The following is a 57671-nucleotide window of genomic DNA, read 5'->3' on the forward strand; positions in this document are numbered from 1 at the left end:
CTTGTCACACAAGCCGCGAGCTTTTTCTCCAGCAACCCTCGCGAAAACTCGACGGCTTTCACCTCATGATCAATCGTCGTCAAGATCAAAATCTCGCCGTGTCCTTTGGCCATACCTCTCCCTCCTATTTGGTAAATTGCAGTTCTACGGTGATCTCCTGCTTTTCAGCCAATTTCATGAACAAGAAATCCGGCCTGACCATTCCATGATCCATCAAGAACAGGTTCCATTTATAGTACGCCGTCAGGACATTTAGGGCTGGATCATAGCTCAATGTGCCCAACATCTCATAGTCTTTCTTAACTCCGCGCAGCTCAAGAGTTCCGCGAATCAGAGTGTTTGACGTCCCGCCGGCCGAGATGTCCGGGGGCTCAGCCGTGACAATGGACTTGAGTGTGAAGGTAGAATATGGATATTCGTCCGTATTCAAGTGGTTCACCCGCATGTGCTGGTTGCGCAGGGACAAGCCGGTATCGAGCGAACGCATGTCAACGGATACGGACCCGCTCGCATTTGATGTCAACTTCTGCAAATCCACAGAGAGGGTTCCGCTCATCTCCGATGCTTTGCCGACGATCTTCTCCAACGCTGCGTTGGAGACGAACTGCACAAGCTGCTTGCCCCCTGTTGCCTCAAGAGAGAATTTCGTATTTTCTGCTTGGCTGGAACCGGCGAGCAAAATCAGAGTTGCAATCAATACTAAGGTTTTCATTCAGCCTCCGGGGCATCGCTGTTCAGCGAACCATCTCTTCAAAGCTGGGAGCGGGAACGAATTTCGGAAATTTGTGTGCCGGACGAACCTTGGGTTTGCCCGGTTTGGGGTTAGCATAGGTACGTTCCTTGCGTTCTGCAAGATAGAACGACCCGAAATTGGTCAGTGACACTCGGTCACCGTCCCAAACGGCATCTTTGATTGTGTCAATTACCGTGTTTAGAACTTCTCGCACGGTTTGTTCCGGCAGGGCGGTTTTGGCGCACAGTGCGGCCACGACTTCCCGATTTGTCATTACTTTTACAATTCCTTTATTAACAGAGGCAAAACGATGCCCATATATGAATACAAATGCGAAGCGTGCGGAAATGTTCTGGAAATCCTGCAGTCGAGCACGAAAACTCAATCTGAGGGGTTTTGTCCGCATTGCAATGCGGTCCGCAATCTAACCAAAATATTCTCGTTAACAGCTGCTCCGCAAGGATCTGGTTCTGATAGCTTTGCAAGCTCGTCTTCAGGTGGCGGCGGATGTGGATGCGGCGGCGGCGGCTTCTCTTGAGCGGGCTGATTAAGGATCAGGTTGATCCTTCGCCCCAACAAACTACTTCATCCGCTTCTTCAATTCCTCAATAGCAGTTCGAACCCCCGGAAACTCCTGATCGTCCCTCACGGGCGGGACGGGACTGGTCGGCAAGTCGGCTTCTACGAGTTTCTTTGACCGAATCAAGATCATCCCGGGTTTGACCTGTTGCTCCGTTGTTACAATCTCAAAGTCAAGAAAATCACCCTCTTTCAGCCCAGTGTGTTCCACTAACCGCTGCGGGAGGGTGATCTGATTCTTTGGGCGAATGCGTGCTGAGAGTCTCTTAGCCATGAGAGTAAGTTTTTCGGATTTTCCAACTAAGTCCAAGATACACATTAGCATTGACCCAAGCAAGTTGTGTCGGGTCAACATGAATGTTGAGAAACTTGGTCTCACTTTTGCAATAATATGCTTGACAAGTAACTATTTTTTTGTTACTTTCACGCAACTTTGTGAGAAGAGTTGCAAAGTTAGTAACGTGTTTAGAAACAGATAATTAAAGCACTTGATTGCGGTGCCGGATGTTATAGAGTCCTCCAAGGTGCTGCAACAACTGGGGTCCCGCATGCAATTTAACCCCAAAATGTAGTAGTGCAAAGATTTTTTGAATGGCCAATCGTAAGTTTTCACTGATTCTCCTCTCGCACGACCTTAGCAAAAAGGTCGAGTTTACGTTCTCGCGAGCCAAAGCTAAGGCACTGATCGCTGGCTTGGTCGCGAGCTTTTTGTTGTTCAATGGAGTGACCGGTTTTCTGGCGACACGGGTTGTCAGCGATGCGGACAAGGCGAAGTTGGAAGCCGAGAATCAGGCGTTGCGCGATCAGTTGGCCAAGTTTGATACAAAAATCGAATCGGTTGAGCAGAAGCTCTCGACTTTGGCAGAGACTGACAATATGCTCCGCTTGATGGCGGACTTGCCGTTGCTGTCGGAAGATGTGCGTGAAGTGGGCGTCGGCGGTACGGCTGAGATTCTTCCTCCCGGCCCGATTGTTCCTGAAGCACAAGAGATCGGCGAAGTGCTCAACAAGCTCGACCGCGAGCTCGAATTGCAGAAAACCAGCTTCCGCGAGATTCATTCGAAACTCGAGCAAAACGCCAAACTGCTTGAGCATCTGCCGACGCTGCGTCCGTGCGAAACGGGTTACTTCTCGTCGGGTTTCGGTGTTCGCAGAGATCCGTTTACCAAGAAGCCGACGCATCATGACGGGCTCGATATTTCCGCGCCGCGCGGAACTCCGGTCATGAGCACGGCTGCCGGAACGGTAGTGTACGCGGGCCGCTACTATAATTATGGCCAGTTCATTGTCGTGGATCATGGCGGCGGTTACCAAACAGCTTACGGACACTTGCACAAAATTATGGTGCGCAAGGGTCAGAAAGTTACAAAGGGTATGGTGATCGGGCAGGTCGGTTCGACGGGCCGTTCAACCGCGCCGCATGTACATTACGAAGTTCGTGTCAACGGCGTGGCGGTCAACCCAATGGATTATGTGTTCGAAAACACGGACACGTTCCCGGGCTTCGCGGCGCAGACTGCTTCGGACAGTAACCAATAGACCAGCCTACTTTGATTTTGAGCCCGAGGCGAACTGCTTCGGGCTTTTTTTTTCTTTAAGAACTTGCAAAGACGGGATTTGAGGGTTACATTAGGCGATATGCGATTGGCGGCACTGCTTCTCTTTTGCGTAACATCATTGGCCCAACCGCTGCGGTGGGCGTGCGACCTCTCTTTTGTGCCGAAACTGGAATACAATGGTGCAATCTACAGCCGTGACGGAATTCAGCGGACTGGATTAGAAGTTTTTCGAGCGGCGGGGTTTGACGTGTTGCGCGTCAGGCTTTGGCATACTCCGACCGAGTCATGGCAAGGCATTGATTCCGTGTTGGCTTTTGCGCAACGAGCCGATATTTTGGGCTACAAGATTCTGCTCGATATTCACTACAGCGACACGTGGGCGGATCCCGCGCATCAGACGAAACCACTTGCGTGGCAGAGTCTTTCCTATGTGCAATTGTTGGATTCGATGTACTTCTACACGAACAACGTCGTGCGCAGATTTCGCGATGCGGACGTCGTGCCGGAATTCGTACAAATAGGAAATGAAATCGGCGCCGGGTTTTTGTGGGATACCGGGAGAGTCGGGGGAGCGTGGGATACACCGCAGCAATGGACTCAACTTGCATCGTTGCTTGATACTGCGGCGGCGGGTGTGCGGGATAGCTTGCCCGAAGCGGCGTGGCCGAAAATCATTCTGCATCACCAAGAAGGCGGGAACTTTGGTGCGTGCCAGTGGTTTTTCGAGCATCTTGATGCCGAACAAGTCGACTATGATATCATCGGTCTTTCGTACTACCCGTGGTGGCACGGCTCGCTTGACGATCTCAGCAACAACCTTGAGAATCTTTATACAGAGTTCGGCAAAGAAGTCTACATCGTAGAGACGGCCTATCCGTGGATGACGGGATGGTGCGACGATACGGGGAACATCGTCGGCGATCAAACTTCACTGCTGCCGGCCTATCCTGCGACGGAAGCGGGACAGGCTTCGTACTTTTCCGAGCTGGCACAGAGATTACTTGCGGCTCCGCATGACGGCGGGCCGCTGTTGTGTCCGTGGGAGCCTGCTTGGATTCCGACAAACGATTTCGGAAGCGCATGGGAAAACTTGGCGTTCTTCGATTGCGACGGAAATGCGCTGACCGTTTTCAGTATTTTCCCGGGGCTTGCTCCCGCTAAGCTGACGGTTGCGGTGATTGGCAGTGACGTCGAGTTGCGGTGGCCGGACGACGCAAACCCGTTCTACAAACTTTACGCAAGCAATCAGAGTGGCGGGCCGTACGGCGAGTTTCTCGGCTCCACGTCAAACAGAACATGGTTGTTGACAGGCGAAGTTGAACAGCATTCCACACGATATTTTGTTGTAACAGGAAGCCCGACTCCTTGATTTACGAAACACATCCCGACAATCCGAATCCGCGCGCGATTCAAAAAGCAATCGAGGCGCTCGAACGGGGCGAACTAATCGCGTACGCTACCGACACGGTGTACGGCTTGGGCTGCGACATTCACAGCAAAGCCGCGATGGAGCGTGCGCTTTCGGTGAAGGGGTATTCCAAGTATCATGCGCTGTCGTTCTTGTGCGCGGATTTGTCGGACATCAGCAACTTCGCCAAAGTCGAGACTCCCGTTTATAAACTAATGAAACGGTGTTTGCCCGGACCGTTCACGTTTATTCTGCCTGCGACGCGCGACGTGCCGAAATTGCTCTTGACCAAACAAAAAACAGTGGGGCTGCGCGTGCCGGATCATCCGGTATGCCGGGATTTGCTGAAGGCGTTCGGCAGACCGATACTTTCTACGTCGATGACGGACCGCGAAGGCGATCCGATGCTCGATCCGAGTGAGATTTTGCACCACTGGGGCGACGTCATCTCCGTGATTTTGGACAGCGGAGTTTTGGACAGCCAAACGTCAACGATTGTAGATTGCACGGACGCGAACGACCCCGTGATTCTGCGTGAAGGCAAAGGGGATATCAGCTTAATTTATTGAGCCTGACTTTAGATACAAACCAACGAAAAGGAGCACAAGATGAAATACGGAGCCAAGAACCAACTCTCTGCACACGTAACGGAAGTAAAAACCGGCGACGTCATGTGCCAAGTCAATTTGGAAGTCGACGCAAAGGCTGCGATGAGCTCGGTGATGACCGTAGATTCACTGAAAGAACTTGGTATTCAAAAAGGCGACAAGGTGAAAGTCGTCGTGAAAGCCATTCACGTCTTGTTGGTCAAGGAATAAGCACACTCCACCGTGTCTGTTCCTTCCGAGACTCCGCAGTTTACCCGACGCGAAATCAAAAAGCGCGCGCGCCAGTGGTTTCCCGTGCTCATTCGCTCGATGTCGATGCGGACCTTGCTGTACGTGCTTGTGCTGCTTGCGGTGGGAATGACTTGCAAGCCGTGGAAATGGGAGTGGCTCAGGCCAGATGAAGCGTCTTCGATAGCCGAACAGTTTCTCTACAATCAAGGGGTGAAGCTCGACGAATACACGTTGATTCAGGCGGCGGAATACAAATACAACGGCGTCTGGAACGCGGACCGGAATCCACATGGTTTCGGGTTTGATCCGGCGGTTGGCTATGTCAACCGCTATTTTCATGTCGAAGAACGCGACAATAGCTGGAACATCCATGTTTCTCCCGCGGGCAGAATTTACAATCTGCGCCACAACGTAGACGATCTCGAACCGGGTTTCAAACTTTCCAAGGAAGAAGCTCTGAGCACGGTCCACGAACAACTCGGCGCGCGGTTGGGAATTGCCGTTGATCACTTGGTTGTGCGGAGTGATTCGCTGGCACAAATGCCGCAACGCAATGACTACTACTATACGTTTTTCGATTCTTCGGGCGGACCTTATTCGAAACTGTACGATGTTCGTTTGACGGGGAATACGCTCACGTCATTTGCCGTGCGCAGTTCTCCGGATGCGGTTCCGCTGTCGACGCGTCCTCCGGGCGCACGACTTCGACTGCTCGCGTTTGCATTGATGGTGTTCGGTGTTTTTCAAATCATCCTGCACCACAGGCATCCGATTTCGTGGCGGCGCGGCATGTGGTGGGGCTCGGTGGCGATGATCATTGTCCTGATCGCGCGCGCGTTGACGATTTCGCAGGCGACGCTTTTGGTGCCGGGTGGGAGCGAAGCGGAAGATTTTGTTTTTCGCGTCGCGCTTGCTGCCGCCGTGGAAGCGATACAAAGCGGCATTGTCGTGACTCTAATCGTCGCGTCGGGTGAATCCATTGCGCGCGACATCATGCCGAATATCACGACGCTGACTCGCATCGCTCCGTCGCACCGAGGCTGGACGGGAGCGTGGATTCAATCGGCGAGATGGGCGCTGCCGGCCGCGGCGCTGTTTTTGTTGCTTGAAGCGTGGCTGGGATATTGGGACGAGCCGGGCGGACTGGCGGGGGAGAGTCTGAGATTGGTTGCGGATATCGTCGGGTCGCCGCTGCCGGCGCTGGCCGCTCCTGTGTTTGTGGCAAAGTCTATCTTGTGGGAAGAATTGGTCTTCCGGCTGTGGCTTTTTCCGCTGCTGGTTTTCTGGGTGCGCGGTGCATTCACCGCGATGCTCTTGATGGCGGGAATCGCGGCCTATTTTGTCGGCTTTGATACCTCGCAATGGCTGACTGCCGGAGCGGCACATTGGTTTGCTTGGTCGATCATGGCCGCATGGCTGTTTATGCGGGTGGGGATTTTGGGAGCCTTGATGTTCCATGCGCTCGTGCTCGGTGGTTTCCTGGCCTTGGCACTCGTGTGGATCGGGTTTGCCATGCCCGCCGGAGTCTTCCTAATCACCTTGATCGTGGGTTCGCTTGCGGCCGTGGCTATTCAGGCCGAGGTCGTTGTTTCCCGAAGTGCTGAAAATACTTGAAATTCTGAGCAAAATTAGCTAAGTTGATGAATTGTCTAAGACCGTGAAAACCTCTCATTTTACTGAACTTACAGACCGATCGTGAATATCCTTTTGCTTCTTAAAGCCGTGGCCGACAGTGAGGCCAGCATCAAGCCGTCAATGGACGGAAAATCCGTTCACCTCGATGGTGTGACCTTCGTTCTAAATCCCTTTGATGAATTCGCCGTTGAAGAAGCCTTGAAACTTCGCGAAGCCGCTGGCTCCGGCGAAGTTGTGGGCGTCAGCATGGGCGGAGACAATGTGCCGAAGGTGCTGCGCACCGCACTCGCGATGGGTGTGGACCGTGCAATTCACGTCAAGGGTGACGCCGGATTTGATGCGCTCGCCACCGCGCGTGCATTGGCCAATGCCATCAAGGGCCAAACTTACGATTTGATTTTGTGCGGCAAGTCCGCGATTGACCAAGACAACCATGCGGTGGGAATGATGGTGGCGGAGCTGCTTGATCTCCCGTCGGTGAGTGTCGTGGTGAAACTCGATGTCAAAGACGGCAAAGTTACCGCCGAACGCGAAGTCGAAGGCGGGTTGGTGGTCGTCGAATTGCCAACGCCGTGTGTGGTGGCCGCACAAAAAGGCTTGAACGAGCCTCGCTATGCGTCGCTCAAGGGGATCATGGCCGCAAAGAAAAAGCCGATCGACGAAGTGTCCGCGGATTTCGGCGACGTGCAGGTTGAAGCGATGGAAGTTTTGCCGAAGCCGGAACGTCAGCCGGGACAGATTCTCGGCACAGGCGTCGAGGCTATTCCCACCTTGATACAGAAGCTCCGCGAAGAAGCGAAGGTGCTGTAATCTCCTCTTTGGCCGGATTCCACGAACTCTCGAGGAACAATGCGCTGGCTTATCCCGTTCGTTTGCGGTCTCGTGGTGACCGCTTTGCAGGTTTCGTACGCGGAATGGCAATGGCTGAATCCGCGCACGACCAGCAACACGCTCTATGATGTTACTTTTGTCAGCGAACATGAAGCCATAGCCGTCGGTCAGCACGGAACGGTTTTACGTTCCATGGATGACGGTGAAACGTGGCAGATTGTGCAGACTCAGAAGGCCGAGGATTTTGTACACGTCTCGTTTGCGAATGCGGACACCGGTTGGGTTGTCGCGAAGACGCGGGACTCGACTTACGTTAGTCAGACGGCCAATGGTGGAGCGAGTTGGCAATACCTGAACACTCTTGGACGTCAAGAAGTCGTGGACTTTCAGTTTGTCTCCAGTGATACGGGCTTTGTCGCGGTCAGCAGTTATGACGCAAGTGAAGTACGAAAATCCGTGGACGGTGGAGTGGAATGGAGCGAGTCTGTTGCTTTTTCGCAAGCCATTACGCGACTTCAATTCTTGAACTCGCAATTAGGTTGGGCGTTACTGCGTGACAGCACGTTGATGCGGACCGAAGACGGCGGCGCGTCGTGGGATTCGCTGGCTTTGCCACACGGACGCCAAACCAAGAATTTGTTCTTTTTAGACAGCGACAACGGCTGGTATCTGAACCGCTTTGACAGCGGACACAGCGGAGTTTATCGCACGCGCGACGGTGGAAATACGTGGAGTGTATTGGATACGGCGATTGCAGACGTGTGGACTCGCAAGATCGTTTTTGCGGATTCTCTGCGTGGTTGGATAACAACGGAAAATTCCAGCGATGCCGGACTCTGGCTGACTGTTGACGGCGGCGAGAGCTTTACTGAGACTACGTGGAGCGCTGCGTTTCCCGTCCAAGCTGTTACATCCGCGCCGTCGGGAGAGTTTGTGGGCGTCGGCAGTATTGGGTTGCTATTGAAGAGCGGCGCCGACGAGATTGAACCCGTTCGTTTGGATAGAACGATCACCGACCATCTGGGAAGCGTCGTCTTTGTTTCGCCGCAAGTCGGTTGGGTTTCGGGTGCCAACGGGCTGATCATGAAGACCGAAGACGGCGGTCTCAACTGGACGGTTCAGCCGACGGGTACGACGGAGTCCTTTCGAGATCTTTTCATGTTCGATGAGCTGCAGGGCTGGGCCTGCGGGCAGAACGGAGTTATTGTCGGCACACACGACGGGGGAGAGCATTGGGATGTTCAAACGAGCGGTGTGAGTGTGCCGCTGGGCGGACTCTCGTTTGTCTCAAGTATGGTCGGCTGGTGTTCCGGTTGGGATGGGACGATTCTGCATACTGAAGACGGCGGTGAAACTTGGACTCCGCAACAAAGCGGAACGACGTGGCCGTTGGGAGACATTGCCTTCATCAATGAGTCCTATGGTTGGGCTGTGGGGGGACAATACACGAATCCTGATCGCGGAGTGATTGTGCGCACGACGAACGGAGGGGAGACGTGGGAGATTCAGGAGGGAGGAGACGGCAATACCTACTTCCAGTCGATGTATAGAATCCAGTTTGAAAATGAAACCGACGGTTGGATTATAGGCGGAAGCTGGCAAATTGATCCTCCCAATCCGCATGCCTTGTGTTATGCTACGCACGACGGTGGGGAAACGTGGAACTCCGGAGGACTTGGCGGATCTACGACGGATCAACCCACGACCGCGATAGGAATTGACTCCGTGGGAAACCGCTGGGTCGCAGGTGCGGGACCGAAGTTCTGGAAGAGCTCTCCCGAAACGGGTTGGTTTGTCGATAACGATTTGACGTGGTTGACCGGAACCTACATGACGGGAATGAGTTTTGTGGGGACGAAGGGTTGGATGGTTGGACCGTACGGCGGGATTTTATACAACGATCAAACGGTTTCGGCGATTGAGCCGCGCAACGCTCCGGTTGCGACCGAGTTCTCACTGTCGGCTTACCCCAATCCTTTCAATTCGACGGTGAGTTTACGATTCGATCTTACGCGCGGAGCGGTTGTGTCGCTGCGAATTTATGACGTCACGGGCCGTTTGGTGGAAACGCTGGCTGACGAATGGATAAGCGCGGGGACGCACACGCTGCACTGGAATGCTCAGACGGCATCCGGAGTTTATTTTGCGCGAGTCGTTTCCGGCGAACAGGTCTCCACACGAAACTTACTCCTACTCAAGTAGTTCAATTCTGATTTGATCCTATCTCCTGCTGATGCACTGACCGCTTTGCGTGACGGGAATGCCCGGTACGTGGACGGGACTCCGCAGCCGTGGAAGGCTACGGCTGAGTTGCGGGCGGAGCTTGCTCGCGGGCAGGCGCCGTTTGCTTGTGTGATTACGTGTTCCGATTCGCGCGTGGCCCCGGAAATTTTGTTCGATCAATCGCAGGGCGATCTGTTCGTCATTCGCGTGGCCGGAACGATTTTGACGCCGGAAGTCGTAGGCTCCGTCGAATTCGCCGTCGAAGCGCTCAATACTAAACTTGTCGTTGTGATGGCGCACTCGAGCTGCGGCGCGATTGAAGCCGCGGTTTCTGATCTTCCGTTGCGCGGCGCGATCTCCGCCGTTATCGCGCGGCTGGGGACCATCGTTATTGAAAAACGCAAGCAGGGATTTTCGGGCGATACACTCGCCAGCGAAGTATCCCGGCAAAACACGCGCAACCTCGCCGCACAGCTTCCGCAGCAATCCCCCGCCATTTTGGAAGCACTGGAAAGCGGCTCCGTCGCAATCTCGCGCGCCTATTTCGACGTGGCTTCGGGCGTCGTGCAGTGGGACTTTTGAAACGTCTCCTCATTCTGTCTTTTCTTCATATCACCTAACCCTTGGGAATCAGCTTATGTCCGACGCCCGTACTGTTCACGTGGTCGCACCAAACCGCGCCGGAGCACACCCGTCTCTCGAGTCCGCACTCGCGGCAGCCAAAGACGGTGATCTCATCCAAGTTCAACCGGGAAAGTACTCCGGTTCCTTGAGAATCACCAAAGACGTCGAGATCGTCGGTATCGGTTCCCATGAAGACGTGGAGCTGACGACGGACAGGGATTCGTTGATCCACTCGACCGCGAGGAATTTGATCCTGACGAACTTGACACTAAAGGGTAAGGTGAGAACGCAGCCCGTGATTCATATCGCGTCCGGAAACTTGGATATCAAGTACTCTTCGGTCGAGGGCGGCAAGTACAGCATCGCGTCCGACATCGGCACGAGAATTTCCGTGACGAGCTGCTATGTAGCGGATTCCGAACGGGGAGCGGTTTGCGCGAAGAACGCACTCGACGTGCGCATGGACAACTCATTGATCGAACGCAGCGGCGGCAGCGGATTGATCGCCGAAGGGTGCCAAGAGGTACGCGTCACGCACTGCACCATCAACGACACGACGCCGCACGCCATCGAATGTTCCGGTCAAGGGCTTTTCGAAGTCGTCGACACTGAGTTTACGTCCATATCCCACGCCCAGATTCTGGATAACTTCAAACCCGTGAAGTTTGACAACGACGAGCGTGCGTGGTACACGCGCAAGCAGGACAGCGAGGCGGGAGCCTGAGCACGTCCATGCTGCGCAAATTTACATTCTTACTGCTTGGCGCAATCTTCTTCGCAGTTTCGGCGTTTGCGCAGACGCCGCTGCCGGATATTCGCCGTCAGCTTCTGATTCCCGGTGATTCGGTTTCGATTGAATTGTCCTTGCTCAAGGGAGACAAGCTGCACTGGTCGCTGCTGCTCGAACCGGGACAAATGGACGACGGTGAGACACGCGTGAGCATTCACTCGAATCTCGACGGCGAAATATGGTCCAAAGTTTATGCTTCCGAAAAGCAGGACCTGCAGGAAGACCTTAAGATTGAGAAGGAAGCGCTTTATCGGATTAACGTGAAGAAAAGCGGCAATCTTTCCCGTCCCATCGTGCTTGCGGCATGGCCACAGTATGGCAAAAGCGGCCGCACACCGTTTCCCGTGCAATCGATCGAGAAAGACGCGGTGACGATGACCGCGGGCGACCGCTTCAGCGTTGATTATGAATTTGCAATGCCGGATACGACGAGTTTCGCGACGATTCTCGATTTGGAATTGCCAAGTGATTTGGTTCGCTTCTGGGCCATGACGCCCGCCGGAGATTCGATTCCCGGCAACGTCACGGTAAAGCGGTGGCTGGGAGAAGCGGGAACGATTTCATTTCGCGACAAAGCCAAACGCGGCGGAAGTTTTACGCTGAGACTTGAATGTGACGTACCGGAAGGCGGCGAAATCATTTTCAACCGCGCGCCGGGACGTACACCTCCGAGCTGGCTGCCGAAAGAAGCACGCGTATCGCAGCAGATTGAACACTCGCCGTGGCTTTGCATTCCCGTGCCGCCGTTTTCGGCTTGGCGCAGCACAGAAATGGGCAAGGAAGTTCTGCCGCCCAAGGCGAAGTATGCCGCGCAGGGATTACGCGTATCCGGTGTGGACTCGGCCACGGTGGCCGCACTCACAAAAGTCTATGAGCAGCGGGACTCACTCTATTTGTGGCGGCGTCATCGCTTGGCTACGATTACAGATTATGATTCGACGTTTTTGGAGCTGACTCACGCTTTTGATCCGCCGAAGTTGCACGTCACGTTGTCGACACCGTTGTCCGGCGAAGCGGAAGCCAAGGCCGCGACGAAAGCCGTGAGCTGGTACGTTGAATCCGCGACGGGCAAAGACGTTGAAGGAACGCTCTACGCCTGGCAATATGACGAAGCGGTGCTTTCGTATCCGCAAGCTCCAACCGATCACTTCTGGTCGCGCGAGATTTTGCCGCTGTCAAAGAGTTTGAGAACGTTCTCTCCGACCGGACGCGACTACCCCAATACGATTTCACTGCCGCCTGCCGCGACTCTGCGACCGGTGGAAGGCCTTTATAACAGCCGCGTCGTTCGCGATGACAGCAGACGGAATTTGGGATTGTACTTTTTCAATCCTTCGCAGGAAACCGTCTATCTTGCATATCGTGTCGCGCTGCCGATTGAGCGGACTGCCATTAGTTCTTTCAAGAAATGGCCGAAAGCCGCGCGCTGGGCGATTGGAATTGCGTTGGTGAGTGCGCTGCTGGGCGGATTTGCGATTTGGGAGCTCCGCCAACGAGACAAGCGTCGCCGGAAGCAAGCCGAAGAGTATGCAAGCGAATTGGAAAACGCGCGGCAGGTGCAGCAGAAACTGTTGCCCAAAGGACCGATGGAAGTGCGCGGAATGCAGGTGTTGGGCCTGCACCAGAGTATGCAATCGGTCGGCGGCGACTACTACGACTTTTTCCCGCTTGAAGACGGACGCGTGCTGATTTGCGTGGCCGACGTCGCGGGTCACGGTCTGCCGGCGGCGCTTCTGATGTCGAATCTGCAAGCGACGCTGCATGCCATCGCGAACCAACGCCGGCCTATCAACGAAATGGTCGCGCTGCTGAACAACGAAATGGTGCGCCGCACGTCGCCGGACCGTTTTGTGACTTTGATGCTTGCTGAGATTTCTTCTGACCGCTCGATGCTGACCGTTTGCAACGCGGGACATAATCCCGGCTATCTTGTCCGCAAGCATGGCGCGATTGTCGAGCTCGACGCAGGCGGAATTATGCTCGGCGTGATGGAGATGTTCCCGTTCATTCACATGGAATATTCGCTCGAACCGGGAGATTTGTTGGCCTTTTACACCGACGGTATTCCCGAAGCTGAAATTGGATTCGAAGATATGTTTGGCTACGACCGTTTACAATATTTTCTTTCCGAACACCGCGACCGCCCGTTGCCGGACATCGCGCAGGCGCTCTTCACACGCGTGACGCAAGACAACACCGCGCTCGGCGACGACATGGCCGTCGTGCTCGTGCGCATTCCGCTCGGCGGCAGCGGCAAGAGCGAGGCCGCGGAAAAGAACAAGGCAAAAGCCTAAGCAACAATTTGAACGACACACCACATACATGCGTGCATTAATTACCGGAATTACCGGACAAGACGGAAGCTATTTGGCCGAACTGCTGCTCTCGAAAGGATATGAAGTGTTCGGCATGGTGCGGAGAAGTTCGTCGGACTACTTGGGACGAATCGAACATCTGCGCACGAAAGTGAATATTCTCCAAGGTGATTTGCTCGACACGCATTCGCTCGAGAAAGTTATTAAAGATTCGAAGCCGACGGAAGTTTACAATCTGGCGGCGCAGAGTTTTGTGCCGACGTCGTGGGAACAGCCGATTCTGACCAGCGAGTTTACGGCACTCGGTGTGACACGGCTGCTCGAAGTGATTCGCCAGATTGATCCGAAGATTCGGTTCTATCAAGCGTCGTCATCGGAGATGTTCGGCAAGGTGCGCGAAACGCCTCAGAAAGAATCGACGCCGTTTCATCCGCGCAGTCCCTACGGCGTCGCAAAAGTTTACGGCCATTACATCACGATCAACGCGCGCGAAAGTTACGGACTGTTTGCCGTTTCGGGAATTTTGTTCAACCACGAATCTCCACGGCGCGGAAAAGAATTTGTGACGCGCAAGATCACGCGCGCGGCGGCGGCGATCAAGCTGGGATTGACCGACGTGCTTGAACTGGGAAATCTTGATGCGCGGCGCGACTGGGGATTTGCCGGAGATTACGTCGAGATGATGTGGCGGATGCTGCAACACGACGAACCGGAAGATTTTGTGATCGCCACGGGACACACGCACACCGTGCGCGAGTTTTGCGAGCTCGCTTTTGGCGGACTTGATCTGGACTACCAAAAATTTGTGCGCATCAATCCGAAGTTCGTGCGGCCTGCCGAAGTGGATTTGCTGGTGGGCGACGCTTCAAAAGCCAAAAAACTTCTGGGCTGGGAGCCGCAAGTAGACTTTGCCGGATTGGTGAAGATGATGGTTGCCGCCGATCTGGAAGATCTGAAGAACGGCGCAACCGACTATCCCAAACCAGCGTAGATGTTGGACTCGGTGTCGCTGGCGCGGTTGCGCTTTTGATTTTCGGCTTGCTTAAAAGATCCCCCTTAGAGCCTATCCCGAAATAACAAAGATACTCGCCGAGCGGGGATTTAGCGTAGCGGTTCCCCGCCGGAATCTGAAAAATCTCGCTCTGCGGGGCAGGTGAAGACACCTGCCGCCGCGACTCTTTAGCGTTTCGTTTATTTCAAGATAGGCTCTTAGTCCCCCCGCGCAGCGCGAGGGGAGATCAGATTCACGCGGCGGCATCCGCTGCGGATTCCTCTTTCGATTTCATATTTCCATTTCATATTTCCTATTTTCTCTATGATTCTCGTTTTTTGCGATTCCAAGAACAATAAGTTAAAAGCCTCTGCGCGTGAAGCGGTTAGTGGCGCGCATAAATTGGCACAAGCACTCGGCGCAGAGGTTGTGGCCGTGACGTTTGGTGAATGCTCGGATGCAGCGTCGCTTGGCGCATTCGGCGCGAAGAAGGTTATTCAACTCACCAATTCTGAACTTGCACAATACTCGGCCGAAGGTTACTCGCAGGCTGCTGCCGAAGTATGCAAGGCGAATTCACCCAAGGCCGTGGTGCTCTCCGCATCAGCGCAGGGCAAAGATTTTGCTCCACGTTTGGCTGCGCGGTTGAATGCACCTTTGTTGACCGACTGCACTGATCTGAAAGTAGACAACAATGCCGTCTGTGCGCTCCGTCCGATCTATGCGGGGAAGGTAATGCTGTGGGCGAAGATCACGGGGCCGTTTGGTGTGCTGACTTTGCGTCCGAAAGCATTCTTGCCCGCAGAAGTCGGCGGTACCGCGGATGTCAGTTCGCAAACTGTTTCGCTCGACGCGTCGAAGATTCGCGCGAAGGTGGTTGAAGAGAAGATTCAAGAAGGCGGCATGTTGGACGTGACGGAAGCCGATGTTGTGGTTAGCGGTGGTCGCGGCATGAAGGGACCGGAAAATTGGAATCTGATCGAAGACTTGGCCGTTGCGCTGGGCGGCTCGATGGGTGCGTCACGCGCAGTCGTGGATGCCGGATGGCGTCCACATCACGAGCAGGTTGGTCAGACGGGCAAGGTGGTCGCACCAAGTCTATACGTCGCGGTCGGCATCAGCGGCGCAATTCAGCACGTCGCGGGTATGAGCACCAGCCGCACCATCGTCGCCATCAACAAAGACGCCGATGCGCCGATTTTCAAACTCGCCACATACGGTATTGTCGGTGACGCGCTCGAAGTTCTTCCGCCCTTGACCGAAGCGGTGAAGAAGGCGAAAGCGGAATAAGATTCCACCCGATTGAAAAAGTCGTCGGTATTGTCTTAGAATTTGCAATCCATTACTGGCAAATAGGAACCCTTGACACTCCGGTTCACATTCATCATTCTCATGTTGGGGATCATCCTCTGCTCGACGGCTTTCGCGCAGTCGCTCGATTCGCTTCGAATCGCGGCGCAGACGGCCGTGGATGAAGGACGGTTCGATGAAGCGGAGTTGACGGCGCTGCGTGGTCTGCGCACGGCTGAAGCGATTGACGATTTGGCGGAGATTCCGTTCCGTGTGGTGCTGGCGACGATTTATGTCGCGCGCGATCAGACGGGTTTTGCTTTGGCCGAGTTCCGGAGAATCGTTGCGATCAATCCCGCGTTTGAAATGGACCCGGTGTTGACGTCGCCGAAGGTTCTTGGGGTGTTCGGTCAGGCGAAACGCGAATATGTCGAACATGTTATGTCGCAGCCGGAATCGTACCGATTACCTGAAGCCGACGCAAAACTTTCCGCCTCTTGGCGAAGTGCATTGCTGCCCGGATGGGGGCAATACTATAAACAGCAGCGGGTGAAAGCGACGGTGTTCGGAGTTGTGCAGGCCGCGACGCTGGCGGCGTTTGTCGCCTATGCGTTAGAAACAAACAAACGCAAGAACGAATATCTCGACATTCACGAATACGGGACTCCGCTGATTGACGAGCGTTACAACGACTACCGCGCCGCGTACCGCACGCGGAACATACTGGGCTATCTGACGCTCGGAGTTTATTTGGCGAACTATTATGACGCGCTTTACGCGCCCGTGAGGAAAAACACCAACCGGTGAAGATCGTTATCGTCGGTCCCGCGTTTCCGTATCGGGGCGGAATCGCGGAAACCACTAACTCACTCTCCAGTGCGCTGACCGCGCGCGGACACGACGTGGTGATTGCCGGTTTCAGGAAGCAGTTTCCCAAAATATTGTTTCCCGGCAAGACTCAGTTTGTCGAAAACAAATCCGCCCGCGACCTCCCTCCTGAAAATATGCTTGTGCCGTGGAACCCGCTTTCGTATTGGCGGACGGCGCAGTTCATCAAGTCGCAAAATCCCGATCTGATTTGTTTCAAATGGTGGATGCCGTTTTTCGGCAAGGCGTACTATTGGGTGGCGAAGTTTCTGAATGCGAAGAGCCGCGCGAAGGTCGCGTTTATCTGCCACAACGTGATTCCGCATGAGAAACGCTTCGGCGACACGATCTTGTCGAAGATGGCACTGGGACGCGCTAAGTACTTCCTGACCTTCAGCCGCAACGAAGCGCAAGAGTTGCGAGAGTTGTATCCGAATTGTCCGCAGGAGAATATCCGGTTTACACCGCTCCCGCTGTTCGACCGATACGACGAGTTCAAAGATGGACAGCAAGCCGCGCGCGCGAAACTCGGACTTGACGCGAAGAAACTGCTTCTGTTCATGGGGCTGATACGCCAGTACAAAGGGCTCGATATTCTCCTGCGCGCGATGAAAGAGATTGTCGCGCAGGACCCTGAGGTGAAGCTGGTTGTCGCGGGCGAATTTTACGAAGAACAGAGCAAGTATGACACGTTGATTGACGAACTGGGGTTGCGCGATCATGTAATCGTGCGGCCCGGCTATGTGCCTGCGGATGAAATCGGAACTTATCTCGCCGCCGCGGATGTCAATGTGCTGCCATACAGGAGCGCGACGCAATCGGCGATTCTCGTACTGGCTTACGCGCACGGCTGTCCGGTGATTACCACAAACGTGGGCGGACTTTCAGAAGTCGTGGAGGAGGGGAAGACAGGTTACGTCGTCGCGCCGGAAGAACCCGCTGCGATTGCGGATGGGGTGAAAAAGTTTTTTGAGAGCGGCGGACGTGCGATGTTCGAACCGAACGTGCGCGCGATGTCCGAGAAATTCTCGTGGGACAGGCCGTGCGAGATACTGGAAGAATTTGCAAAATCGAAATAAGAAACTGACTACATTTGGCTGATCACGCAATTGATTACGATCCTGTAAAGGCATCGCTGGGACGGGTTGTCGCGAGACAACCGCTGCTGCGACGTCTTTTTTATACGATGCTGGGCGCGCTGTTCCTGCGCAACTGGTACATCCGTCGCGAACTCAAACGCGTTCGCAACCGCAAGCAGAAATGGGACATCTTCGACGCCGGGTCCGGTTTCGGACAGTTTTCGTACAAAATGGCCAAGACATTTCCCAACGCGAATGTCTACTCCATCGACGTGAAACCGGAGCAGATTGAAGACTGCAATTGGTTCTCAAAAGCCGTGGGTCAAACCAATGTCAAATTCGAGCTGGGTGATCTCACGGTTTATCGTAAGCCTGACAGCTACGATTTGATTTTGAACACGGACGTGCTCGAACACATTCTTGAAGATGAAAAAGTATGGGCGAATTTCTTCGCGTCGCTCAAGAAAGACGGCTATCTGGTCGTAACCACGCCATCTTCGAGCGAAGGCGAGCGCGAATATGCCGAAGGCGATATTTCCGTAATTGGAGAACATGTCCGCGAAGGCTATAGCAAGCAAGAGTTCATCGACAAAGCGACTCGCGCCGGATTCGAAATTGAGCGGCTTGATTATACGTACGGTCCGTTTTGGGGTCCGTTAGCTTGGAAAATTCTCCAGCGAATTCCGATGCAAATGTTGTCGGTAACCAAACTGTTTTTCATTGTCGTGGTGCCGTGGATCGCGATTCTGTATCCGCTTGCCGCGTTCGCTATGTGGATGGACATGAACACAAATAACCCGAAAGGCGGCGGCTGGATATTTGTTGGCCGTAAACCCTGACCGGTTAGTATCAACGCATTTTGAACGAGGTGGTCCAAACGGACCACCTCGTTTTGTTTTGTTGCTCCGCTGCAACACGGAAACCCAATCAACGCAAATTGCCCGTGTGGTTGATTTCCCACAACCTCCTCGAACCAACGGTGGAAATCGTTCCACATCGTCAAAATGGGTCGGTATCCTAACTTTTCATTCTTGCAGGATTTCGCTGTGTCCGTCACGTTCTTTCATTATGGCGCACGGCTTGCCAAAAGGGAAACCGACTGATGGAAACACATGTAAGCACGACAAGGTGCGGAGGAGAAATAGATATGAAGAACGCAATGATGATCCTGACCCTGTGTATCACGCTGGTGGGGACGACGAGCGCGTTGGCCTTTTCTGACGTGACGCCGCAGGCATTTCAGGGTAACAGTTATAGTGTAGTCGCGTGGGGCGACGTGGACGGCAACGGCACACCTGATCTCTTTTTGGGGTGCGCGGACAACGGACACAGCCGACTGTTCCTGAATATGGGTTCAAGCTGGACGAATGTTACGGACACATACGGAGTGTCGAACATCAACCATGTTACGAGCGCGCGGTTTGCCGACTATGATCAGGACGGTATGCTGGACTTGTTGTGCCTTACGGACGACGGTTCGGGTATCGAGCTGTACCGTCAAACGGCCAATCACCGCTACCAGCCGGTGGAACTCAACTTCGAAGAAGAATCGAGCGCAGGAATTCACGCTGCAATGTGGTGTGACGCGAACGACGACGGAGTATTTGACCTAATGCTGAGCAACCGCTCAAGGAGCAACAGCGAGAGCGTTTTGCTTGTGCCGACTTCCGACGAATTCATCGAAGAGCGCGGCGCCGACGGCCCGTTTGCGGAATCCGGCGTAAAGGCCTTGAGCTGCATCGATTTTGATCAAGACGGCGATCTTGACTACTTTATCAGCAAAGACGAAGGTACCACGACTCTGTGGACGAACCAAGACGGCAGATTTGCGGATTTGGGAAGCCATCTTGGTTTCGAAGTCAAAATGGGACAAGACGGCGTGACGTGGGGTGATTTTAACCGCGACGGCAAGCTGGATTTCTACGCCTGCGGTTCTCCCAACAACAGCTGCTTGTACTATCAGCGCGGCGCAACGGGAGAATTGCCGTTCTCGTTTCAGGATATGACCGACTATTTTGATTTCCGTCCGTTGACGCCGAGTGCCACAAGCGCAAGCGCAGTTGACATCAATGGTGACGGATGGACAGACCTGTTCCTTGCCAGCAGGCTTGGCAATATCGTTCTGATGAACGACCACGGCCGCGCTTGGATTCAGTCCGAACGTATCACGCATCTGCAACAAACGAATCGCGGAACTCGTTCCGTGGCGTGGGCGGATTTTGACGGCGACGGTGATTTGGACGTGGCCATGGCGCAAGGACGTAACGGCGTTAGGTTGTTCCGCAATGACCGTGCTATGAACCACGAGTTTATCAGCTTGGATCTCTGTGGAAGCGGCGAGTCGATGACTCCGGCGTTGAACTGTCTTGTGCAAGTGGTTTTCCCCTATGGCAAGCAGTGGGCGGCGACGTCCATGTACACGGCCTCCAACGGCGGCGACGACATGACGCAAATTCTTTACAATCCGTCCTACTATCACAGTGAAGAGTGGACGGTGCACATTCTGTGGTCGAACGGTTTGGTCACTACGCTCGATGAAATGGACATTCCTCTAAACGGCGTGATGACCGTGCATATGCCGGAAACTCCCTCGGCGGACAACAACATGGTTGTGACTCCGATGGAATTGCCGGAAGTCGCAAACTATCCGAATCCGTTCAACCCGACGACGAACATCTCGTTCAACTTGAGCGAGTCTGCATACATTTCCTTATCGATCTACAACCTACTCGGTCAAGAGGTCGCAAATCTGGCCAGCGGTCAATACGAAGCCGGGCAGCACTCCCTGGTTTTCGATGCGAGCGCCTTGCCTTCCGGTTTGTACATGGCGCGCTTGGAAGCGCCCAGCGGATCGGTCGTGCACCGGATGCTTCTGACCAAGTAGACCGGGCCCTGAGCAAGCCCGTGGCGTAAAGAGCATCTCCCTCTCTGTTGCGCCCAAGACTAAGCCCCGCCGATTGGCGGGGCTTTTCTTTTGCGGTCTATTTTCTTAGTGCCTATTCGTACAGATGCTGCAGCAAACTGTCGAGTTTTTCCGCCTGCGCTCTGATAGAGTCGTTAGGGATGTGAATCTTGTCGAGTTCACGAGATTGACGGACGGCTTCTTCCAAGTCGCCGACTTCGAGCGCAAGAAAACCTTTCTCGATCCGAGCGGGAGCATAGGCGGGATAGAGATCTATCGCCGCTTGATAAAGCGAATCGGCCTGCTTCGCGAAATCCATTTGCAGGACATATTCCGCCGCCCAAAACAGCCAATCCGGCGACGTCGGATCAAGATCGTGCGCATTCAGCATAGACCAGTATGCCGCGCCATAGCGGTTGTCTGCCGCTTGCAGTTTCGCGCGCTCGACCCATAGATCGCGCACGGCCAAACTTTCCGGATGCGGGATCGCGCGATCAAGCTCGGCGAGGGCTGCGGAATCACCTTCCGTGGCGCGAATGCTGTCGATGACGCTCTTCAAAGTTTCGAGCGGCGCGCCCGAAAGCGAATCCGGCGGACTGACTCCGAGACGTTCGTACTCTTCACGAGCTTGATCGAAGTTTCTCGTTCTCCACAGCGCATCCGCCAACCCGAGCCGCGCGGGCCGGTAGTCGGGATCAATGGCCAGCGCACGCGCGAACATCCCCATTGCCTCGGAGAACATGTCGTACCTCATGGCAGTGGTCCCGACATTGGCAAAATCGGAACGCGGATACACTTGATCGTAGGCAGTTTTCGATGGTGCGTTGGCTGGGAGCAAGAGTACGACATACACCACAAGCGCGACGGCTACGCGAGTCGTTTGTTTGTTTCTGAAGCCTTCGATGATCGCGTGAATGGCATAGCCTGCCAGAGGTAAGAAAACCAGAACCAACGGAAAGCGGTATTCCGACGACGAGAAGAAGATCAGTATCGTCGCGACGTAGCTCAGTGAATAAAAAAGATAAAGCAGCAACTTCTTGCGTCGGTCCCAAAACATGACGAGTCCGGCCACGGCTAACGGAAGCAGCACACCCCAGCGGATGGGCAAATGATCCACGACCGGATTGATCATCTGCGTGGCGCGAAATGAGAAGTTGTTGGCCACTTCTTCATTGCGCAACGTCCACCAGAGTTTTTTCAGTTCAACACCGAGCCAGCCGAATTTGTCGGCAAAGACGTCACGCAGCGCGTACTCTTTCCAAACGTTAGCGGCCTCAGGCAGAGTCAGATTTCTGCCCACGCGTTTCGAGGCTTCGAGTCGATAGCCCTCGGCTTCGGCGGGTGCGTCAAAAGTTTGGATGAAGTCAAGTTCGTCGTAGACTCCGGACGCACCTTCGCGGTTGCCGATAAAAAAATTAACGCCGCCGGAGGCCGTGACAAAGACAGGGCTTCCGCCTTCCCGCGAGTTGCGCAGCGACGTCGGAAGGTGAACGAGGATCAAGGCCAATACAAAGGCCACCAAATAGGACGGCTTGAGCTTTGATTGCCACACGCGCCAAGCAAGAAACACGGTGAGCATCGCTGCGAAGGGAAGGATGCTCGGCCGGGCGAGAGCCGAAAGCGCGCATAGCCCTCCCGCGATGGCCCACGCCCACCAGTTGCGCGGTTCGTCTTCGGTGGCTCCCCCGTACTCAATCAAGAAGAAGAACATCGCGCTGTTCAAAAAGAGAATCCACGATGCGGACAAAATCATGCCGTCAAAATAGAGCCACGGCGCATACAGAATTCCGAGAATGCCCGCGAAGAGTGACGCGCGCTCGCCAAAGAGTTTGCGTGTGACGAGCAGCAGCAACAAAAACGTCGCGCACGATAGAAGCATCTGCGCGACGAGAATAACCTGAGGCGAAACATCTCCGGTCAACGAAAACAGCCAGCCGATAAACTGAGGATAGCCCGGTCCCAGCCAAAACGGTCCGGACGGGTGCTGTCCCGTCGTGGAGAGCTCGTAGCCCCATCTGAAATATGTGTCACTGTCGAGTACTGGCACTCGCGTGACAATTGAGTCCGCTATACTTCGGTAGGAAAAATGGCGGACGGCGGCAAACACTCCGGTCAGCAGCGCAAGGAGTTTGGTGAAGTGCTTCTGCAGCATGTCGTTTGTCCCTCCATGAACAATACGCTGGAAAAGCTACGGGAAAATCTGGTGGAAAGCAATTGGAGGGTTGTACTTATGTACTTTCTCGTCGGTTCAAGCCTTGGCAAACTTGACCATGATAATATTTAAAATTGGTGTTGGGAGACTTGCTTTTCGGACTGTTGAGTTGTATATTTCGATGCATCGAAATAAGGAAAGCGAAGTGTCGAAATGCTTACATCTGCGGCAGAAGATTGTTTATTATATGCTTATAGACTCTTCGAGAGAGGCGAAGAGCTGTCCGTCTCGGCTTTGGCAAGAGGTCTCCGAGTTGGTGACTCGACGGTTACGGCCATGATCCAGAAACTGGCAAAGCAGAAGTTGATGATCCACGTTCCCCGGCGAGAAGTCAGCCTAAGCGAAAGCGGGGAAAAGCTGGCGCGGAAACTGATCCGGAGGCATCGGCTGATTGAGACCTATCTTCATAATAAGCTGGGCTACTCGTGGGATGAAGTGCATGATGAAGCCGAGCGGATCGAACATGCCGTTTCAGACCGGTTCGTGGAAGCAATTGACCGTGAACTCGATTTTCCCAAATTCGATCCGCACGGCGACCCAATCCCCGACAGCGAGGGAGTCAGCGCCACCCGCAGATTGCGGAAACTCTCCGACATGGGAGTTGGCGATCACGGCAAAGTCGCGCGCATCATGGACGGAAAGCCGGATGCCTTGATCTACCTTTCGAAACTTGGCATCGAACTCGGCACCGACCTTGAAGTCATCTTCGCGCCGGATCAAGACGAAATTGTGCACGTCTCCGTCGAAGGCGTGCAGAGAACCTTAGGCGCAACGGTCGCCTCAAACATTCTGGTAGAATGACATTTCGCAACCTCATTCACAGACAGGCACGCGGTGAACAAGTTTCGCTGTCGGAAGTTCATCATTCCGTCGCCGTGCCCCAGAAGACCAGCATGATACGCCGGTTGTTCGCGTTCGCGGGCCCGGCCTATCTGGTCAGTGTCGGATATATGGACCCGGGAAATTGGGCCACGGACCTCGAAGGCGGATCGAGATTCGGTTACGCGTTGATTTGGGTGCTCTTGATGAGTAACCTAATGGCCGTTTTGCTGCAAGCCTTGAGTGCCCGTTTGGGAATCGTGTCGGGTCGTGATTTGGCGCGTGCATGCAGAGAAGCCTACTCCAAACCCGTCGGCAGAGTGCTTTGGGTCGTATGCGAATTCGCGATTATCGCATGTGACCTTGCCGAAGTGATCGGCTCCGCAATCGGGCTTGAACTGCTCTTCGGAATCCCGCTTTTGTGGGGTGTCGTCATCACGGCAGTCGACGTTTTTCTCTTGCTCTATTTCCAGCACCTCGGCATTCGCAAAGTCGAAGCGTTCATTCTCACGTTGGTCGCCACGATCGGACTCTGCTTTTTGTTTGAGATGATTTTGGCTAAACCGGATATCGGCGGCATCATGTCGGGATTCGTGCCGAGTATGTCCAATGAAAGTCTGTATGTCGCGATCGGAATTCTCGGTGCGACCGTAATGCCGCACAACTTGTATTTGCATTCGGCGCTTGTGCAAACTCGGGCCGTGGGAAACAACCGTTCGAGCATCCGGCAGGCGTGCAAATATAACCTTATCGATTCGGCGGTCGCGCTGAATGCCGCGTTCTTTGTCAATGCCGCAATTCTCGTTTTGGCGGCGGCGGTGTTTTTCAAGAACGGTGTTGAAGTCAACGAAATTCAACAGGCGCACCAACTGCTCGAACCGCTGCTCGGAGCTAAGGTCGCGAGCACGGCGTTCGCAATCGCACTCTTGGCCAGCGGTCAAAGTTCGACTCTTACCGGGACTCTGGCCGGTCAAGTTGTCATGGAAGGGTTTGTCAATCTCAAGATTCGTCCGTGGCTCAGGAGAATGATCACGCGAATGCTGGCGATTGTACCCGCCGCGCTGACGATTTGGGTCATGGGCGACGCGGGGAGCTACAAACTGCTTATCTTGTCACAGGTAGTTCTTTCGATGCAGCTTCCGTTTGCAGTCGTTCCACTGATTCAGTTTACCAGTGACCGCAAAGTCATGGGAGATTTTGCCAACAAAACATGGGTGAAGATTCTCGCGTGGATCACGGCCGCGATCATTATTCTGCTCAATGTCAAACTCGTGGTCGACACATTGGGTGAGTGGATTGGTTCCGCGGCCTACGTTCACTGGTATCACATGCTGGTCGTTGCCGTCGCGCTCGGGCTGGGAGTGCTGCTTGTCTATTTGATTGTGCAGCCCATCTTCCGCCGCAAACGCGAGATCGAATTGCATTTGCCCGAATTTAAGGTTCCCGACGTGAACGGAGTTAAATACGAACGCATCGCCGTCGCGCTGGAAGCCTCCGAAAGTGATCGGATATTGGTCGAGAAGGCGATGAGCATGGCCGTCGACCACTCTGCCGACTTGCTTTTGCTGCACGTCGCCGACGGTATGGCGCCGCGGGTTTGGAGCCATGAAGCTGAAGACCACGAAGTCTTGGCCGACGAAGCCTATCTCGACAGACTTGCCATCGACATCAACGCGCGCGGTATCAGAACGAAACCCGTGCTCGGATTCGGAAGCCCGCCGGAAGAAATTGTGCGATTGGTAAACGAAGAGAAAGCAGATATGCTGATCATCGGTACCCACGGACACCGCATGATCAAAGATATCTTCTTGGGTGCGACGGCAACTCGAGTCCGGCACCAAGTGTCGATACCCGTGTTTATGGTGCGCGTCGAATAGCCGGTTGCAAAGACAGAAAAAGAAAAACGCCGCGAGTGTTCGCGGCGTTTTTGCATTCTAACTCAGTCAGACTACTTGAGCAGAATCATTTTCTTGGTGATGCTGCCTTCAGGCGCATCCAAACGATAGAAGTAAACACCGGACGGTCGGTTGATGCCCGCATTGAAGTTGGCTTGATACGGTCCCGGAGATAATTCGTTGTCGATCAACAGCGCGACTTCGCGGCCATTGATGTCGAACACTCGCAATTTTGTGGGGCCGCCTTTCGTGATCGAAAAATCAATTTGCGTTTCCGGATTAAACGGATTCGGATAGTTCTGACTCATGCTGAAGGTCACCGGAATCAACACCGGTTCTCCGGTATCGAGGAAATCGATAACCACGGGGAACGGGGCATAGGAGCACGCATAGAAATGCGGATCTGAATATTCAGCGAACGGCCACCGCACCGATCCCGGAGTAATTCCCACCGTTGACCAATGCACGGTGTCCGGAATTTCGGTTTCGCCGCGGTTGTTGGCGCGCGGTACAATCGGCCCGATGCAGCCCATCGTGTCCGTGTCAATATGGATGATGCACGTCGCTTCGTCATCTGGATCGGATAAAAGCCAACTCAGCACGACGCTGCCGTCCGTGGAATGCAGCGTATCCGCTCCGGGAGCGATCCATTGGAACGTCGGATGCGCGTTGGGAGTTTCGACCGTGAAGGTCGTGTTCAGCGTGTTGTTGTTTTCGTTGGATTCGTTGACGGCAAACTGCGGATCAACTTGGAAATTGAATTCATGCGGACCGGCCGTGGTCATTTCAATCGGCGCAGTCAGCCACGTGTAAATGGTATCTTGCGGAGTGTTGGTCATGACTGAATCATAAACCAATTCTCCGTCCATGTACAGGCGGGCAATGAACTCCGGATAAACGGCAATTGCACCGGGACACGTCGCCCACGACACGCGCGCTCGAATCGAATCTCCGGTTTCGATGCGCGTTGGGACCGTGTTTCCGTCGGCTCCGCGAATCTCCAATCCGCCCGCAATCATGTCCACCGTTCCTTCGTCGACCGAAATGATTACGTCGTCGAGGAATCCGCCCTTGTCGGCGATTTGATCATTGTCCGACCGGAACCACCAGTACACATAAACGGCGGGACGACCAATGGCCGAAACACTGTCGCGAGTTGCGACGTTGCGGTACAGATCCGCCAGGTCCATCGTGAACGTATGCCAACCTTGAGTCGGGTTATTCAAGACCGTGTCCACCCAAATGTGAGTGGTTGCCAAAGCCGACACAGAGTCCGCGCCCCAGCAAATCGTGTCGCCAAGATCCATATTGTTTAAGAAGTACATGCTGAATTGCACGCGCCCATACTGCACGTTGGTCAGATTCAGCGGACCATAAGTCGTATAGATGCTGCGACCGGCCGGATAATTGTCAAAATCCGGGTCGAAGGTTCCCGGTCCGCCAATCACCCACAAGGCCTGATCGTCGTCGTTGCCGCAAAGAGTTTGAATACGGACGCTATAAATACGGTTTTGAATTCCCCAAGTGGGTTGATTCACAGGCGGATTGACTCGCCAGCAGCGGCCCGTTCCTGTGGGAAGGCACCACGGCCAAGCCATTCTCGTCGAGTCAAAGCACTCGATGCGCAAGTGGTTCCAGCAGGCTTCCGCCGTCGTGCTTTTCGTCGCCCTGCCGAACGGCAGCGACAAAAGCGCCGTCACCGCAAGAACGGCGATAATCTCGAGTCTGAATAAAGATGTTAGTAGTTTCATGGGTCCTTTCCCCTCCAAAGAAAAGGCAGAACGCCGCCAGCCGTCACTACGGCTGGCGGCGTTCCTAAAGTTGAGGTTGCGTGATCAAAGAAGTGGTGCTAACAAGCTCAGACTTTCCGCGGGCAACACATCCACCGCGGAAATTCCTCGCGGGAAGGACTTACTTCATCAACACAATCTTGCGCGTGCTGTTGAAGTTTTGCTGCGCGCCCTGAGCATCCAAACGGTAGAAGTAAACGCCGCTGGACAAATTGCTCGCGTCCCAACTGACAGTATGCGTACCCGCTTCAAACGAGCCTTCAGCCAAAGTCGCGACTTCGCGGCCCAGCAGATCGTATACGGACAGCTTGACATTCGAACGTACCGGCAAGGCGAACGGAATCGTCGTCTCGGGGTTGAACGGATTCGGATAATTTTGCATCAGGCTGAATTCCGTGGGCATCACTGCCGGAGCTTCGGGAGTCGCGGTGATTCCATAGAGCCAGTTCAAGCAAGATTCCAAGAACGACGCGCGGGTCGCAGTCGAAGATACCGCTTCCAAACCGAAAGCAAGATAAATGGCCTTGTAGGTTCCGCTGTTCACGGACAATCCGGCGCCCTGTGTGCTGTCGTTATAAAGCTGATCATAATTCATGATCATCGTCGCTTCACTGCTGCGCAGCTCGATCGAAGACTGGCGGTTTTGGTTGTTGGCGCCTTCGCCTCCGACGATGGAGACCGCCGCGCCGTCAGCCCACGTGCCGCTGATACCGGAAACCGAGGTTCCGATCGGGAAAGGACGAATGTAACGCGCGTGCAGATAGTCCGTGAAGAGCTGGTCGTTGCGCATGTCAAAGCCGATACCTTGTCCGGTCAGCAGCAGTTTGCCGCCCGCATCCAAGTAGTCTTGAATGTTGATTTGGTCAATCGGCGTCAGCGTTTCTTGGAACAGGTCGCCCGTGAACCACACGAGAATATCTACGCCGTCAAACAGCGAATAGTCGACGTCGTCGAGGCTCGTATCCCACCAGCCCCATACGATGTTCATCTGCGTATCTATCGCGTCGAACGCTTGCTCGTAGTAGGTCTCGTAGGTATTACCGCCGTCGGCGTCAATCACCAAAACATCCAAACCGGCCATCAAACGCCAGTTGTAGCCCACTTCAATAAGCTCGTTGCCCGTGGATTGGACATTCAGACCAAAGCGGGCGTGTCCGGGATTGCCGTTCGGATTCGCGCGGATAATCAAGAACGTCGATTCGCCCGAAGCCAACGAAACGGAAATTTGATCCGGATTCGAGGTGCCGCCGCTTTCTTCGACGCTGTGCGCCCAGCCGGTCGGCCAGTCGCCAGTCAGCGATACGGTGTAAATGTCGTCCTGCAAACCCTCGTTTGACAACTGGATAATATAACCTTGCTCGCCGCCGGCAGGGCTGACCATCAACTGTGCCGGATTGTCATTCGTGGTCGAAAACGCATAGTCCTGAGAAACATGGCTCCATGCACCCTGCAAGATTTCTCTTGTGCTGTTGTTTTGAACGAAAACAACGACGGAAAGATTCGCGACATCCCACGAAGCATCGCGACCTAAGGTGATGCTAAAATCGTAGGGGCTTCCGGGAGAAGGAGTTATCGGCGTACCAGCGCTGAAATTTGGAGCAGCATCACAAAAGATGTCAGGAAAGTACGTTTCTCCATTTGAGCCGGGGGGAGAGGTGTAAGAGACCTCGTCTCGAATCAGAACAGCATACAAATTGGAATTGGACATCGACTCCTCTGCGGTGACCGTTCCACTAACTTGAACCGTAGTTGGAGTTAGCGTCAAGGCAACCAAGTCGTCAATGGTGCAAGGAGACGGCGTCGCGTAGCGCGTTCGGATTGTGTTTCGGAGCGTTGTTGTGCTCTGGCCGAAGTTAGTAACTCCATCCGCGAAGCCCTGAGGCACAGAGTTCACGCTATAATAGTTGCGCCTCTGGTTGCACTCCGTCACATTGTAGTGGTGAAACGCATCATTGTCAGGTACAGGCCACGAAACGTGCGTCTTAATCGATATCACCGTGTCACGACCCATGGCATTTAATACACTACGCTCTTGTGGATTCCACGATGCGCAAGGCGGGCAATTCCATTGCGTGAAGGCGTCAATAATAACGCACTGGCGTTGAGCTGCTATTCCCAGAGCAGGAACAATCAGAATCGTCGCAATCAGAACAATCTTCTTTGTGAATGACATAAGGCATCCATCCGTATATTTTAAACCACTTAGTATTATGCTCTCATTGGCAACAAGTGCACGAAGTGAAGAACAAGCCGAACCGCACTTCGGAATTCGCGCACGATGTACAATTGACCTCTTGATCGACATTGTTGCAGACATTCAGGCATACTCGGATCTTGTAGTACCTGTCGTTGTCACATGTCAACCAAATCGCCCCGCTTCCATAGTCTTGGCAGTTGTCTAGATCTCCTGCCGACAGTACCACTGTACCTGTTTCATCTAGAATCGTAATACACGCAGAACAAGCGTTGGTGAAATTTTCTATCTTATACTGCCATAAGTACTGTGCATTGCAAGGTACTTTGAGGTAGTACTCGGAGCACCCATCACAATCACTGTAGGTGCAAGTCGCGTCGGTGTATAGCTTGCAAAAACCTTGGGGGCATTGACCGCATTGCCCATACGCACAGGAAAGGAAAGCACCAAGCAAAACAACCGAAAAGAAAACAACAAGGCGTTTCATCGTAACCTCCTGAAATGTTTTTAGGACGGTAACTCAAAACAACGCATTACTTATCCCTAAATATAGTTGTTTCTTAGGCCAATTCAAGCACTTTATTGGCTTTCGCAAATGACGGACCGGACCTGATAACAAACTACACTTCCCTTTATTTGCCCCCTTCTTCTTTTCTAACAATTTGATAATATTGAACTAATAAATAATCATATGAGATGCTGAGGCGCACAGGCAACGCAGCTCCGCCATTGCAAAATAACAAAGAGAGGCGCAAAGGTGCAATCGGTGCATTCAGTTACATATAAGAAAGGCCCGGAAACGGGGGTTTCCGGGCCACTGAACCTCAGGCCTCTGTCACGATTTCAAAAGCCATGTCATCCCGTAAGTTAGTGCCCGCCCGACGCATTGGGGTCAAAGGTGAAGCCCGCGTCTTTCAGGACTTTGGAGACATCTTCTTGAATGCTGTCGAGCTTGTCTTGCGATTTGGCTTCGATGCGCAGGACCAAAGTCGGCTGCGTATTCGAGGCGCGCACGAGCGCCCAGTTGCCGTCGCCGAAATTCACACGCACCCCGTCGAGATCAATCGTTTCCAAACCGCGGGCTTTGAACGAGTGCTTCACTTTGTCGACCACGTCGAATTTCACTTCGTCGGGACAATCGACGCGAATTTCGGGCGTCGAATAGGTTTTCGGCAAATCGGAGAGTTCTTGTGCGAGTGAGTGCGGCAAGCGCGAGACGATTTCAAGCAAACGACCGGCTGAATAAATGCCGTCATCAAATCCAAAAAATCTATCGGCAAAGAAAAAGTGTCCGCTCATTTCACCCGCGAGCGCGGCCTTCTCGTCCCAGAGTTTGCTCTTTATCAGTGCGTGGCCCGTTTTCCACATGATGGGAGTGCCGCCGTGTTTTTTCACGTCCGCGAAGAAATTCTCGCTGCACTTCACGTCCGCGATGACTTTTGCGCCGGGCAGGTTTTTCAAAATGCTGCGCGCAAAAAGCGTCATCAGCATATCGCCCCAAATCACTTTGCCCGAGCCGTCGATGGCGCCGAGTCTGTCCGCGTCGCCGTCGAAACCGACGCCGAGTTCGAGCTTGTTGTCGGCAACAAGTTTCTTCAGCGCGACAAGATTCTTCTCGACCGTCGGGTCTGGATGGTGGTTGGGGAAACGGCCGTCGACTTCGGTGTAGATGTCAAAAACCTCCGCGCCGATTTCGCGGAAAATTTGCGGGCCACACATGCCGCCCACGCCGTTGCCGCTGTCCACGCCGACGCGCACTTTGCGCTCGAGTTTCAAGTTTGCGGTCAGCCATGCGATGTAGTCGGGTAGAATGTTGGACGACGACTGCTTGCCGTCGCTCTTTTCGTAATCTTTGCGTTCGCAGAGTCCGCGAATCTCCTGAATCATCGCGCCGTGAATCGACGTCTTGCCGTAGGCCATTTTGATGCCGTTGAATTCGGGCGGATTGTGCGAACCGGTGACTTGAATGCCGCCGTCGGTTTCGAGTTTCACGGCGGAATAGTAAAGCACCGGAGTCGGCACCTGACCGACGTCGATCAGCTCAAGTCCGGTTGTGAGCAGACCGGATTTCAGATCGTTGACGATGCGTTCGCTGGTCAGACGTCCGTCGCGGCCGACAGTGAATTTCTTCGCGCCTTTCCGGCGAATGAACGTGCCGATTCCGCGGCCCAGTTCGTAAACAACTTCAGGTGTCAGGTCGTCCGCGACGACGCCGCGAATATCATATTCGCGAAAAATGTTGGGATTAATCATGAGGGGTTCGAGAAAATATGAAATATGAAATCAGAAATAAAAGAGGGGCATGTTCCGCCGTTGTTGGTCTCCTGACCAGCAACGGCGCCATTGCGGGTGTAGACACCCACAACGGCGATTCTATCTAAACATGCAGCCAAACATCGTGCGGCAGATCCCACTTGATGATGCGCTTTTCGATGCCGGCGCCTAATCGCTTGGCGACGTTTTGCGAGGGAATATTTTCGGGGCTGATCAGAGAAATGACACGCTTGTAACAAAACCGTGATCTGGCGAAGTCGCGGCAGTGGCGCGCGGCTTCGGTGGCGTAGCCTTTGTGCCAGTGTTTGCGCATCAACAGATAGCCGACTTCAGCTTCGAACACGCCTTCGACTTCCTGCAAGAGTATTCCGCACTGACCTAAGAACTCGCCGGTCTCGAGTGATTCGAGAGCATAAAACGAATGCCCATCGCGCTCCATACGGGCGAGTGACCGCTCGATCCACTGTTGTGTTTCTTCGCGTGTGAACACGTTTGGATAGTGGCGCATGACTTCCGCGTCGCCGTGAAGGTCGCACATGACGTCCAGATAGTCGAGCGTCAACGGCGCAAAACGAATGCGTTCGGAAGGAGGCGGGACTATCATCTATGCGGATTCTGGTGTCTTACTCAAGAATGCGTTCAATTCTTCGGTCAAAACCTTCAACACTTCATCGCGGTTTTCGATTTTGCGCAAAGATCGTTTCTCAACGGAGTCGTCAGTTTTGCGAATCAGCAACGTGTTCTTGTCCAGCGAGAAGCTCTTAATGTTTGCCCATTTGTCCGAGAAAGAATAAATCGGCCGGATGCGAACCGTAAATCCTTCGGCCGTGCACTTCAGTTGCCGCACTGTCGGCAGCTTCGAATGAAAAAGACCGATGAAGAACAGCAGTGCGCCAACAAACATCAACACGGATCCCGGCTGAAACCATTCGCCCGGATGCAGCTTGTGATAGCCTTCCAACATAATCACGATGCCGGCAAGAACGTCAAACCACGCGATCTTTTTGTGGCTGTGCTCGTCCTTGGCCTTCAATTCGCGAACCAACGAGACGACCAGCAAGAGCCCTGCAATCAGGCCAAGCAAGTCTATCCACGAGTGCTCATGCCATCCCTCTTTGAGAGAGGCCACGCCCGCGATGATCAACACAAGTCCGGGAATCGAGTGATTGAACATCAGCGCGCGTTTGGCGCGCTTGGTCAAATGCAGTGGTAATGTGCGCGTGGTCACTTCGTTGTCACCTTACAGAGCTAACGTCCTTCGAGCAAGACTAACGAATCATTCTCAAGCGAGTTTGGCATCCAACGTGATTTCGGCGGAGCCCATCAGCAGACGCGAAATCGGGCAGCCGCCTTTCGTTTCCACTGCGATTTCGTGGAACGTCGTCGCATCCATACCGGGGACTTTCGCCGTGCAAACGATATGCGACTTGGTGACGGTCGGCGCACCGTTGACCATGTCGAGTGTGACGTGCGCAACAGCTTCGATGCTGTCCGCGACTTTGCCCGCCTTTTCAATGCCGCCCGAAAGCGCCATCGCGTAACAGCCTGCGTGCGCCGCCGCAATCAGCTCTTCAGGGTTCGTGCCTTTACCGTCTTCAAAGCGGTCGTGAAAAGAATAATTAATGTTCTTGAGGGTGCCGGACTCGGTCGTCATGTTGCCTTTGCCGGCCTTCAGAGTGCCGCTCCAAACGGCGGTCGCTTTACGAATAGACATGGAAGGTTCCTGAAAATAGTAAATTGAAAACAGTATTTCCGTGCGGAGAGATTAGCGCATCAGCGCGGTTCCCCGCCGGAATTAGAAGGTGTGCTGCCAGATTGTAGTACGAAAAATCAGTGCGCGCGGATTTCGGAAAGCGCGCGAAGCGTGTCGGGATCGCCGGGCATACCGACCAATGCGGTTTCAAGTTCGGCGATAGCTTCTGCTTTGCGGTCGAGATAGGCCAGAGTGAAACCCAATGCGCGGTGGCCAATTGCACAGTCGGGATAAAGCGTCAGACAGCGGCGAAGGCTTGTTTCGCTGTCTGGAAAACGGTACATGTATCGATAGACCACGCCTTCGTGATAGTGCGCCGACGGATCTTCGTCATCCAGCGCCAGAATTGTCTCGAGACTCATGAGCGCGAGATCGAATTGGTGCACGCCAATTGCCCGCTTCGCGTCCAAATACAAATCCCACTTTAGCAAGAACCGTCTGTAAGCCTGCGCGTGTTCATATTCGGGACGGTGCTCAAGCACCCATTGCATCGCGCCACGGCCCTCGTTCAAGTCGTAGCCGTTGTTCAAAATCGCTTCGACCTCGTCTTCCGAGCGCGCCGGAAGTTCGGGCGGCAGATGATAAAACCGCGTTAGGTGATCACGGACTTGGACGATGAAGAAGGAAGGCACGCTTTGTTCAGACATTGTGCCTCCGTCTCACGCAGTGTGTCCAAGTACAGTTGTTCATATTGCGGCAGTATCGTGTCGATGTGAAAAACTTCTTCGCATCTGCGGCGGCCGGCTTGTCCCATCTTGCGCCGCAGGTTTTCGTCTTTCACAAGTTGCAAAATGCTTGCCGCCAATCCATCCACGTCGCCAACTTGATGCAAAAACCCCGTTTTGCCCTTTGTCACAACTTCAGGTAAACCACCTACATCGTAGCCGACCACGGGCATCTCGCAGCTCATTGCTTCGAGTGCTGACAGACCGAAACTTTCTCTGTTGGACGGCAAAACATAGACGTCGCCAACACTCAGCAGGTCGATCAAGCCCGTTTGTTTTCCCAAGAATCTGACTTCGCCTTGCAGACCCAATTCGCGTACTTGAAGTTCCGCGCTGCTGCGAATTGGACCGTCACCGACCAAAACCAATTTCGATTTCACATTCTGGCGTACTTTCGCGAACGCGTCGATGATATCAGGTATGCGTTTGACCGGTCGGAAATTCGAAATGTGCAAGACAATCGGTTCGTCCTGCGCTGCCAGCCAATCCCGGCGCTGTACGCATTTGTCGCGTTTGTAAAGTTCCGTGTCGATAAAATTGTAAATGACGCGGATTTCTTTTTGGCAATTCAGACTCTCGCGAGTTTCTTCCGCGAGAAATTCCGAAACGGCCGTGATCGCGTTGGACTGCTCGAGGGTAAATTTCACAACCGGCGCATAAGCTGGATGCGAGCCAACGAGCGTGATGTCCGTGCCGTGCAGCGTCGTGATCACCGGCGGCAATCCCCCGTTCATTTCGCGCGCAAGATAGGCCGCTGTCGCGTGCGGAATCGCGTAGTGCGCGTGCAGCACGTCGAGCTTATACATCTTGAAGGCGTCAAAAAGCGTCGACGAAAGCGTCAGTGTGTAAGGCGTGTTTTCGAACAGATCGTAGCCGACTACCGGGACTTCGTGGAAATAGGTATTTTCCTGAAAAGCCGGAAGCCTGAAGGGTCTCGCCGTCGAGAAAAAATGCACCTCATGGCCGCGCATGGCCAGCGCGACTCCCAATTCCGTAGCGACGACTCCCGAGCCGCCGTAGGTGGGATAGAGGATGATGCCGATTCTCATTTTATGTTTCCAACAATCTGGTCACGTAGTCCGCAACCGACATGTCAATCTCTTGAAGAATTGTGCGAATCAAGGGGCGAGGCAGGTCTTTTCCCTTGTGATAAGGAACGCAGGTCCATCTGCCGTCTGTGTGGCGGTAGTATTTGTGACTGCCTTTCTGATGAGTGAATGCAAAACCGGCGGACTCAAGAAGTTTGCCCATCCGATTCGCATTGACTATCGGAAGCTTTGTCATCCGGCTATGGCGATAGATTGCAGGCCGACAAACTCCGGATGGTCCGTAAGGTCTTCGCCTTGTTGTTCGAGCACGAGTTCTAGCACTTCTTTCATGTTTGCTCGCAACTCTTCGAGCGTGTCCGCACATGAATGTGCGCCGCGAATGCCGGGAACTGTGCCTATATAGGATTTCGACTCGGCATCCCATTCCACATAGACCATGAACTGCCTGCTCATGATTTCACCTTCTTCTTCTTGGCTTTGCCCTTCTTGTCCTTCTTCTCCGACTTAGCCTTCTTCTTGACCTTCTTCAACTTCTTCGGTTTGATCAGCATGTTGCCGGAGCAATTGGGTTCGCCGCAGTTGCAGCGGTATTTTTCGCGCCAGTCATCATGCTCTTCGCCGTCGCCGGTCAGACCGTAGTTGTAAGTCAGTTCTTCGTCGACGTGGATGCCGCGAATCGCTTCAATGAAAATGCGGCCGCGCTCTTCGACCGCTTCGCAATTGGGGTTGCAGGAATGGTTGATGAAGCGCGCGTCGTTGCCGCCGACGGCCGCGTCGATCGCTACCGCGCCGTCGCAAATTTGAAACAGAAACGTGTGGTGACGCTTTTGTTTCGAGTCGTCGTAACGGCGGTCACCTTCATCTTCAGGCACGAGTTCGCCCGTGTATTCGATGATGCGCGTACCTTTGCGGATCTTCTTCGTGGCGAAACCGCCTTTGCCCTGAATGTCAGAGCCGCGGACTTCAAAGTATGGAGAATCGGGCATAGAGGAAAAGTATAAAATATGAAATCAGAAATATGAAATCGGGTGTGTTCGCACTACAAGCTCCCTGCCTCTGGCAGGGGCAACAAGCGAGCATGCGAGTCAGAGACGGCCGGAGGCCGACAGCAGTAGTATTGTTTGCTCGCCGAGCGGGGATTAAGCGCATCAGCGCGGTTCCCCGCCGGAATCTCAGACCAGGTTCAAGTACTTCTTGGGGATTTTACGATTCAGCATGATCTTGCGGCATTTGCGGGAACCGCAATGACAGGCGTAATCCTTGATCCATTCCTTGTTGAACGGGCCTTCAAGATAAAGGTGGTAATCGTAGACGATCTCTTGGCCTTTCTTGATCTTCTTCAATGAACGAATGTAGATTCGCCCGTCTTCTTCGATCGTGTCGCAATTGGGAGCGCACGAATGATTGGCGAATTGCGCGGCGTTGCCTTTGCGCGAAGCGTCTATCAATGTGCCGTCGTCGAGCGAAAAAATTACGGTGTGGTGCCCGTCGGGATCGCTTTCGTCCACGTCTGGCAACGCGCTGGCGGGCATCCGCGTGCCCTTATACTCGATAACCTTGGTATCTTTGGGAATATCCTTGCGCGCAAAAAGTCCGCGTCCGTGGACTTTGCTTTTTTTGACGAACCAGTATTCGCCTTTGGTGGCTATAGGCATAAAGTCATGGGATCATTTACTTTGACCGGTTCGCGCATGTAAAAGACTTCGGCATACTTGACGCCGATCATGTCGCCGAAATAGCGCGCGCGAACTTCCAATCTTTCGAAAAATGCAGGTTGTGACAAAACCGTCATCGGGTCCGTGCTGTCAGGGTCGAAAAACTGCGACTTGTGAGCGCGCGCCGAGCGGATTTTGTGCTCGTAGTAATCGGTGATATCGACAAACACGTTCGGCTCCATCATCCATGATGACGGCCAATAAAGCAGCCGCTTGGGATTGTGCGGATCGTAGTCCGCGGGAAAATTCGCCGCGCCCGCCACAAACATCGCGTGCTTAACCAACGCACTTGTGCCGATGTGGTCGGGGTGCTTATCTTTCCACCAATGCGTCAGCACGAGTTTGGGTTTATGACGGCGAATACACTCGACGACTTTGACTCGGCGCTCGTGCGTATCCTGAATTTGCAAGTCCCCCAAGTCCAGCACTTCGCGGAATTCAAAGCCCAAAATCTTCAGTGCATCCTGTGCTTCCACTGCGCGCACCTCTGCACTGCCGCGCGAGCCGCGTTCCCCGCGAGTCATATCGACCATGCCGACTTTGTAGCCGAGATCTTTGAGCCGCAAAAGCGTACCCGCGCAGGAAAGTTCAACGTCGTCCGGGTGTGCGCCGATTGCGAGAACGTCAACGTGTTGTGTGTTTATTTCGCTCATTCGGTGATGATAATGTGATGTGCCGCGCCGTCCGCCGGCACTTGGTCGAGCATGTTCAGAAATTCCGTCACCCCAAAAGTCAGAAGCGCCCACGCCGTACCGTATACCCGCTCCATCGGTTTGCCGTTCGGCCGCGCCGCGAACAGCACCCTGTTCAGTCTGCCAAGTTCAACGGTATGCTGCTGTTTGATGGCTTTGTTCGCTTTGCCTTCCAAATGTTCCAGAGGATGCAGAGCTTTGCCTATTGTCGTGCCCAGCGCGCCTTCCAAAGTCGGATCCAAATCAATCAACGTCGGTCTCAGCTTGTTGATGACGGCTTCGATTTCCGTCTTGATTTCGCTGAAGAGTTTGGTCGTATCGTGCTCGTCGGCTCCGCGCATCAGCTTTTTGATTAAGTCATGCTCATGTGTGGTGAAAAGTTCTTCCCATGAAAGAGTGAGCTTTTCGCGCGTCCGGTCACACTTCTGATCGACTATCGTAACACTCATTCTGGGAAACAAACTCGGAGCCGTGACGCCAAAGAGTTTGTAGAGCGGAGCAAGCTGCGCGTGATATTCCATTTCGCCCGGTCCACCGACGTAGGCAATTGACGGTAAGACGAAGTCTTGAAAAAGCGGACGCAAACCCGCTTTCGGACTGACAGTCCATTTTCCACTCGCAAGTTTCACTTTCAACTCGTCGGGAGTGACATGCTCCGTGCGCCCATCCGGATGCCGCACCGCTCCATCCAGAGAGACGGGCAAACGAACAAAATCCTTTCCGACGACGTAAAAGAAATGCGCGTCGGGAGTGGGACTCATCGAGCCTGAGAATCCGCGCGCGCGGACTTCTTCGGAACGTGAAAAGAAAGTGTTACGCAGTGTTTCGCGCTCGTCAATCACTTTTTCCCACAGCGGCGCGGCGAGTTTCTTCAATCCCTCATTGCGGCCTTCGCAAACCAAAAGTCCCCGCGGGCCAAGTGTCGCCGCGAGCAATCTGCCCATCGCTGTGGAAAGATCCGCGTCGCTGTAGCTATGTTCGAGCGCATCCGCCGCTTCGCCGGAAACATTTTCCCAATTGCTAAGCAATTCGTGTACGCCCGCGAGCCCTTGCTCACCAACTTCGTAACGTCCGACTTCCTGATTGGCAATTTCGTTCGCCGGAGCAAACTCAACTGAGCCTACCGTTCCATCCGGTTTTGGAAAGTGAGTGGCACGAATCTCAGCCAAATCGTGATCTTCGCCTTCGAGCCAAAACAGCGGCAGCACCGGCAGCTTCAATGTTGCTTCAAGTGCGCGCGCCATACGGACGGTATGGTATGCCTTTATAAATGTAAAGAGCGGGCCGCCCAAATATCCGACTTGCTGCCCGGTCACGACCATCACGGCTTTGCCCGCCGCCAATAATTTCAGACGAGCAAGTGTTTCTTCCGGAATTCCGTAGAGCTTGCCTTCTTGTGTCAGAATTTCAGCAAGCTGCGGATAGAAAGGAAAACTCGCGAGGCGTTCACGGGCCGCAGCTTCGCAAGCCTGCGGATTCGCCGGGGAACGCGCATATAGCCACTCAGCAGCGGGAGCTTCGCACACGACCGCCTGCCACGCCGGACCAAACCCGGGAAGGTTGTCAAAAGAAAGTTGTGCCCGGTTCAAGGCGGGAGGCGGTGCCAATTCCATGTTAGTCAGGGATGTGTAAGCAATTGCAAAATATACCGATTCGAGCACGGTTTGTCAAACTTTGATACGGTTTGAAGAACAAATCGTTCCCGCGCTGAGAATTGCTTTTCTCTAAGATAAGCCTATATTTACTTTCTTATGCGCATATTTTTGATGTTGCTCGTCGCGTGGGTCGTTGGGCTTGGGAGTTACCTGCTCATCGACCGATTTTGGCCCGGCCAAACCGGTGCGGTCATGGTTGTCAGCTCGCCTCCGGGTGCCGAAATCTGGATGGATTTGGCTCCAACCGGGCGCGCCACCCCCGCTGATTTGCGCGAAGTGCCGGTTGGCAAGCACTCTTTCACTGTTAGATTGGAAGGAAAGAGGCCCCAGCCATTTGTGCAAGTTGTCAAAGTGGCCAGAGACACGCGAGATTCCTTAATATTTATTTTCGATGGAGATAGCTCGGCGCTTACGCAAAAACCCGATATTCCATCGGCCACCCCGCCTGCTACTGTTCCTCCTAAGGTCGAGAGTATTGAGGAGCGGGTCAAACGCGAACTTCCCAATGAAGTCGAACGGCGGGTGCCAAGCTCGGTTGACAACTCGGTCCTGACCGGGGCGGAGGAGCGCAAACGTCCTGAGCCCAAGCTCGACGCTATCGAAGAACTTAGGGAGGAGTTGGGACTCCCCGAGCCGAAGGTTGCCGAGCGTAAAACTTCAGAGGATAAGACCCCCGAGACAAAATCCCCGGAAGCGACTCCGGCTCGCGAAATTCCCAAGTCTACCGAATCCGTTCGCACGGAATCAGAAACGGGATCGGTCGAAATTTCCAGTTCCGTCAACGGCGCGCAGATTGTTATCAATGATCAGCAGGTGCCGTATAAGACTCCGGCTGTGGTTTCGTTGCCGCTTGGAACACACCGCATTAGCGTCGAGTATCCGGGATACAAGAGCGATCCCGAAGAGCAAGTAGTCAGGTTGTCGCGAATCGCCGGTGCACAGTTGGTGTATTTTACTCTTACTGAAGAGCAGCGTGCGCGCAAAGAGATGACGATTACGACCGAGCCGGTGCAAGGCGCCATCTTCGTGGACGGCGATTCCGTCGGCAACGGGCTTGCAGTCGTGGCGCATGATTTCGGAGTCTACGAAATTTCGTTCGGTCCGGTTGAGGGTTTCTTAACTCCCGAACCGCAGCGAGTCGTGGTCACTCCCGCCAAGCCGAATCCCGCGATTACGGTGAAGTATGCGCGCGCATTTCACGTCTCGGCGGCGTGCATTAACGGTGGTACTGTCACGACCGAAGGGGATATTCAATGGGAAATTGGTATCTATGATCGTGACAAGGGCGCGCGCGCGTCCGATACGCACGGCCCGAAGATAAGCAAGATTCCCAGCTCCGACAAATCCGGATGGGAACTTGCGATGGGAGATCCCAATCGCAATCCTACCGGTGCGGACTATATCGAATTTACTTTCGATTTGCCGGATGAAGTTCCGCCGTCGACGCCGCTCAATTTGAGACTCTATATTTATCGTTCGAACCGCAAATATCCGCTCTCGCTTTCTTCACGCTGCGAAGTGACGGTGACCGTGAACGGCCGTGTCTTTTTGGACAACTTCAGACCGCGTCACGAACAAACCGACGCCGACAGCGAACGCTACGAGGAGTGGTCTTTGCAGCACTCGCTGGTTCCGGGAGAAAACCGGATCATGATCAGAACCGGTGACAAGAACCAAATCTTTAACTATCTGTGGAAGTTTGAGGTCCTCTAAGAAGTGAAAGATCGCTTCAAGAAGCTACTACAAGTACCTCCGCTCGGATTTATCAATCCTGAGATGGCGTGGACGGAAGTCGTCAAGTTCTTGATCTTGGCGAACGTGACCGTTTTCGCCGCGCAGGAGATTCTCGGGCTTTATCCGTTCTTTATTGAAAATTTCGCGCTGATTCCCAAGCAGTTTTTTCAAGGGCATGTGTGGACGATTTTCACGTACATGTTCCTGCACGGCGGATTTTCGCATATTCTGTTCAACATGCTCGCGCTGTGGATGTTCGGGTCGATGCTCGAACGTGTGTGGGGTTCGCGCGAGTTTCTGAAATACTATTTGATCACGGGGTTGGGCGGCGGACTCTGTTACGCGCTGTTCAACATGGATTCGTACATCCCGACGGTCGGCGCGTCCGGTGCGATCTACGGTTTGCTGTTGGCTTACGCGGTGTTGTTCCCGAACAACGTGATTTACATCTGGTTCGTGATTCCGGTGCGCGCGAAGTATTTTGCCATCATCTTCGGCGCGATTGAGTTTTTGGCGAGCTTCAACCAAGGCAGCGGCGTCGCGCACCTCGCGCACTTGGGAGGTATGGTCGTTGGCTATGTGTATCTGAAGTGGGGACGGCTACGCTACAGTGAGCCGGGACGGCGGATGCGCGAGTGGAAGAAGAAGATGGAAGAGTCCGCGAAGGAGCGGGAAGAGCAAGAGATTGAAGACGTGCGCCGCGAGGTGGACGATCTTTTAGATAAGATTAACAAGGTCGGAATGGACGGCCTGTCGCGGAAGGAGCAGGAACGGCTGGAGAAAGCCAGCAAGTTTTTGCGAGACCGAGGATTGAAACCTTGATGAAAAAGCCCGCTTACGCGGGCTTTTTTTGAAGGATGAAGGATGCGGGTTACTTCAACAAAACTACTTTTTGGATTGCGGTTGCATCTCCTGATATTGCGCGGATGAAGTAGATTCCTGTGGAGAGGGTTGGGGGAGTAGTGTAGGAGATTGTGCTGGATGCTAATCTGCCTTCGTGGATGACGTCCACTTCGCGGCCTAATAGATCGTAGAGGGAGATGGAGGTGTTTTGGTTAGGTTGGGCTTCGAGAGAGATGGTTAGGGTGGAGTTGAAGGGGTTGGGGTAGGTGGAGAGTTGGAATGAACTTGCGACTATGTTTGGTTCATTGAAGACATCCGACGGCGAGTCCAGACGCAGCAGCCAGAAATCGGCATTTTGCGTGGTTGGAGCAGAGGTATTTCTTCCTGCCACATAGCATGTGCCGTGCACGGGGGAATAGTCAATGGCGATTCCGCGCTCGGCAAGGTTGCCGCCGTAGTAGAGCATGCCGAGAGAGTCACCGCTGGACGAAAGAACCCAGATTGCGAGATTTGAGTAGTCGGGTGTATTCACTCCGAAGCTGCGCGTGTAGCCCGTCATCACGATTCGGCCATCCGCGAGCTTTGCGATACCTGCTCCTTCTTCATCGCCATTGGGAGTTCCCAGCGTGCGCCGCCAAATTTGACTTCCGGATTCATCGAGCCGCATCGCGCTTGCTCCGAAGCCATTCAAATCGGGGTGGTAGGCCGCAACTAAGAATGTTGAGTCAGTGGACGCAACCGAGTTGTATTGATCGATACCGGTAATCGACGAGAATCTTGTTGATACGATATTTCCGTTGGCATCAAGACTCAGAAAAAAACCGTCAGGGCCAAGCGAATTATTCACCGAGCGGCCCACGATGGCAATTCCACCATCGCGTGTGTTTGCAACGCCATAGGGCCAATCCGAGTCTCCTTGAAGATCATATTCTTCACGCCAAAGTTCTGCGCCGCTGGCATTGACTTTTATGACTTGAATATCATCGGCTGCGGGATTATCGGAACCAATTCGACCAACCAAATAAATGTCTCCGTTATCCTGAATGGAGCAACATGTCAATTCTGCAAGATGATGCACAACATAAGTTCGGTTCCACAGAAAATCGCCCGTTTGAGAGAATGCAAACAGTCGGAATTCACTGCTGTCCAGCGCGTAGGGTAAGGCGACTCCGGTAATCACGTTGTGATCCATAGATTCGCCGGCAAACACGGCTGTGCTGTTGTAGAGAGAATCAATCCGGTTTTCCCATGCCAATGTTCCAGACGGGTGAGTGCAAACGAAATATGGACGCCGATCTCCCAAGAGTTCGAGTTCCGAGAAGCCAACCGTCACAATATCTCCGTTCGAAAGAACACAAACATCCGAAGGATAATCGCGGAAATCGCCTCCGTACAATCTTGTCCAGAGTGTATCAAGATTTTGCGAATAGCTGTTCACGGCGAATGTGCATAAACACAAAACCGCGAACCCTACCCGCTTCAGAAGATTGAATGCTGAGAGAATTCGCGTGCTCATTGTGGCCTCCGGGATTGGGTTGCCTGTGGTTGTGGTTTTACAATTTAGGGTTGGGGAAGGGGAATGTCAAGTTGGTCAGATTTTTTAACCCCCCCTAACCCCCCCGCTAAAGCGAGGGGGGATCAGATGCCCCCCTTAATCCCCCCATTTCTCCGAGCAGAAATGGAGGGAGAGCGGAGCGGGCGGATTGCCATCCGCCCCTACAATGATTGTTGGGTGGTCTGAGATGGTGAATTCGCTTGAAAGACCCCCCTTAATCCCCCCGCGCGGCGCGGGGGGAGATAAGAAAACGGCGACCTTTTGGGCCGCCGTTTCTTTTGCTCCTTCTGAAACTTTTTGTTGCTACTTCTCCTCGAGCTTCTCGCCGTCTAAGCGGCGAATCATGTTGTGCATGGCTGTCATCAGCATTGAAAAGCTGACGTGATAGAGTCCGAGCAAAACGCTTGCGGCAACGGTGAAAATTCCGACAAGTCTAATCAGTGACTCGCCCATTGCCGTAATGAAAAGCCCTGCGATAGTGCCAAAGACAACCACAACATACCCGACGGATTGCAGAAGTTGTGACATGCGATCATAACTACGCCACGAGAAAATCGGCTGCTCCATGTGAACCTCCTGTGTTTGTTCACGGATGACCCGCGCAGGTCGTGTGGTGTTAGTGGGCGCGGTCTGTTTCTTGGTGCTCCTGCCACGGCGGCAGGAATTTTATTAGGAACGCGAGTATCAGAATCGGAAGGAACGCCTGTGTCACCGCCATCAGACCGCCCTCCCATCCAACCAAGCCAATTTTGTAGGTCGTAAATCCGCGCAGACTTTTGCTGAAAAGCTGTCCGCCGATCACGACGTTCCAACGCATAAAGAAAATTCCCATCAACGTCAATACCGAAACCAACCAATAGATGCTGACTCGCGCCGGAGCCGAAACCTTTCCAAATTGAATCCAGCCCAAGAGCGAAATCGGAATCAATGTGCCGAGAATCAATTGGAAGATTACATGTGTCTCGAAGAGGTGCCCGTGCACGAGCGCATAGATGATATCAAAGGACTCTTCGGCCGTGTAGGTTCTCTGGATCACGTCCAGGCCTTCGAGTGCAAAGTCGATAATGAAGATATAGAGTAGGTATCTTCCTAACGTGTCAAGACACTCCATGTTCTGGCCGACTCTGCGAATCTTATTGGACAACAGATAGATCAGCAACACCAACGCGATTCCGGAGACGATCGCCGAGAAGAGGAAGATCACGGGCATCAGCACGCTCGACCACCACGGATTGGCTTTGATTGATCCGAAAATGAAGCCGACGTAGCCGTGCAGCAAGAACGCCGAAGGTATTCCGATCATCGTGATGGTCTTAACGGCGGCCTCATCAAAGCGAATGGCCTTTTCTGAGACATCGGTGACACCAAGCGTGAGAATCTTGTAGAAGATGCGCTTGGCTCCAGTTGATTGTTGTGACCAGACGACGAAATCGCGGCGGTAGTCAAACCAGATTTCGAGTAAGAGCACGACCATCAAATACCACATGTACACAAATCCGAACATCGCCATTGCCGACGTGGGGTGCGGCGTTACTAAAATTTCCCAGAAGCGCCACGGTTTGGACAGATGTGACAGCAACGGCAATGGAGCGATGATCAAAAATGCCAGAGCAGTAAGCAGCGCGAGGCGGTAGGTCGGACGCACGGCGCGGACGTTGAAGACGCGCTCGAGTGATGCGAGAATGAAGGCGCCGGCGACCAATCCAGTCAGATAGGGATAAAGAACGATTAAGATGCTCCAGTGAGCTTCGACTTCGTTCGGATAGATGAAACCGACAACGCGGGTGAGTGCTTCATAGAGATGAGCGTAATGATCCATCAGCGCACCTCCTTGTCGATTCCTGAGTAGAACACTTTCGGATAAGTGTTCAAATGCGGTTTCAAAACTTGGATTTTGTGTTCGCGCAAGAATTTATTGAGCGGGCCGTCGTGATCTTTCAGATCGCCAAAGAGTCTTGCGCCGGTCGGGCAATTTTCGACGCAGGCAGGTTGCTGACCGTTGTGAATACGGTGATAACAGAGCGTACACTTGTCGGCGACGCCCGTGATCGGGTTTAGGAAACGTGTGCCATATGGGCACGCTTGAATACAATATCTGCACCCGATGCAATAGTCCGCATCGACCAATACAGCGCCGTCGGGAGTGACAAACGTCGCGCCGACCGGACAAACTTGCGTACACGGCGAATGATCACACGCGTTGCAGAGTTTGGGAACGAAGAACGATTTGTCGAGAGGTTCGGGGCGTTTTTCCGGATCGGGAAATCCGTCGTATCCGCCGTTGGGCGAATCGACGATGGTTTCATCGCCAAATTCTTGATAGCGTTCGATCCACGTGCGGAAGAAGAAGGGTTCCTTGGGAACGCCATTTTCTTCTTTACAGGCGACGACGCAATGACCACATCCGATGCATTTTTCCACGTCGATCGCCATGCCCCATTTGTGCGCGCTCCAATCTTTTTCGAGTGGCACCTTTTGGTTTGTCGAAACTTCGTCCGCAATCGCGAGTTTTTCTGCGACCGGAGCAATCGCAATCGCGACGCAGGCTGTGCCGAGAGTCTTCAGGAAATCGCGGCGCGTGGAACTTGCCATTTCGGCGGCGGCAGCCTCAAGCTCCTCTTTAGACTCGAGTGTCGTTTTTGAAAGTTTGTAAAGTCTGGAATCCATGATGCTGCCTCACTCGGTTTCAAGTGGATTATGTACGTGATGGCACGTATTGCAAGCTTCGCCGTCCGCGTGCTCCTTGTAATTGATTTGAGGAAATTTCGCAGGACGGGCGGCGCGCTCTTCATGGCAGCGCAGACAGGTGGGAATAACTTCCGGTTTGCGGATGTTATCGGTCGAGGGATCTTCGATGTGACTTGCGCCGGGACCGTGGCACGTCTGGCAGTTGATTTTCTTATGGGGTCCGGCGGTGTTTTGGGCTGCTTCGTCGTCGTGGCATTCCGCGCAAGTTGTCTTAGAGATGTAGTGCGGAGATTTTGCGACGGCAGCGGGGAGGGCTTTGCCTCTGTAATGTCCGTATTCACCAAAAGTGTCCGGTCGCAACCACCAGCGGGTGGCTACGAACGCAATAATGATTACGGCAAAAATCAGAACTAAACGGGAGACTTGTGGGGGCATCACAACTCCTCTGGGTTAATAGTCGGACGTGCTCGCTATAGTCTTAAATTGATGTTGATTAGATATGGTGCTAAGTGAATACTTATGAAAGTGATACAATTCGCAAGAAAGTCAAGTGAGTTTGTTACAGTCGATAATTTAGGTCAGATTCTTTAGTTAAAGTTTTTACAAGATGTAAAAATCGGAGAGAAATTGCCGTATTCTTTATTGCACCTATTTTAGAGGAAATTTAAGTCTTGATATCACATAACTCTTCAAGTGAATCTCAAGATGCTAAAAAAAGAAAACGGCGACCTCTTGGGCCGCCGTTTTGAAATTCGGTGCGAGTGACTCTACGGATTCGCTACGATGATGTAGAACTTTTGTTCGGTCGACGTGGAGTCTGTGTAGAAAGTGTCGCTGACCGTCGCGATGGGAGTCAGATCGGAGTAGTCGGCCTGTGTTGCAGCTTGGATTTCGTAGTCCGCTGCGGCAACCACACTCGGCCATCTCAGAGTAACCGAGCTGTCTTCGTTGGCCACGATCGTCAAGTCAACAGGCGTGCCGAGCGATGGCAAAACCGTCAACACAAGTTCCGTCGTGTCAGCCTGATTGATGGAATTGTTGACGCGGAACGTCAGCCCGAAATCGCCGTACTCCGTCGGCGTGCCGGACAATTCACCCGTTGAAGCAAGTGTGATTCCGTCTGGCAGTGTGCCGCCGATCACGCTATACACGAATCCGCTGCCCGAGCCGATAGCAACCAAAGTGTCGGCATAAGTCTGTCCCTCGGTGCCGACCGTCAGCTCGGCATTCAAGAAAATCGGCTGCAATGCTTCATTGAAAACGCTCTTCAAAAACCAACTGTTCGGATCAAATGCCAGCGAACTTGGAGTATAACCTAAGTCAAACAAGTATTTGTCGCGATAGCTGTCACATACGACGGACTCCGTCACGGTTTGAGCACTGCCAAACTGCAGTTCGACGCGGTTCACAAACGGCACGGGCGGCGTCGTATGAATCTGTCTCAGGCGAACGGCCGTTCGCATCACGCCATCCACCATGCCGCTGCCATACGAGTAGCGGTAGGTCGGTCGGTTGACTTCGTAAAGATAGGCTTGCGCAAACGGCGTGACGTCATAGCCCACGACGTCCGACATGTCGGAAAGAAATTCTTCCGTCGTCGCGTTGCCGTATTCATGCTGTGCGCGATAGTGGCGCATGCCCGTGAAGAACAACGAGTCGTTGTCGATCGCGCCGCGCAAAGTGTGCAGCACCCACGCGCCTTTGTTGTAAACCGTGTTGCCGCTGAAAAGATCGGAGGGATTCACAATCGGGCCAGACGGATCGGAAACCGGCTGCGAATTCACCATGTAGTTGGTGTAGGCGCTCATGCCGCCCAGCTCTTCGTAATAGAGCGCTTCACAGTAGCTCGCAAAACCCTCGTTCAGCCAAATGTGCGGCCACGTTGCAATTGTTACCATGTCGCCCCACCACTGATGGCCAAGCTCATGCACCAAAATCCAATCGTAGGCATGAGTTCCCGTCACCAAGCCGCGGCCATAAGACGTGTTGCATTGGTGTTCCATCGCGCCGCCCCAACGGAACATCGTGTGGCCGTACTTCTCATCCATAAACGGATACTCGCCGAACCGCTCCGCCAATGCCGCAATCGCAGCAGGCATTATGCTGAAATCCGTCATCGACTGCGAAAGTTTTTCGGGATAGACGTAGTACTCGAGCGGCAAGCTGTCATCGCTTTGCGTTACGTACCAATCGGAAAAACTCACGTAGTTCGACGCGCTCGCGCAGATCAAATAGGTCGATATCGGGTTGCTTTCGAACCAATTGAACTGACGGGAATTCGCAGGCAGCGCCGAAATACTCTCAAGCGTGCCGTTCGACGTGGCCGTCAACGTATCGGCGACGATCAAGTGAACGCGCGCGCTGTCGGCTTTGTCGTCAGGCAAATCTTTGCACGGCCACCATCCCGGCGCACCAAATGGTTCGGACAACGTGGCAATCGATGGCACATTGTATGATCCGACGGGACGGTTCCACCAATCGAAAGTCTCAATGCCGCCGTCCAAACACGGTGTGCCGTGATAATGGATCGTCAGCATGAAAGGCTCGTTCAGCGCGTAATCGCGTTCAAGTGTAACCGTGATCTGGTAATTTGCGCGGGAATAGCTCAATACTTCGCCCAACGCGCCGCGCACGGAATCGACGGACATCGCGTCGCAAAAATCCAGCACGACGTCCCGAAAACTTGCGCTCAGGGCTTGTCCGTGAATATTAGTGCTGCCGGAGATCTGTTGGCCGCTGAAATTCCGCAGATCGAGCCACAGCTCATAATAGGTTACATCGTAATCTGCTTGTGTTTCGTCCAAACTCCGGCGCTCGCGCACATCGTCTAATTTGTGCCAACGAACCGCTTCACGATTGTGAAATTCGGTGGGATTGGCCGGAGGAGTTTCTTCATCAAGCGCAGGGAGTGTATTTGCCCACAGCGCTCCGCATAGGGTCAGAAGGAATAAGAGGCGCATCATCACTTTCATGCTCATGGTTTCCTAAATTTAGGCTCAATTCTAACCGAGTGCAAGCAGAAAGTGTTTGCTCAAATTATTCTTCCGTATTATATTGATGTATCCGTCCATCAATGCCGCGGGAGGTGTGATCATGGGATGTCTCAAAGGACTTGCCGAAGTTATTCTGTATGTTGAAAATATGCAGGAAATGGTGGAGTTCTACCGTGATGCGATGGGGCTCACCATTAGGAACCCAGCCAAACCGACGGATTTCCGCAAGGAGGAGTGGGTTGAACTTCAAACGGGAGCGTGCAGTTTGTGTCTGCATGCGGGAGGAAAACGGAGGTTGGGGCAGGATGCGCCGTCTTTTGTTTTCCGAGTGTCGGACATGGAAGTCGCCCGGGACGAGCTTTGCGAGCGTGGAGTTCCGATGGATGAGCCGCACATGGTGGCCCCGAATATCTGGATCTGTGGTGGGGAAGACCCCGAAGGAAATCGATTTTCAATTGAGTATGTAGGGCAGCACCAGCCAGCACATCGATAAGATTATGTTGCAATTGCGCAACGTTTAGCCGCCAGTTTACAGGCTTTCAAAATAATCTATTCTGAGGCACAATATCACATATTGTGCCTCCTTTTTGTCTACCTAAATGCGACATTCGAACTCTCATTCGCTGAAAATTATGACTAATCACATAGCCAATTATATAACAAAGAAGTAATCATTGTGACTTTGTCGCTATTTGCGTGGGATATTTTTAAGTAGAATGGATGCAGCGAAGCGCAATGAACCAGAATGATTTGGTCGCGCTTGCTTCTGGGTCCGTATGCTGCGAATTGACAACTTCTGGCGTCCGATGAATATGGATTCGAATTTCGATGAAAAAGTGCAAGCAAAAGGATGCTTGCAAGTGAAATAATGACAAGCGAGGAGTAGTCATGAAGCAGATGTTGTTCGTTGCTGTTCTATTGAGTCTGACAACAAACCTATGGGCACACGGGACGTATACTGGAAGATCTGGCGCGCCGGGGCGACAAACTTGTGCCAGTAGCTGCCACGGTGGGCCAATTGCGAACACTGTTGAAATCGTCGGTTTCCCTTCGGAGTATACTCCGGGGCAGAGTTATCTTCTGACCATTCGCAAGATGTCAGGCGGGACGGTGGTCAACTTCAATGCATCGTGCCGAATCGGCGAAACGGGTACGGACAATGCAGGCGTCATTGCATCCGGACAAAATACGTCGACGTACAATGTGACCGGTGAAACGAACGGCGTTCATTTTACGACTGTGAATCATGATTCGGGGCAATTCACATGGACTGCTCCTTCCACGGGCACAGGATTGGTCAAACTGTACGCGGGTGCGATTCAAACCGACGTCGATGGCGACAACAGCCGGATCATTTTGTCGGCGACCGAAGCTGTTGCGATTCCGAGTGCTCCAGACAGCCTTGTTGTCATCGCGGAAGATGCCGGGCTTCATCTCTATTGGCAACCCAGCTTGAATGCAACTATGTATAATGTGTACAGAGATACCATCGGAACCGTAACCGTGATCCCAGAAAACTTGATTGGGACCGTGGGGACTACGGACTTTCTGGATACGATCGAACCAGCCGATCATGCTTCTTATATAGTTACTGCACAATAACTTAAGTATAATATTCTTGCAAAAGAGGCGACGAAAGTCGCCTCTTTTGTCGTTTGACTTGACTCTTGGAAACTCATTTCGTATTTTTACGAACAACGAACATTGTACAGTGAATGGAGCACCCGCGTCCTTACGAAGACATGCCGGGTGCTGCCACGATCTGGGATAGGATTAAGAATATGCAGAATGCCCCCGAATTTACAACTCATCCGCCTGACACGAGCCTCGAGGATCTGGACCTTGCGAAACTGGCTCGGGCCCTCGGCCATCCGCACCGTGCGGCGATCATCCGGTTCTTGCTCTCGTGTCCAGGTTGCTTTGTCGGCGATATCGTCGAACAGCTTCCCGTCGCTCCGTCCACGGTTTCGCAGCATCTGCGCAAGCTCAAAGAGGCCGGCTGGATTCGCGGCGAAATTGACGGCCCGAAGATTTGCTATTGTATTGAGCCGAGAGCTGTGGAGAGATTCCGCAAGTTGTTCGACGTGCTAACGAGTCCTTGTTGTTAAGCATGGCCAAGAACTTCAATACCTACATTATTCTTTTGCGCGGCGTGATGCCGACGGGGAAGAACCGTGTGCCGATGGCTGTGCTGCGAGAGGTTTTGGGTAAGGCAGGGTTTGAGAATGTGCGCACGTATATTGCGAGTGGGAACGCGCTCGTGGATAGCAAACTTTCGGCAAAAGAAATTGAAAGTAAAGTTCACGAGCTGATTAAAAAACACATTGGGCCTGACTTAGTCGTAGTTGTGCGCACTGCTGCCGAGCTGCAGAAAGCACTCGACGGAAATCCGTTTATCAAAGGCTATGAGCCGTCGCGTGTGTTCTATATGTTCTTTCAGACTCCGCCGAGTGCTGCCGCCGTCAAAGAATTAGCGGCGCAGGATTTTGGAGACGAAGAAGTTGAAATCAAGAAAAACACCGGCTACCTGTATATTCCCGGAAGCGCGGCAAGAAGCAAACTCAGCAACAACTTCCTTGAAAAGAAACTTGGCGTCGGATCGACCGCACGAAACTTGAACACTGTGACGAAATTGATAGAGCTAACACAACAATAGAACCAGAAGCCCCTTAGAACCTATCTTGAAATAGCGAGAGACTCAAGAATCGCGGCGGCAGGTGTCTTCGCCTGCCCCGCATACCGAGACTTTTCAGATTCCGGCGGGGAATCCCTGCGGGACAGGCCGCTACGCTAAATCGCTTCACTGCGTTCGAGCGCAGGCCCCGCTCGGCGAGTCGGAGCGGGCGGATTGCCATCCGCCCCTACATTGAACTACTCAACAAAAGGAAATACATGGAAAACCTTCTCAACATTCGCGAAGTCGTTCGCGAGAAGTATGGACAGGCAGCGCGCGGTGAAAGCTGCTGTGGAACTTCGGGCTGCTGCGGCGCATCCAACGTCGAAGACATCGCCGAAGCGATCGGCTATTCTGAAGAAGAACTCAGTCAAGTGCCGGACGGCGCAAACCTTGGTTTGGGTTGCGGCAATCCGATTCTCTATGCCGACATCAAGCCCGGCGAAATCGTGCTCGATCTCGGCAGCGGCGCAGGACTCGACGCGTTCTTAGCGGCACGCAGAGTCGGACCGTTGGGAAAAGTAATCGGTGTCGACATGACTCCGGATATGCTCGCCAAAGCGCGCGCGAATGCCGTTTCGGTCGACGCGAAAAACGTCGAGTTTCGTGAAGGCGTGATCGAAGACTTGCCTCTGAAAGACTGTGCGGTGGATTTGGTGATTTCCAATTGCGTGATCAATCTTTCGACGGATAAGCCGCAAGTCTTCAAAGAAATCGCGCGAGTTTTGAAACCCGGCGGACGCATGCTCGTCTCGGACTTGGTTCTGAACCGACCGCTCTCGGACGCGCTGAAAAACAACGTCGAAGCCTACGTCGGCTGTGTGTCGGGCGCATCTCTGAAAGAGGAATATCTTCGTCTTGCCGAAGAAGCCGGTTTAACGAATGTCGAAATCGTCAATGAAATTCAATATGACGTGGGACTTTCGGAAATCGGAGAAGAGCTGCGCAACGAAGCACTCGAAGCCGTGGCGTCCGTGAAAGTTCGCGCGTACAAGCAAAAGGATTTTGACTGCTGCGGCGGCAACTGCTGTTAATCCCAGCGCCAGCGTGCCGCTGGACTGATTGTGCTGGCGCGCCAGCTTGAGATTACTGGTGATGCTTCAAAGACCCCCCTTTTGTTCCCCGCTCGCGGGGGGAAATCAGAAAAGCCCGATCTGCGTCGGGCTTTTTTGTGGAACACAGTTGGAGTTCATCGAGTTTACAGAATAACTTGCGCCGCTAACTTTCGGTTTTTCAATCAGTGCTTTTAATTTAGAGGCGTTGAAAGAGTCGTTGGAATTCTGTAAGTTAGAGGCGAACATATTTCCAGTCAGTAACTTGTCATTCAATAGAAAGGACAGCGCACATGGCTTTCTCTGCCAAGGACTTTGGTCCTAAGATTCTGGAACTCGACGGCATCTCCAAGAAAACCGTCGAAGAGCATTTGAAGCTCTACAACGGCTACGTCAATAAGACCAACGAAGTACTTGAAAAGCTCGCAGCACACGATGGCTCGGGGGCGAATCAAGTTTACTCCGAAATTCGCGGCCTCAAGGTTGATCTGAGCTTCGCGATTGCGGGTATGCAAAACCACGAAGTCTATTTTTCGCACCTGACTCCCGGCGGCAGCGCACTTTCAGGTGATTTGAAAAAGCAGATCGAAAAAGATTTCGGCAGCTTCGATAAATATATCGCCGATCTGAAGGCGTCCGGCATGGCCGCCCGCGGCTGGGTGTGGCTGGTGTGGTGGGAAGACGGCAAGCGTCTGCTCAATTGGGTCGGCGATGCGCAAAACTCCCATCTGTCTTGGAACATGAAACCGATCATGGCGATGGACGTTTACGAGCACGCCTATTTCATCGACTATGGTGCCGCGCGTCCGGGTTACATTGACGCATTCATCAAGAACCTCTGCTGGGAAACCGTCGGCAAGCACTACGACGCCGCGCGCAAGTAAAGTGACATGCTCACGGCAGACGTTGTGAAGATTTTCTAACTTGAGAGGCGCACCAAGCGGTGCGCCTCTTTTTCTTGCACTTTAATAGTCAATTGACACATGAAGATAACACTCACCCTCTTGTTTGGAGCCATTCTTATGTCCACGGCCACCGCGCAAATCAAATACGGTTGGGAAAAGGCCCTTCCTGCAACCAGCTTTGAAGATGCCGTTACGCGTGTCACCGAACTTCTGAAAGAAGAAGGTTTCGGCGTACTCACGGAAATCGACGTCAAAACGACGATGAAAAAAAAGCTCGATCTCGATTTTCGGAAGTACGTGATTCTCGGGGCGTGCAATCCGCCGCTCGCCGCACGTGCGCTGCAAGCTGAGCCGCAAATCGGGTTGATGCTTCCCTGCAATGTCGTCGTTCAGGAAGATGAAAACAACGGTTCAATTGTTTCTATCATCGATCCTAAAGCGATGTTCCTCTTTATCGAAAACGACGGCCTGAAACCCGTCGCCGCCGAAGCCGAAGAGAAACTGCAGCGAGTGCTGAATAAACTATAAGCGCGTGCAGCAATGAAATGCAAAGCGGGACGCCAGTGACGGCGTCCCGCTTTTGCTTGTTGCCCAAGGCTATTTCAACAAAAGCAGTTTGGCTGCTGCCAATGTTTTGTGTTGACGTTCCAGTCGAAGAAAATACACCCCCGCCGCAAGCTCATTTGAATTTAGCCTAATCTCTATTGACATTTCCATGTGGCCGTCTAACAATTCACGAACAAGTCGCCCTGTGATGTCGTAAAGGGACAGCACGTACTCTCCGGGGTGTTCGACATCGACTTGCAGCACTGTTGATTCATTGAAGGGATTTGGAAATGCTGCGATGGCGAAATCCTGCGGCAGCGCTTCTGAAGCATACTCACTCGCGGTGGTAGTGTCCGCCGAATCAGGGGGAGCCGCAAGCCATGGAACGAACAACACACCGTTACCTACTTCCGCTCCTTGTCCGCTCGGATTTTGACTCGCATTGTATGGCCCCGTACTATGACCCCACCAGTTGTTGCGAGCGTCGAAATATGCTCCTTGGGTGTTTGCGGCTAGTCCAGGAGGCAGAAAAGAATTCATGACTGCATATATACTGTCAAGTGCAGTCCGCACGGCACGAATGTCCGGAAGAGACGCCGGACCAACGTCCGAAAACGTGTTGCGGTTCACTTGAATCGAACTGCCGGCATTTACTCCCGCCGTTGCAATCGTCGCAGTTCCACCAACAAACAAATTGGAGTCCACAATCGCCAGACTGCCGCTCGATCCTTGCAAGCATTGTGCATCAACAGCAATTGTTCCCGATTGCGGCGGCATGGCTTGGTAGTTGCGGAAAACATTCCCGAACACATATACTGATGAATCACCGATTGAAGAACAACTGTTCGCTACTTGAATCAGGCTTTGGACGTTAGTGAAATCCTCAAATCGATTGAACGCGAAACGGTTGTTTGATGTCGGAAAAATCGAAACCACCGGGAAAGAGCCTGTGCATGGCCCAAATAGGCAGCCAACTACAACTATGCCGCCGCCAAACAAGTTGAGAAAGTGTCCGCCACCGGTGTTGCAGCGAAACTCGCAGCCATTGAACTGCGAGAAGTCATACGCCGTTACCATGGCATAGCCGTCTGTTTCGAAGAAGCAGTTTGTGGCAACTACTTTACCGCCCGGCGATGCGAGCACGCCTTGTCGAGTGCAATCGTTAAAAATGCATGAATCAAGCAAGATGGAGTGTCCGCCCCAAATAGGAGAAAGGACTGAGTCGAAACGGCAACGGCTAAGTGACAAGTGAGTTGAGAAATTGCGAAGTCCTCCTGAACGAACGGACTCGCCAACGTTCCGTATATCGGCGGAATTGAAGATCGCGAGATTTTCAATATATGCGGAATCGGAGTTTATCAAGAATACGGAAAGTGTTTCTGCTGAATCTGCGACAGGATTTATCAATGTGCGAAACTCAAGAAGAGTGTCGGCGGGATACCTGCCCAAAAGTGTAAATGTGTGTGCGGGGCTGACGAGAAACTCATCATAGGAACCCGGCGCAATGCTTACCGTATCGTTCGCTCCCGTCGCATCGAACGCTGCTTGAATGGACGCAAACTCCTCCGGCACTCGAAGCACCGCTGCGGCGCTCGAAAGATACATTGATCCAAGCAGAAGGAAAACGGCGCTATTGTGTCTTAGGGGCCGCATTGTGTTGAAGTGACTCCATATGCGATGCATCCATAGGCCGCGCAACTCTCCGAAAAATTCTCGTAAGTTGAGTTGCCGTCAGGACAAGGCACTTTGCATACATACATCACATATGTTTGGCTCTCGTCAAGGTCTATCGTTACCGTGGAGGACTCACAGATTCCAACGTTGCAGCCATTGTTGTGGACATCGGTGATGTAATACTCGTTGCCGCCCGTCAGTTTGTAAATGCTCACACAAGCCATGCACTTTGAGCAAATCGCGCCGCAGACAACTCTTGCAAAGAACATGTAGTCGCCGCTGCAAGCAGGGGTAAATTCTGCTCGTGTGCAGTTTGTCGTCAAGCCGGGCATGCATTCGTCGTTGGAACAAGAATTGTCGCTAAAACAGAGACATTCTGAACAACCAAAGACGAATGGTGCAGTTAAGAAAATGCACAAAAAAACCGCAAGGAGAACCGTTGCGGGTACGTGGTTTGGCACATGCCTGATAACAACCTCCAAACAAATGAACTCTTGATATTTTCGAGCGCAATGCACCGAGCTGCAGGTGCACCGAATTGCGGACTTTCGCAATTTATGGCAGAAGAGTCACAATGTCAAGCTCTTTGGGCCCACTCGGGACTCATTGAGAATGAGAATTAAGAAAGGAAACTAAGCGCTATTCCGACTCCTGAAAATAAACTTCATAGTCCACTCCGCGGCGGGCGAAATGAACGCGCAACGGCCATTCCGTCGTATCCGGAAGCATTCTGAATTGCCGCTTGTACAAAAAGTCAACCTGCTCGCCGTTGCGTTCTCGAACTTTGAACACCAACGTATCATGCTGTACGTGAAAGACGCCGCCCTCCGCGACTTCTTTGCCGGAGATCTTGAACGATTCAGGTGGAAGCACGTAGTAATAGCGGTAAGTGGAATCGGGACGCAAGTCAAGCGCCATGCGCTGAAGATTCAAATACCCGATTGACTGCGCGTTGGCAAACCACGTCGCACACAAATTCGGCGTGCGCGGTCCCGACGAGCAAGATATTACGAACAAAAGCGAAAGCAGTCCAATCCAACGTGTCATTTGATCAATATTATTCTTTGTGTGTCGCGCACGCTGCCGGCCTGCGCGCGCACCATATAAACGCCGCTCGTAAGATCCGACGCGTCAATCGTCAATTCGTTGCGGCCCGCGTTCATCGAGCGACCGAACAACATCACGCGCCGACCGCGAATGTCATAAACCGAGAACTCCACCATTGCCGGCCGTGCAAGCTCCACCGGAAGACGGGTCGAGTTGTTGAACGGATTCGGATAAGCGGGCAACAGAGTCAGCTTGTCAGGAAGCTGTGCCGGCGTGTGATCGGCAGGAAGCACTTCGATGCTCTCTGTGATCATATGCAGCGGATCGCGCGGCTGCGTGCCGTACATTGTGACGAAAGCGTTTGTTTCCGGCAAGTCGTGAGTGTCAAGATAATCCACGAGCTTCGGCTGAACTGTTTGGTACATCACGGAGACCGCTATCCGTGAGCAGCCGGGAAGCCGGTAAGTCACTAAGTCGCTGCCGCTGCCTTCCGCGCCGTGCACGCGGTTGTAATTCGTGTCA

At 53.3% G+C, this 57671-nt stretch carries 57 protein-coding genes (2 of these 57 only partly in view); 28 read left to right on the top strand and 29 right to left on the bottom strand.

Features of this window, described 5'->3' with window-relative positions; genetic code table 11:
• The 3 genes in view from H6507_10025 to H6507_10035 are tightly spaced (at most 22 nt apart) and all read right to left on the bottom strand, a layout consistent with a single transcriptional unit that may run on beyond the window.
• Positions 1 to 113, bottom strand: the 5' portion of a protein-coding gene (locus H6507_10025) for a divalent-cation tolerance protein CutA (protein ID MCB9369433.1). The gene continues 220 nt to the left of window position 1, outside the view; the window shows 113 of its 333 coding nt (coding positions 1-113); its start codon is at positions 111 to 113; the stop codon falls past the left edge of the window.
• Positions 114 to 124: 11 nt separating this feature from the next.
• Positions 125 to 712 (bottom strand): YceI family protein, encoded by a 588-nt coding sequence (locus H6507_10030; protein MCB9369434.1) that lies wholly within the window; start codon positions 710 to 712, stop codon positions 125 to 127.
• Positions 713 to 734: 22 nt separating this feature from the next.
• Entirely contained in the window at positions 735 to 1007 is a 273-nt protein-coding gene (locus H6507_10035; GenBank protein MCB9369435.1) for an HU family DNA-binding protein, read from the bottom strand.
• Positions 1008 to 1043: 36 nt separating this feature from the next.
• Between H6507_10035 and H6507_10040 the strand changes: the two genes are divergently transcribed.
• The gene (locus tag H6507_10040; GenBank protein MCB9369436.1) at positions 1044 to 1271 is read left to right on the top strand and encodes a zinc ribbon domain-containing protein; all 228 of its coding nucleotides are present in this window, start codon (positions 1044 to 1046) and stop codon (positions 1269 to 1271) included.
• A gap of 42 nt (positions 1272 to 1313) precedes the next feature.
• Here H6507_10040 and H6507_10045 read toward each other — a convergent pair whose 3' ends face one another.
• Complete coding sequence (locus H6507_10045; GenBank protein ID MCB9369437.1) at positions 1314 to 1586, bottom strand: hypothetical protein; 273 nt, start codon at positions 1584 to 1586, stop codon at positions 1314 to 1316.
• 317 nt (positions 1587 to 1903) lie between these two features.
• Between H6507_10045 and H6507_10050 the strand changes: the two genes are divergently transcribed.
• The 16 genes from H6507_10050 to H6507_10125 all read left to right on the top strand — a co-directional run bounded on the left by H6507_10050 (position 1904) and on the right by H6507_10125 (position 20647).
• A complete protein-coding gene (locus H6507_10050) occupies positions 1904 to 2851 on the top strand; it encodes a M23 family metallopeptidase (GenBank protein MCB9369438.1) in 948 nt (315 codons plus the stop codon).
• A 177-nt stretch (positions 2852 to 3028) separates the two neighbouring features.
• Positions 3029 to 4240, top strand: coding sequence for a glycosyl hydrolase 53 family protein (locus tag H6507_10055; GenBank protein MCB9369439.1), 1212 nt, complete (start codon positions 3029 to 3031; stop codon positions 4238 to 4240).
• Entirely contained in the window at positions 4237 to 4848 is a 612-nt protein-coding gene (locus H6507_10060; protein ID MCB9369440.1) for a threonylcarbamoyl-AMP synthase, read from the top strand. Before H6507_10055 ends, H6507_10060 begins: the two co-directional genes overlap by 4 nt.
• 39 nt (positions 4849 to 4887) lie before the next feature.
• Positions 4888 to 5097, top strand: a complete 210-nt coding sequence (locus H6507_10065) for a TOBE domain-containing protein (protein ID MCB9369441.1) — start codon at positions 4888 to 4890, stop codon at positions 5095 to 5097.
• A gap of 12 nt (positions 5098 to 5109) precedes the next feature.
• The gene (locus H6507_10070) at positions 5110 to 6732 is read left to right on the top strand and encodes a CPBP family intramembrane metalloprotease (protein MCB9369442.1); all 1623 of its coding nucleotides are present in this window, start codon (positions 5110 to 5112) and stop codon (positions 6730 to 6732) included.
• Between the two features lie 81 nt (positions 6733 to 6813).
• Positions 6814 to 7563 (top strand): electron transfer flavoprotein subunit beta/FixA family protein, encoded by a 750-nt coding sequence (locus H6507_10075; protein ID MCB9369443.1) that lies wholly within the window; start codon positions 6814 to 6816, stop codon positions 7561 to 7563.
• Between the two features lie 39 nt (positions 7564 to 7602).
• Positions 7603 to 9786, top strand: a complete 2184-nt coding sequence (locus H6507_10080) for a T9SS type A sorting domain-containing protein (GenBank protein MCB9369444.1) — start codon at positions 7603 to 7605, stop codon at positions 9784 to 9786.
• 12 nt (positions 9787 to 9798) lie between these two features.
• A complete protein-coding gene (locus H6507_10085) occupies positions 9799 to 10389 on the top strand; it encodes a carbonic anhydrase (protein MCB9369445.1) in 591 nt (196 codons plus the stop codon).
• Positions 10390 to 10444: 55 nt separating this feature from the next.
• Positions 10445 to 11155: a right-handed parallel beta-helix repeat-containing protein gene (locus tag H6507_10090; GenBank protein MCB9369446.1), complete on the top strand. Its 711-nt coding sequence runs from the start codon at positions 10445 to 10447 to the stop codon at positions 11153 to 11155.
• An 8-nt stretch (positions 11156 to 11163) separates the two neighbouring features.
• Complete coding sequence (locus H6507_10095) at positions 11164 to 13515, top strand: serine/threonine-protein phosphatase (GenBank protein ID MCB9369447.1); 2352 nt, start codon at positions 11164 to 11166, stop codon at positions 13513 to 13515.
• 28 nt (positions 13516 to 13543) lie between these two features.
• A complete protein-coding gene (gene gmd / locus H6507_10100) occupies positions 13544 to 14527 on the top strand; it encodes a GDP-mannose 4,6-dehydratase (GenBank protein ID MCB9369448.1) in 984 nt (327 codons plus the stop codon).
• A 324-nt stretch (positions 14528 to 14851) separates the two neighbouring features.
• Positions 14852 to 15817: an electron transfer flavoprotein subunit alpha/FixB family protein gene (locus H6507_10105; protein MCB9369449.1), complete on the top strand. Its 966-nt coding sequence runs from the start codon at positions 14852 to 14854 to the stop codon at positions 15815 to 15817.
• A 72-nt stretch (positions 15818 to 15889) separates the two neighbouring features.
• Positions 15890 to 16624, top strand: a complete 735-nt coding sequence (locus tag H6507_10110) for a hypothetical protein (GenBank protein MCB9369450.1) — start codon at positions 15890 to 15892, stop codon at positions 16622 to 16624.
• Positions 16621 to 17763, top strand: a complete 1143-nt coding sequence (locus H6507_10115) for a glycosyltransferase (protein ID MCB9369451.1) — start codon at positions 16621 to 16623, stop codon at positions 17761 to 17763. The genes H6507_10110 and H6507_10115 overlap by 4 nt, the downstream gene beginning before the upstream one ends.
• A gap of 14 nt (positions 17764 to 17777) precedes the next feature.
• A complete protein-coding gene (locus H6507_10120) occupies positions 17778 to 18602 on the top strand; it encodes a class I SAM-dependent methyltransferase (protein ID MCB9369452.1) in 825 nt (274 codons plus the stop codon).
• A 308-nt stretch (positions 18603 to 18910) separates the two neighbouring features.
• Positions 18911 to 20647, top strand: a complete 1737-nt coding sequence (locus H6507_10125; protein ID MCB9369453.1) for a T9SS type A sorting domain-containing protein — start codon at positions 18911 to 18913, stop codon at positions 20645 to 20647.
• A gap of 112 nt (positions 20648 to 20759) precedes the next feature.
• Here the strand turns inward: H6507_10125 and H6507_10130 are convergent, their stop codons facing one another.
• The gene (locus H6507_10130; GenBank protein ID MCB9369454.1) at positions 20760 to 22817 is read right to left on the bottom strand and encodes a tetratricopeptide repeat protein; all 2058 of its coding nucleotides are present in this window, start codon (positions 22815 to 22817) and stop codon (positions 20760 to 20762) included.
• Between the two features lie 213 nt (positions 22818 to 23030).
• On the opposite strand from H6507_10130, the gene H6507_10135 reads away from it, so the two are divergent.
• A complete protein-coding gene (locus H6507_10135) occupies positions 23031 to 23678 on the top strand; it encodes a metal-dependent transcriptional regulator (protein ID MCB9369455.1) in 648 nt (215 codons plus the stop codon).
• Entirely contained in the window at positions 23675 to 25573 is a 1899-nt protein-coding gene (locus H6507_10140) for an Nramp family divalent metal transporter (GenBank protein MCB9369456.1), read from the top strand. The genes H6507_10135 and H6507_10140 overlap by 4 nt, the downstream gene beginning before the upstream one ends.
• 71 nt (positions 25574 to 25644) lie before the next feature.
• On the opposite strand, the gene H6507_10145 is transcribed toward H6507_10140, so the two are convergent.
• The 14 genes from H6507_10145 to bshC form a co-directional block, all read right to left on the bottom strand.
• Positions 25645 to 27342, bottom strand: a complete 1698-nt coding sequence (locus tag H6507_10145; GenBank protein ID MCB9369457.1) for a T9SS type A sorting domain-containing protein — start codon at positions 27340 to 27342, stop codon at positions 25645 to 25647.
• A gap of 160 nt (positions 27343 to 27502) precedes the next feature.
• Positions 27503 to 29554 (bottom strand): T9SS type A sorting domain-containing protein, encoded by a 2052-nt coding sequence (locus H6507_10150; GenBank protein MCB9369458.1) that lies wholly within the window; start codon positions 29552 to 29554, stop codon positions 27503 to 27505.
• 888 nt (positions 29555 to 30442) lie between these two features.
• On the bottom strand, positions 30443 to 31828 hold the full coding sequence (locus H6507_10155; GenBank protein MCB9369459.1) for a phosphomannomutase/phosphoglucomutase: 1386 nt from the start codon (positions 31826 to 31828) through the stop codon (positions 30443 to 30445).
• Positions 31829 to 31952: 124 nt separating this feature from the next.
• The gene (locus tag H6507_10160) at positions 31953 to 32453 is read right to left on the bottom strand and encodes a GNAT family N-acetyltransferase (GenBank protein MCB9369460.1); all 501 of its coding nucleotides are present in this window, start codon (positions 32451 to 32453) and stop codon (positions 31953 to 31955) included.
• Positions 32454 to 33077: a hypothetical protein gene (locus tag H6507_10165; GenBank protein MCB9369461.1), complete on the bottom strand. Its 624-nt coding sequence runs from the start codon at positions 33075 to 33077 to the stop codon at positions 32454 to 32456.
• Between the two features lie 54 nt (positions 33078 to 33131).
• Positions 33132 to 33563 carry an OsmC family protein gene (locus tag H6507_10170; protein ID MCB9369462.1) on the bottom strand — a complete coding sequence of 144 codons (432 nt, stop codon included), beginning with the start codon at positions 33561 to 33563 and terminating at the stop codon, positions 33132 to 33134.
• 116 nt (positions 33564 to 33679) lie between these two features.
• Positions 33680 to 34249, bottom strand: coding sequence for a hypothetical protein (locus tag H6507_10175; protein ID MCB9369463.1), 570 nt, complete (start codon positions 34247 to 34249; stop codon positions 33680 to 33682).
• Positions 34195 to 35376 (bottom strand): N-acetyl-alpha-D-glucosaminyl L-malate synthase BshA, encoded by a 1182-nt coding sequence (gene bshA, locus H6507_10180; GenBank protein MCB9369464.1) that lies wholly within the window; start codon positions 35374 to 35376, stop codon positions 34195 to 34197. Before bshA ends, H6507_10175 begins: the two co-directional genes overlap by 55 nt.
• A 1-nt stretch (position 35377) precedes the next feature.
• The gene (locus H6507_10185; GenBank protein MCB9369465.1) at positions 35378 to 35578 is read right to left on the bottom strand and encodes a type II toxin-antitoxin system HicA family toxin; all 201 of its coding nucleotides are present in this window, start codon (positions 35576 to 35578) and stop codon (positions 35378 to 35380) included.
• A 29-nt stretch (positions 35579 to 35607) separates the two neighbouring features.
• Complete coding sequence (locus H6507_10190) at positions 35608 to 35829, bottom strand: type II toxin-antitoxin system HicB family antitoxin (GenBank protein MCB9369466.1); 222 nt, start codon at positions 35827 to 35829, stop codon at positions 35608 to 35610.
• On the bottom strand, positions 35826 to 36362 hold the full coding sequence (locus H6507_10195) for an SET domain-containing protein-lysine N-methyltransferase (protein ID MCB9369467.1): 537 nt from the start codon (positions 36360 to 36362) through the stop codon (positions 35826 to 35828). Before H6507_10195 ends, H6507_10190 begins: the two co-directional genes overlap by 4 nt.
• 186 nt (positions 36363 to 36548) lie before the next feature.
• Positions 36549 to 37031: an SET domain-containing protein-lysine N-methyltransferase gene (locus H6507_10200; protein MCB9369468.1), complete on the bottom strand. Its 483-nt coding sequence runs from the start codon at positions 37029 to 37031 to the stop codon at positions 36549 to 36551.
• Positions 37022 to 37744: a bacillithiol biosynthesis deacetylase BshB1 gene (gene bshB1, locus H6507_10205; GenBank protein ID MCB9369469.1), complete on the bottom strand. Its 723-nt coding sequence runs from the start codon at positions 37742 to 37744 to the stop codon at positions 37022 to 37024. The genes H6507_10200 and bshB1 overlap by 10 nt, the downstream gene beginning before the upstream one ends.
• Positions 37741 to 39444 carry a bacillithiol biosynthesis cysteine-adding enzyme BshC gene (gene bshC, locus H6507_10210; GenBank protein MCB9369470.1) on the bottom strand — a complete coding sequence of 568 codons (1704 nt, stop codon included), beginning with the start codon at positions 39442 to 39444 and terminating at the stop codon, positions 37741 to 37743. Before bshC ends, bshB1 begins: the two co-directional genes overlap by 4 nt.
• 90 nt (positions 39445 to 39534) lie before the next feature.
• Between bshC and H6507_10215 the strand changes: the two genes are divergently transcribed.
• Complete coding sequence (locus tag H6507_10215) at positions 39535 to 41151, top strand: PEGA domain-containing protein (GenBank protein ID MCB9369471.1); 1617 nt, start codon at positions 39535 to 39537, stop codon at positions 41149 to 41151.
• A 3-nt stretch (positions 41152 to 41154) separates the two neighbouring features.
• Positions 41155 to 41994, top strand: coding sequence for a rhomboid family intramembrane serine protease (locus H6507_10220; GenBank protein ID MCB9369472.1), 840 nt, complete (start codon positions 41155 to 41157; stop codon positions 41992 to 41994).
• A 49-nt stretch (positions 41995 to 42043) separates the two neighbouring features.
• On the opposite strand, the gene H6507_10225 is transcribed toward H6507_10220, so the two are convergent.
• The 6 genes from H6507_10225 to H6507_10250 form a co-directional block, all read right to left on the bottom strand.
• Positions 42044 to 43531: a T9SS type A sorting domain-containing protein gene (locus tag H6507_10225; protein ID MCB9369473.1), complete on the bottom strand. Its 1488-nt coding sequence runs from the start codon at positions 43529 to 43531 to the stop codon at positions 42044 to 42046.
• A 342-nt stretch (positions 43532 to 43873) separates the two neighbouring features.
• On the bottom strand, positions 43874 to 44137 hold the full coding sequence (locus tag H6507_10230) for a hypothetical protein (GenBank protein ID MCB9369474.1): 264 nt from the start codon (positions 44135 to 44137) through the stop codon (positions 43874 to 43876).
• Positions 44138 to 44186: 49 nt separating this feature from the next.
• Entirely contained in the window at positions 44187 to 45389 is a 1203-nt protein-coding gene (gene nrfD, locus H6507_10235) for a polysulfide reductase NrfD (GenBank protein ID MCB9369475.1), read from the bottom strand.
• Positions 45389 to 46162 carry a 4Fe-4S dicluster domain-containing protein gene (locus tag H6507_10240; protein ID MCB9369476.1) on the bottom strand — a complete coding sequence of 258 codons (774 nt, stop codon included), beginning with the start codon at positions 46160 to 46162 and terminating at the stop codon, positions 45389 to 45391. Before H6507_10240 ends, nrfD begins: the two co-directional genes overlap by 1 nt.
• Before the next feature lie 84 nt (positions 46163 to 46246).
• Positions 46247 to 46693 carry a hypothetical protein gene (locus H6507_10245; protein MCB9369477.1) on the bottom strand — a complete coding sequence of 149 codons (447 nt, stop codon included), beginning with the start codon at positions 46691 to 46693 and terminating at the stop codon, positions 46247 to 46249.
• Between the two features lie 332 nt (positions 46694 to 47025).
• The gene (locus H6507_10250) at positions 47026 to 49221 is read right to left on the bottom strand and encodes a M1 family metallopeptidase (GenBank protein MCB9369478.1); all 2196 of its coding nucleotides are present in this window, start codon (positions 49219 to 49221) and stop codon (positions 47026 to 47028) included.
• A gap of 130 nt (positions 49222 to 49351) precedes the next feature.
• Here H6507_10250 and H6507_10255 point away from each other — a divergent pair, with 130 nt between their 5' ends.
• The 7 genes from H6507_10255 to H6507_10285 all read left to right on the top strand — a co-directional run bounded on the left by H6507_10255 (position 49352) and on the right by H6507_10285 (position 54410).
• Positions 49352 to 49744, top strand: a complete 393-nt coding sequence (locus H6507_10255) for a hypothetical protein (protein ID MCB9369479.1) — start codon at positions 49352 to 49354, stop codon at positions 49742 to 49744.
• A gap of 395 nt (positions 49745 to 50139) precedes the next feature.
• A complete protein-coding gene (locus H6507_10260) occupies positions 50140 to 50853 on the top strand; it encodes a hypothetical protein (GenBank protein MCB9369480.1) in 714 nt (237 codons plus the stop codon).
• A gap of 179 nt (positions 50854 to 51032) precedes the next feature.
• A complete protein-coding gene (locus tag H6507_10265) occupies positions 51033 to 51359 on the top strand; it encodes a winged helix-turn-helix transcriptional regulator (GenBank protein MCB9369481.1) in 327 nt (108 codons plus the stop codon).
• A 2-nt stretch (positions 51360 to 51361) separates the two neighbouring features.
• On the top strand, positions 51362 to 51907 hold the full coding sequence (locus H6507_10270; GenBank protein ID MCB9369482.1) for a DUF1697 domain-containing protein: 546 nt from the start codon (positions 51362 to 51364) through the stop codon (positions 51905 to 51907).
• Positions 51908 to 52143: 236 nt separating this feature from the next.
• On the top strand, positions 52144 to 52959 hold the full coding sequence (arsM, locus tag H6507_10275) for an arsenite methyltransferase (GenBank protein MCB9369483.1): 816 nt from the start codon (positions 52144 to 52146) through the stop codon (positions 52957 to 52959).
• Between the two features lie 311 nt (positions 52960 to 53270).
• On the top strand, positions 53271 to 53861 hold the full coding sequence (locus tag H6507_10280) for a superoxide dismutase (GenBank protein ID MCB9369484.1): 591 nt from the start codon (positions 53271 to 53273) through the stop codon (positions 53859 to 53861).
• 138 nt (positions 53862 to 53999) lie between these two features.
• Positions 54000 to 54410 carry a DUF302 domain-containing protein gene (locus tag H6507_10285; GenBank protein ID MCB9369485.1) on the top strand — a complete coding sequence of 137 codons (411 nt, stop codon included), beginning with the start codon at positions 54000 to 54002 and terminating at the stop codon, positions 54408 to 54410.
• A gap of 69 nt (positions 54411 to 54479) precedes the next feature.
• On the opposite strand, the gene H6507_10290 is transcribed toward H6507_10285, so the two are convergent.
• The 4 genes from H6507_10290 to H6507_10305 all read right to left on the bottom strand — a co-directional run.
• A complete protein-coding gene (locus H6507_10290) occupies positions 54480 to 56033 on the bottom strand; it encodes a T9SS type A sorting domain-containing protein (GenBank protein MCB9369486.1) in 1554 nt (517 codons plus the stop codon).
• 35 nt (positions 56034 to 56068) lie between these two features.
• Positions 56069 to 56434, bottom strand: a complete 366-nt coding sequence (locus tag H6507_10295) for a hypothetical protein (GenBank protein MCB9369487.1) — start codon at positions 56432 to 56434, stop codon at positions 56069 to 56071.
• A 307-nt stretch (positions 56435 to 56741) separates the two neighbouring features.
• Complete coding sequence (locus H6507_10300) at positions 56742 to 57149, bottom strand: hypothetical protein (GenBank protein MCB9369488.1); 408 nt, start codon at positions 57147 to 57149, stop codon at positions 56742 to 56744.
• Positions 57146 to 57671, bottom strand: the end of a protein-coding gene (locus tag H6507_10305; GenBank protein MCB9369489.1) for a T9SS type A sorting domain-containing protein. Its footprint extends 1205 nt past the window's final position; the window shows 526 of its 1731 coding nt (coding positions 1206-1731); its start codon lies off the right edge, out of view; its stop codon occupies positions 57146 to 57148. The genes H6507_10300 and H6507_10305 overlap by 4 nt, the downstream gene beginning before the upstream one ends.

The sequence above is a fragment of the Calditrichota bacterium genome, from assembly GCA_020637445.1.
Lineage (GTDB): Bacteria > Electryoneota > RPQS01 > RPQS01 > RPQS01 > JABWCQ01.

Coding starts and splice junctions, on each gene's coding strand:
- H6507_10030 (MCB9369434.1), bottom strand. CDS start 712: ATGAAAACCTTAGTATTGATTGCAACTCTGATTTTGCTCGCCGGTTCC.
- H6507_10035 (MCB9369435.1), bottom strand. CDS start 1,007: ATGACAAATCGGGAAGTCGTGGCCGCACTGTGCGCCAAAACCGCCCTG.
- H6507_10040 (MCB9369436.1), top strand. CDS start 1,044: ATGCCCATATATGAATACAAATGCGAAGCGTGCGGAAATGTTCTGGAA.
- H6507_10045 (MCB9369437.1), bottom strand. CDS start 1,586: ATGGCTAAGAGACTCTCAGCACGCATTCGCCCAAAGAATCAGATCACC.
- H6507_10050 (MCB9369438.1), top strand. CDS start 1,904: ATGGCCAATCGTAAGTTTTCACTGATTCTCCTCTCGCACGACCTTAGC.
- H6507_10065 (MCB9369441.1), top strand. CDS start 4,888: ATGAAATACGGAGCCAAGAACCAACTCTCTGCACACGTAACGGAAGTA.
- H6507_10080 (MCB9369444.1), top strand. CDS start 7,603: ATGCGCTGGCTTATCCCGTTCGTTTGCGGTCTCGTGGTGACCGCTTTG.
- H6507_10090 (MCB9369446.1), top strand. CDS start 10,445: ATGTCCGACGCCCGTACTGTTCACGTGGTCGCACCAAACCGCGCCGGA.
- H6507_10095 (MCB9369447.1), top strand. CDS start 11,164: ATGCTGCGCAAATTTACATTCTTACTGCTTGGCGCAATCTTCTTCGCA.
- gmd (MCB9369448.1), top strand. CDS start 13,544: ATGCGTGCATTAATTACCGGAATTACCGGACAAGACGGAAGCTATTTG.
- H6507_10105 (MCB9369449.1), top strand. CDS start 14,852: ATGATTCTCGTTTTTTGCGATTCCAAGAACAATAAGTTAAAAGCCTCT.
- H6507_10125 (MCB9369453.1), top strand. CDS start 18,911: ATGAAGAACGCAATGATGATCCTGACCCTGTGTATCACGCTGGTGGGG.
- H6507_10130 (MCB9369454.1), bottom strand. CDS start 22,817: ATGCTGCAGAAGCACTTCACCAAACTCCTTGCGCTGCTGACCGGAGTG.
- H6507_10135 (MCB9369455.1), top strand. CDS start 23,031: ATGCTTACATCTGCGGCAGAAGATTGTTTATTATATGCTTATAGACTC.
- H6507_10140 (MCB9369456.1), top strand. CDS start 23,675: ATGACATTTCGCAACCTCATTCACAGACAGGCACGCGGTGAACAAGTT.
- H6507_10145 (MCB9369457.1), bottom strand. CDS start 27,342: ATGAAACTACTAACATCTTTATTCAGACTCGAGATTATCGCCGTTCTT.
- H6507_10150 (MCB9369458.1), bottom strand. CDS start 29,554: ATGTCATTCACAAAGAAGATTGTTCTGATTGCGACGATTCTGATTGTT.
- H6507_10155 (MCB9369459.1), bottom strand. CDS start 31,828: ATGATTAATCCCAACATTTTTCGCGAATATGATATTCGCGGCGTCGTC.
- H6507_10160 (MCB9369460.1), bottom strand. CDS start 32,453: ATGATAGTCCCGCCTCCTTCCGAACGCATTCGTTTTGCGCCGTTGACG.
- H6507_10170 (MCB9369462.1), bottom strand. CDS start 33,563: ATGTCTATTCGTAAAGCGACCGCCGTTTGGAGCGGCACTCTGAAGGCC.
- H6507_10175 (MCB9369463.1), bottom strand. CDS start 34,249: ATGTCTGAACAAAGCGTGCCTTCCTTCTTCATCGTCCAAGTCCGTGAT.
- bshA (MCB9369464.1), bottom strand. CDS start 35,376: ATGAGAATCGGCATCATCCTCTATCCCACCTACGGCGGCTCGGGAGTC.
- H6507_10185 (MCB9369465.1), bottom strand. CDS start 35,578: ATGGGCAAACTTCTTGAGTCCGCCGGTTTTGCATTCACTCATCAGAAA.
- H6507_10190 (MCB9369466.1), bottom strand. CDS start 35,829: ATGAGCAGGCAGTTCATGGTCTATGTGGAATGGGATGCCGAGTCGAAA.
- H6507_10195 (MCB9369467.1), bottom strand. CDS start 36,362: ATGCCCGATTCTCCATACTTTGAAGTCCGCGGCTCTGACATTCAGGGC.
- H6507_10200 (MCB9369468.1), bottom strand. CDS start 37,031: ATGCCTATAGCCACCAAAGGCGAATACTGGTTCGTCAAAAAAAGCAAA.
- bshB1 (MCB9369469.1), bottom strand. CDS start 37,744: ATGAGCGAAATAAACACACAACACGTTGACGTTCTCGCAATCGGCGCA.
- H6507_10215 (MCB9369471.1), top strand. CDS start 39,535: ATGCGCATATTTTTGATGTTGCTCGTCGCGTGGGTCGTTGGGCTTGGG.
- H6507_10225 (MCB9369473.1), bottom strand. CDS start 43,531: ATGAGCACGCGAATTCTCTCAGCATTCAATCTTCTGAAGCGGGTAGGG.
- H6507_10230 (MCB9369474.1), bottom strand. CDS start 44,137: ATGGAGCAGCCGATTTTCTCGTGGCGTAGTTATGATCGCATGTCACAA.
- nrfD (MCB9369475.1), bottom strand. CDS start 45,389: ATGGATCATTACGCTCATCTCTATGAAGCACTCACCCGCGTTGTCGGT.
- H6507_10240 (MCB9369476.1), bottom strand. CDS start 46,162: ATGGCAAGTTCCACGCGCCGCGATTTCCTGAAGACTCTCGGCACAGCC.
- H6507_10245 (MCB9369477.1), bottom strand. CDS start 46,693: ATGCCCCCACAAGTCTCCCGTTTAGTTCTGATTTTTGCCGTAATCATT.
- H6507_10250 (MCB9369478.1), bottom strand. CDS start 49,221: ATGATGCGCCTCTTATTCCTTCTGACCCTATGCGGAGCGCTGTGGGCA.
- H6507_10255 (MCB9369479.1), top strand. CDS start 49,352: ATGGGATGTCTCAAAGGACTTGCCGAAGTTATTCTGTATGTTGAAAAT.
- H6507_10260 (MCB9369480.1), top strand. CDS start 50,140: ATGAAGCAGATGTTGTTCGTTGCTGTTCTATTGAGTCTGACAACAAAC.
- H6507_10265 (MCB9369481.1), top strand. CDS start 51,033: ATGCAGAATGCCCCCGAATTTACAACTCATCCGCCTGACACGAGCCTC.
- H6507_10270 (MCB9369482.1), top strand. CDS start 51,362: ATGGCCAAGAACTTCAATACCTACATTATTCTTTTGCGCGGCGTGATG.
- arsM (MCB9369483.1), top strand. CDS start 52,144: ATGGAAAACCTTCTCAACATTCGCGAAGTCGTTCGCGAGAAGTATGGA.
- H6507_10280 (MCB9369484.1), top strand. CDS start 53,271: ATGGCTTTCTCTGCCAAGGACTTTGGTCCTAAGATTCTGGAACTCGAC.
- H6507_10285 (MCB9369485.1), top strand. CDS start 54,000: ATGTCCACGGCCACCGCGCAAATCAAATACGGTTGGGAAAAGGCCCTT.
- H6507_10290 (MCB9369486.1), bottom strand. CDS start 56,033: ATGTATCTTTCGAGCGCCGCAGCGGTGCTTCGAGTGCCGGAGGAGTTT.
- H6507_10295 (MCB9369487.1), bottom strand. CDS start 56,434: ATGCCCGGCTTGACGACAAACTGCACACGAGCAGAATTTACCCCTGCT.
- H6507_10300 (MCB9369488.1), bottom strand. CDS start 57,149: ATGACACGTTGGATTGGACTGCTTTCGCTTTTGTTCGTAATATCTTGC.